We start from the raw sequence: 48,045 nt of genomic DNA, 5'->3' as shown, positions 1-48,045 counted from the left end.
CAACCCCTTACCAACCCCTCGGCAACTGCGAATCGTATACAATTTCACATCAGACCAGATCTTTACTCAACTTTCATTGTTTCCATAGAAATTTTCCATTGATCTTTAATTTTAAATCAAGCTAAAATGAAGACAGAAGAAGAATTAATTCAATTTGAAGAACAATGGAGTGTGGTCATGGAAAACAACGATGCGGATGAACAAGAGATTCCTATCATCTCTTCCGGGGTTAGATGTTAGCTGTTTTACGGGGAGTATTTTAATCTCAATGAGATAATTTATGATTTTGATGTTAAAACCCTCTATTTTGTGTTTTCTATTTAAAACCTATTAATAAAGATATCCGTAATTATGATACTAGCGCTTGATTCTTATTATCCGGGCGATGCCTACACGGTTTGCCTTAGCTTTGAAAATTGGACTGATGAGCGCCCATCGCAGGTTTTTACAGAACACACTCCGTTAGTAGAAGAATATGAACCTGGTTTCTTTTATAAAAGAGAGCTTCCTTGTATTTTGAGTATACTGAAGAAGATCAGTCTTGAAAATATTGAAGCAATTGTCATTGATGGTTTCGTCACCTTAGACGATGCCGGAAAATTGGGATTGGGAGGTCATTTATATGAAGCATTAAACAAGAGGATTCCAATCATTGGCGTTGCAAAAAGTGATTTTATTAGCTTGATTCATGGCAAAAGAATGGTTTATCGGGGAACAAGTGCAAAACCGCTATATATTACTGCTGCCGGAATGGAACAGGAGGTCGCTGCAGATTTTATTAAATCGATGCATGGAGATTTTAGAATTCCAACCTTGCTGAAGCAATTGGATGTGTTGACAAAACAACCCTTCCTTAAAGAATAAGCTTTTACTTTTTCATCAAAAGATCTCAAGAGAGTTGGTCGCAAGACTAAGAGCCTTTAAAATTAATCCCTTCGGCAAGCGTTTTAATCCACCTGACTGATTTTCCCGAATTGATCGTCTTATCCATTTTTAGATAAAAGCGACCATTTGATGTTTTGATATGGAATCTAGTCTGGTCCGCCAGGATAATTTCCTCATCAAGATCATTTGAATTTCTAAAAATAGATGCCGGTTTTAAACTATTCTTCAAATAGTTTTTAATGTTTTCTGTTTGATTTTGCGGATAAGTTGCCGAAATGGTATAAGTATTTTGGGTATCTGTTACTGAAATGGAAATTCCCTCATGGCGATTGTTAAGCCAAAGACAGATCAAACCAATGCCCAAACTGATGAAGCAGCAACCAAGTATGAAATAAATCCTGTTCATAATGTTTTCTTTTTAGTTGTTCAACCATTTCATGATAAAATAATGGGCTAAGAATCCAAGGGCGATGCTTGCTGTCATAATGATTACAGAATGAATCCCTATTGGTTGATAAAAGCTGCTTACAGTCAAGCCGGCGGCGATGGCTGTAAGTATCGTAAACCATTTTATAGTCCCACTTTTTTCGTCCTTATTTTTCGGGAGCAGGGCAGTGATGACGGTTTCATCTACTCCTTTTTCCAATAAGGCCCTTTTTAAACGATCCGTTAAAAACAACCTGAATAAGGTCAGTATAAATGCAGAAATAAGGTAAAGTCCGAGAAGAAGTACAATACTGCGCATGATCTCCTGCGTAATTTCTTTGTCTGCCAGGGGATTAAATTGTTCCCCTGCATGAGCGCCTAAGGAGACGCTGAGGAACGCGATGATGGTGATTATCTTTTTCATAGTTATATTTTTTAGATCCTGTCTATACGGGGATAAGATCGGTCAGCTGATCAAAAGTTGCAGCTTGTTCAATTAAAATTTATCGCAGTCATTTGTTTTTTATGCACTTTAAGCAGGCTTAATCCCTGAATTACAAGAATGAAAACTGCGGGAATAATGAGGAAGTATAACAGCTGAGCAGAGAGTCCTATGGCTGCCACCGACAAGTAATTTGTGAAACATATAATCGCGAAGGATATAAGAAAAATAGCCAGACATGCAGCTGCAGTAGCCATCCAGGGGAATAAAGGCTTCCGAACAGGCAATTGATCCAATACGAGCTTCGATAGGTCGAAATCAAAAGCAGGCTTTGGGATTTCTTTAAGCTCCTTAAACAGCACATTATACGCTGCAGCTTTCGTCTGGCACCGTTCACAATCATGAATGTGCGCTAAAATGTCGGAACCGGTATTTTTGCGATCTAAAACATACTGTTGTATTTCTGATTCTGAAAGATGTGATATTGTCATAATTCCTCCCTTTTATATCCTGATAAAATATGTTCTTTTAGTTTTTGTCTTGCGCGGAAAAGGTAGCTCTTTACCGTTCCTTCCGGTAGGGAAGTGATTTCTGCGATTTCTGTATAGCTGAGTTCTTCCTGATGGTACAAGCTGATCATGGTTTTGTAAATCGGAGATAGCTTGTCCAGTTCTACAGTTAAAATACCCGAAAGGTCTTTGTGATACATGATCTTTTCCGTTTCGTTCATGCCAATTGTGTTTTCTTTCCGAAGGAATTTGTCGATTTGATCTTGCTCATCATCATTGAAATTGTCTAGTAAAACAAACTTTTTTTTCTCCAGATACTGTAAGCAGCGGTTATAGGTAATTTGTCCGATCCATGTAGAGAGCTTCGATTGAAACCTGAATCCTGAAAGATGTTTGAAGGCTTTGAGGTAGACATCCTGAGCGATATCCTTGCGGTCGGAGGGGCTGTTGATCATTTTAAAAACCATTTGGGAAACCAGGCCCTCTGTGTTTTTTATCAGGATGCCAAAAGCATGCTGATCACCACCTAGTATTCTTTCAACTAAGTGCCTGTCCGCGTTGCTGCTTTCGTTTGATTGGCTCATCTGACAGATTAGACAGGGCAGCAGCATTAATGTTGCAAAAAATGAATGTTCCTGCTGAACCTTAAGTATTTCTTAATTATTTATGGAAGGAGCAAACTTTATGCATCTTTATGGTATTGTTAGATTAAGTCATTAATCGATTGTACATTTCAAACCATAATTAATTATGAAAAAACCAGCGCTTTACCTTGCACTTCTTGCATTTCCTGTTCTTTTTAGTTGTAATCAGGGAGGAACAGAACAAACTTCGGCCAATGCTACCGACTCATTGATCAACGAGCAATGTTTTGTTGCCATTGATGGGGTTGACACGGCCAACTTTAATATAAAGACCCTAAGCAGCGGGAAAGTTTCCGGTGATTTGACCATTAACTTTAAGGAGAAGGGAAAGAATGACGGGCAGGTTGAAGGAAAATTCAAAGGGGATACCTTATTTGTCGATTATACTTTCAAGATCGGACTGGAAAATAAAACCATTTATAAGAACCCATTAGCATTCTTAAAGAAAGACGGGAAGTTAATTCTTGGGGTGGGCCAGATTCAAACTACTTTAGGCAGGTCTTTTTTTGTGAAAGGAAAACCAATTTCATTTGAAAAAGGCAGGTTTACATTTGCTCCTGTTGACTGTAAAAAATAAAATTGGTATCGGTTGAAGTTTTCATTCCCCAAGGTTGTGGGGATGAAAACTGATTTGTAGTAATCATTTAATTATAAGTCTGTTGAGTTTTTTTGATGCAGACAAGATGAACGATTTGAATAATCCCGTAAATCATTGTTCATTTTAAATGTAAACCCTATTTCCTGTTTAAATAGGCGGGTTTTTGTTGTTTAATTGTCGAAAACTCATCGATCTCCGGTCATATTAGGAATTCAACTTAAGAAACACTTAATGATTATCTTAGTTTTAGTGTTTGGCCACACCAGGCGAATTCCTGAAAAGCCTTGAATAGAGTAGGGACCTAAATAACATTATTCCTATTATGAAAAATTTAGAACTAACAAATCTTGGTGTTCAGGAGATGAGCAAAACTGAGATGAAAACAATTGATGGCGGCGGTTTATTGGGAGATTTCATTAGTGGTACCTTAACTGTCGTTGCTACAGCTGCGACTGCTATTGTAGGAGACACGGTTACCTATGCAAAAAAGCAGATAGGCACAGTCTTAGCTACAATTTTTAGCTTATAAGAATTCTGAAAAGCAACCGTTATTTTAAATAACGGTTGTTTTCTTATGGACAATCCATTGTTCCAATACGCCGGCAATCTCCTTGTTTTTTAGGAAATCGGGTATAATACGTATTAAAAATAAAACGTAATAGTAGAAAATTGACTTTGTTTGATCTTGCTTTTCAGACGCTTGCTGTTTTATTCAATAATTGCTGTCATTTTAGGAAAAACCGGAAATCCCTGCCTTGTTTCACTGAAAAAAATGAATAAATTGAACAAATAGGAATTAAACTATCTCTACATACGACGAAACCATGTTTTTTTCTTAAAAGGATGCACATTTTGAAGTTTTATTCAGAGAAAATGAACATTCAATGGAAATTCTTCTCCTTAATCTTTATGGATACTATCATTATATTCGTTTTAGCGTTTGGCCAACCTAGGCGTATCCTGAAAAGCCTTAAATAGAGTAAGGAGTTTAAATTAAAAATCCCTAAATATGAAAAATCTAGAATTAAAAAACCTTGGTGTTCAAGAAATGAACGTTACTGAAATGACAAAAGTTGAAGGTGGTGGTTTATTAAACGATATCCTAACAGGTGTTATTGGTTCCGTTGTTGGAACAGTAAACGCTGTTGCTGCTGACGCTTCTGTCTTTTTAAACAAAACATTAACTAATGTTTTGAAATTTGTTTGGAGCCTATAAAAAAGTTATAAGTTACCGTTATTCTGAATTTCAGAATAACGGTGATTTTAAACATTAAAACATGCCTCTATCTCCCTATTCTGCAGAAACGATCTCTACCACTTCTATTGTCTACCGTTCACAAATCAGCAAATCATCCCAACTCATCTATCAGGTCACGTTGTTGGTTGTATTGTTGACTTTTGCGGCACTTCCATTTATTAAGACGCCCATCACCATTAAGGGAAATGGCGTTTTACAATCTTCTCTTGAAAAAACCGAATTAAATATACCTGTTAACGGCCGACTGGTTCAATATAGGCTTACCGATAATAAAAAGATAAAACAGGGAGATACCATCCTTGTGATTGATGGCGGATTACCAAAGCAACAAAGCGTCCTGGTACAGGGCCGGGAAGGTCAGCTGAATCAGTTCCTTCAGGATATCAATATGCTGTTGTCCTTCCGGACACTCGACAAAACCAATTCCCCAAATCTGCAAACCGGACAATACAATGCTTCCTGGCAACAGTTTGTACAGGAATTGGAAAATGCCGGAATCGCAAAAATGCAGGCAGCAAGCACTTTTGCCCGTTACAATAAGTTGTACGAGAATAAGGTACTCACAGAATCTGAGTACGAAAAATATAAGTTTGAACTGGAGCAAGCCACCTCGACCTATCAAATGGTCCGGGCTAAATATAAAACACAATGGCAAACGGAAGCAAATGGCTTTCGTAATGAATTACGTCAGCTTGCCGGCCAGCAGGCAGAACTGACAGAACAGAAAAAGCAGTATGTATTAAGGGCAGCAACCAGCGGCTCTGTTCAAAACCTCAGCGGCATACAAAAAGGAGCTTATGTTTTTGCAAATCAGAAAATTGGAGAAATATCACCGGATGCAAGCTTAACGGCATTCTGTTATATCAAGCCATCAGATATAGGGCTCATAAAAAAAGGTCAGGAAGTGCGTTTTCAGATCGATGCCTATAATTATAATCAATGGGGATCTGCATTGGGGGAGGTTATTGATATTTCCGATGATATTATTGTTTTAAATGGAAATCAACCTGTATTCAAGGTGAGGTGTAGCTTGAATCAGGATCATCTGACCCTGAAGAATGGTTATAAAGGTTATTTAAAGAAAGGGATGAATTTTACTGCCCGTTTCACCGTAACCAGCCGTAGTTTATATCAGTTGTTATATGATAAAGTTGACGACTGGGTCAATCCAAACGTCAGCGATAAGACCTAAAGCTATGAGCATTAAAGTAAAACAAAGGGACATTACAGATTGCGGTGCAGCTTGCCTGGCATCTATAGCATCGCATTATAAACTGGATTTACCCGTGGCAAAGATCAGACAGTACGCAGGGACGGATAAAAAAGGAACCAATGTTTTGGGGATGGTAGAAGCCGCCCAGAAACTGGGTTTTGAGGCAAAGGGCGTAAAAGGGCCTTTTGAAAGTTTATTTAAAATACCAAAACCAGCAGTTGCACACCTCATTGTCAAAGACATTTTGCAGCATTATGTTGTGATCTATAAAGTGAATAGCAAGTTTATCGATGTGATGGACCCTATAGACGGTCAGATGCACCGCAGGACACATGAAGAGTTTAAAAAAGAATGGACCGGAGCTTTAGTATTATTGCTGCCTTCAGAAGAGTTCGAAACGGGAAATGAAAAGGTTTCTGTTTCGGGACGTTTCCGGAACTTAATAAGACCACACAAAAGCATTTTAATCCAGGCTTTATTTGGGGCAATCGTATATACGATCTTAGGTTTGTCTACTTCTATCTTTGTGCAAAAGCTGGTAGACTTTGTATTGGTTGATGGCAACAGAAACCTGCTCAATCTGATGAGCATTGCGATGGTGGTCATACTGATTATTCAGCTGTTTGTAGGAATGACAAAAACGATCTTTACCCTGAAAACAGGGCAGATGATTGATGCTCAATTGATCTTAGGATATTATAAACACCTGCTTAGGTTACCGCAGCAGTTTTTCGATACGATGCGTGTCGGGGAGATTATTTCCAGGATTAACGACGCAGTTAAAATCAGGACTTTTCTTAATGATGTCAGCATTAACTTCCTGGTCAATATTTTCATTGTGGTGTTTTCATTTGCGATGATGTTTACCTATTACTGGAAGCTGGCTTTACTGATGCTGGCCGTAATTCCCTTGTATTTGCTGATTTATTTTGTAGCTGATAAGCTCAATAAAAAGGCACAGCGCTTACTGATGGAAGATTCTGCCGAGCTGGAATCTCAGCTTGTAGAAAGTCTCAATGCCGTAGGAACCATCAAACGTTTTGGCCTGGAATCTTTTGCCAATGAAAAGACAGAAGTTCGCTTTGTAAAGCTGTTGAAAGATGGTTTTAAATCTAATATGAACTCTGTTTTTGCAGGGACATCTTCAGAACTTACCTCCCGCTTATTAACCATTATCTTGCTATGGGTAGGAGCGGGCTATGTAATAGATAGTAAGATTACGCCTGGAGAACTGTTGTCATTTTATACCCTGATCGGTTATTTTACAGGACCCGTTTCTTCTCTGATAGGGATGAATAAAACAGTTCAGGATGCGGTAATTGCTGCGGACAGGTTATTCGAAATTATGGACCTGGAACGTGAAAACGACGAAAATCAGGTAGAACTAAGCCCAGATAAAATCGGAGACATCCATTTTGAAAATGTATCATTTCGCTATGGAACCAGGGTTTCTGTTTTTGATAATTTAAACCTGATCATTCCCAAAGGGAAGTTCACTGCTATAGTGGGGGAAAGTGGCTCCGGAAAATCGACTTTAATGTCGATTCTACAGAATATTTACCCGATCCAGGGAGGAAATGTGCGGATTGGACAGTATGATTTGAAATATATAAAAACAGCCACGCTCCGTCGTGCTGTTTCTGTAGTCCCTCAGCAAATTGATCTGTTTGCCGGTAATGTGATTGAAAATATTGCCATAGGAGATTATGAACCGGATATGCAAAAGATCATCGATATTTCTACTCAATTGGGCTTGATTGGTTTCATTGAATCCCTACCCAGAGGCTTTCAAACTTACCTTGGAGAAAATGGAACGACCTTATCTGGCGGACAAAGACAAAGAATTGCCATCGCGAGAGCCCTTTACCGTGATCCGGAAATTCTGATCCTGGATGAGGCCACTTCTTCTCTCGACTCTGCTTCTGAAAAATATGTGCAAAGGATGATCGATATCCTCAAATCAAAACATAAGACCGTAATTGTTATTGCGCACCGTCTAAGTACGCTGAGCAATGCCGATAAAATCATTGTGCTCGATAAAGGTGTCGTGGTTGAGCAAGGTAGTCACAAGGAACTGCGTTTTAGCCCGAATTCAGCCTATGCTAATCTTTGGAAGCTTCAGTTGCCCGAAGAGATCTGATCTGCCCGTATACGCCTTCCCAGATGCTTTATTTCCCTTTTCTAAAGTCTGAAGGTGTTTTGTTGATGATCTTTTTAAAAATCTTGTTAAAATAGGTCACATTATTAAATCCCGATTCAAAGCAAACCTGGGCAATGGTCTTATCCTGTTGTAAGAAAAGACAAGCTTTTTGAATGCGGTAGCGGTTCACGAATTCGGTAAAAGTAATGTGAGTCGTTTTCTTAAAATAATTACAAAAAGAAGGAACAGAGATGTTGACCAGCCCGGCTACGGTTTCAATGTCAATCTCTTCGTGGTAGTAATGTTCTACGTAGGTAAAGATCTTTTGAAGCCGGGACCTGTGTTTGCTCACCAGATCAGCAATAATGGCCTTCTCATTTAAAATGTGATAATCTTCGCTGTTCCCTAAAATATGGAGCACTTGCAGAAAGTTCATTTTCCTTTCAAAAGGCAGCATATCTTTCATCCTGATCAGTATTTCTTTTACTTCTTCCTTGATGTTGCCATTAAATTTAATGCCATACTTTGACCGGTCTACCAATGCTGCGATGTGCTGCATCTCAGGAAAATCCGAAATCCATTGCTGCATCACTTCAGGTTTGATCTGAATAACAATCTCCTCATGAGGATCCCTTGCGTTCAAACCAAATCCGGAATGTGGTACATTGGAGCCGATCAATACGAGGTCTCCATCTTCATACATACTGATATGAGAACCCACATGCCGGGTTCCGCCACCTGAAATCACACAGACCAGTTCATATTCCGGATGGTAGTGATATTCCCAAACAAACTCATGGATAGGTTGGTTCTGATATAAGAACCGCATCGATGAAGCCTCATCAGGTTTTACAATCTCAAAGTGAATTTTCATCCTTATTAAGGTAAGTTAGTCAAATATGACTAATTAAATATTAATATAGTTCAATAAATAGTGAATAAAGGATAATTATTGCATTTATAAAAACTGGAATTTTATCATACCCAATGAGTTGCCTGCAGCTGGTCGGAATTACTAACCAAATCTATCTATCTTTCTAAAACGCGGTTTAATGGAATTCTTGAAAATTAAGATCTCGGTATTCATCAACTATTTATTATTCGGTATTATGCTGAATAGTGTCGGTACGGTGATCCTGCAGGCACAACGATATTATGGAGTCCCGGCTTCTTCCGCCTCTGTTTTGGAAGCCTTTAAAGACATCACGATTGCTGTAGTTTCTTTTGTTGTTGCTTCTTTTATCACCAGAATCGGCTATAAAAAATCAATGCAGATTGGTCTTGCTGCCGTCGCGATAGCTTGCTTTATCATTCCTTCTGTAAAGACTTTTATCGCAGTTAAACTGCTGTTTGCCATTACGGGAGCCAGTTTCGCGCTGATCAAGATTTCCGTATTTGGAACCATTGGCTTAATTACTAAAACTGAAAAGGCACACATCAGTCTGATGAGCTTTATTGAAAGCTTTTTTATGATTGGAATCTTATCCGGATACTTCATCTTCAGTTATTTTATTGACGATGCAGATGCCGCTTCCGGGAGATGGTTTACCGTTTACTACCTGATTGGTACCCTCTATCTGCTGGCCCTGGTATTATTGAGTGTTTCAGCGCTTGATGAATCTGCGGCGAAGCCTGAACCGGGAGTAAAATTTAGGCAATCTTATACCGATATGCTCAAATTATTGATGTTGCCATTGGTGGTTTCCTTTGTTGTATGTGCATTCCTGTATGTTTTAATAGAACAGAGCATTATGAGCTGGCTTCCTACATTCAATAACAAAGTTCTGCATTTACCTTCCTCGATCAGTGTAATGATGGCAGGCATTATGGCCAGTTCGACTGCCATTGGACGTGTTCTTGCAGGGCTTGTGTTGAAGAGAATCTCCTGGTATATCTGTCTTACCGTTTGTCTTTGCGCTGCTGCGGGACTGGTTCTTGTCGCCATTCCTCTTGCTTCCAGTACCAGTCCGCATGAGATCCGGGTTTGGGCAGATGTTCCAATCGCCGCCTATATCTTTCCCTTGATCGGGTTTTTTCTGGCGCCTGTCTATCCTGCAATTAATTCCGTCATTCTTGGCGCACTCCCGAAAAATCAGCATGGAACAATGTCCGGTCTGATCGTAGTTTTCTCTGCATTAGGCGGTTCTTTAGGATCTCTGATCACTGGATATATCTTTCAACATTATGGAGGTCAGACAGCCTTTTACTTCTCTCTGCTGCCAATCACAGCCCTTACTGTAGCCTTGTTCCTGTTTCAGAAAATGAAGACAAGATACCTCATTCAACACACTTTAAGTTAATCCATTATCCCTACCCATATTTATATGTCAAGTCACTTATTCTATATCGAAGATTTACAAGAATTGTTTTCTGATGTTCAGACGCAACGGATTTTTGCAGACCAGAAGATTTTTCCTGACTGTCTGCCCAGATTTACGGCCTCTGAAATTCTACAGAAATACCGCAGGCAGCAGCATGAACCAGCTTTTGATTTGTTAGGGTTTGTAAAAGAAAATTTCATATTACCGCCTGCTGATGAATTCGTGGCTGAGGTAGAGGAGGGAAATCCCGTAATCCATATTCAAAATCTATGGGACAAACTCAGCAGAAGAACGGAAGCTGGATTCAGCTCCCTGATTCAACTTCCTCAGAAGTTCGTGGTGCCTGGAGGACGCTTCAGAGAGTTTTTCTACTGGGATAGCTATTTCACGATGTTAGGACTGCAAGTGTCCCGCAGGATTGACCTGATCGAAAATATGGTAGAAAATTTCGCTTACCTGATCACAGAATTTGGCTTTATTCCAAATGGAAACAGGAGCTATTTCCTTAGTCGTTCCCAACCCCCTTTCTTTTCTCTGATGCTGGATTTGCTGGCAGAAGAAAATGGCAGGGACTGCTACCTCAAATACCTGCCTCAATTGAAAGCTGAATATGCTTTCTGGATGAATGGGAGTGAGCGCTTAAGTCCGGCTGAACCGGCTTATGAGCACAGTGTGAGGTTGCCGGAGGGAGAATTGTTAAATCGCTTCTGGGATAGAGAAAACACACCGCGCCCGGAAGGATATTATGAAGATCTGGAAATTTTTAATCATTCAACCGCAGAAAAAGCTGATCTATATCGGAATATCAGAGCCGCATGTGCGTCCGGATGGGATTTTTCAGGCCGCTGGTTTGCCGATGGGCAGGACATCAGTACTATAAAAACAACAGATCTGATTCCCGTTGATCTTAATAGCCTGCTATGGCATTTGGAATCTACCCTTGCCAAATGTGCTGCTTTAGCAGGCAAGGATGAAGAGCAGGAATATTATCATAAAAAGGCAAATCAGCGTGCTTCGGCGATTAGGAAGTATCTGTGGAATGAAGAGAAAGGCGGATATTTTGATTTTGACTTTAAACGCGGCATAGCTTCCGAAGCCTGGTCTATAGCAATGGCTTTCCCTTTGTTCTTTGGCCTTGCCAGTGAAACAGAAGCCGAAAAAGTGATTGGACACCTGCAAACTGTTTTTTTGAAAGAAGGGGGGCTGCTCACTACCCCAAATACAACAGGACAGCAATGGGATGCACCAAACGGATGGGCTCCTTTACAATGGATCGGCTATAAAGCGGCACTCAATTATGGTGCATTGGAACTTGCCGGAAATATCGCGGGAAATTGGATCGCAACAGTAGAACGGGTCTTCAAGACGACTGGGAAAATGATGGAAAAATACAATGTTGTGGATAGCTCTCTTGCTGCGGGAGGAGGGGAATATCCCAATCAGAATGGCTTCGGATGGACCAATGGAGTCTACTTAAAAATGAAAATGAATGAATAAAAGTTAATCATACAATATAAAACGAGCCTAAAACCTAACCATTTAAAAAACCAAATTATGAAAAGATATCTATTCTTTATTGTCGCCTGTTGCCTATTGGGCAGTGCAGAAACAACTTATAGTAAAGTGCCGGTAAAATACCTGAAAGTCAGAGAAACAGTGACCGGTACTGTAGTAGATAAAAATGACCAGCCAATAGTAGGGGCAACGGTGGTCATCAAAGGAACTAAGACGGGCACCTCTACAGACCGCGATGGTAAGTTTGCCTTAAACCTAACTCCTGATGCAAAAATTCTGATCGTTAGTGCCATCGGTTATAAGAGCATTGAACAACCCGTTTCTGTAAGAGGAGCTTTAAAAATCACCCTTCTGGAGGATTTGATGGAGCTGAACGCAGTAGTGGTAACGGGGTCAGTAAATCCATTAAAGAAAATTGAATCCAGTGTGGCCATTACTAGCTTTAACAGCAAAACGATCCAGCAGTTTGCCCCTTCCAGTGCTGCTGATTTATTAAAACATGTCCCGGGATTTGTAGTTGAGACTTCTGGTGGAGAGGTGGGAAATAACCTGTTTTCAAGGGGGATCCCATCTGCTGGAGCTTATGAATATGTACAGATTCAGGAAGATGGAATGCCTGTTTTTGAAGATGGTGCATTGCAATTTGCAAACGCGGATAACTGGCTGCGTGTTGATGAGACGATTTCCCGTATGGAGGCACTTAGAGGTGGTTCTGGTTCTGTTTTCGCCACCAATGCTCCTGGCGGAATTATCAATTTTATCACTAAAACAGGAAGTAATGATTTCTCAGGAACAGCAAAAATGACCACCGGAACTTCCGGGTTATTCCGCACAGACCTGAATGTGGGAGGAGCGCTGATACAAGATAAGTTATTCTTCAATGTAGGTGGGTTTTACAGGACTGAAAACGGCGTTCGTAACCCTGGTTTCAAAGGAAATGATGGTGGACAGGTCAAAATGAACCTGAAATACAATCTGGATAAGGGCTTTATCAAACTGTCTTACAAGAAACTTAATGACAGGAACTTATTCTTGCTGCCTATTCCATTAACCGATAGAAATAATCCGAAAGGAATTGAGGGCTTTAATGCAAATACCGGAACATTGACTTCAAGAAATTTCAGTCAGCTGGATATCCCTCAATATGGTGGCGGTTCTTTTAAAAGAAACCTTGAGGATGGGGTTCATCCTATTGTGGATGCAGTAGGGGCTGAATTTAAAACAGATCTGGGTAGTGGGTTTACTTTAAGCAACAATACGAGGTATACTAAAATCAATTTGGAATATACAGCCATCTTTCCCGGTGCTGAACCACAAACTGCTGCTGATTTTGCCGCGGGATATCGTACCAATGGGGGCGCATTTCCGGTGTTAAATCCGGAATATAGCAATGTAAACACTGGTGCAGTCATCAACCCCGGGCTGGTTGCTAAAGTTGGCTATTGGGCAATTGATAAACAAATGAAAAACTTTGCCAATAATCTGAGGTTTGATTATAAAAATGATAAGGTAGCTTTATCCCTGGGCTATTATTACTCAAACTGGACCTCTAACCAGCAATGGAACTGGAGTAACCTGTTGGTGTCGGTCTCTGATAACCCTCAGCTGTTAAACCTGGTTGATAAATCCGTTCCAGAAGGAGGGAATAACCGTTCCAGAACATATAACGGAGTAACTGATATTTCCTGGTTAACCCGGCAGACCCAAACAAAAGGGAACCTGAATGCGGTTTTTGGAAATGCTGAAATTAAAGCAACTGATCAGTTGACTTTCGATATTGGTCTGCGTTATGACATGGACCGCTATACCGGATACAAGAACAAGCCCAATGCGGTTTTACAAAATCTGGACAACAGTACTTCCTCCAGTAATAATTTTGCAGGTACTACTGCCGATAATTCAATAACGGTCTTATCCGGTGCTTATCAGTATTGGAAGTATGATGTGAACCGTTTATCTGGAAGCGCAGCGGCAAATTATAAGTTTGCAGATGACATGGCGGCCTATTTACGTTACAGCAATGGTTTCCGTTCGCCGATTGAGGAGGCTTATTTTGAGAATATGGATAAGCTGGATCAATTAAAGCCAACAGTGATCAATCAGTTTGAGCTGGGGTATAAGTACCAGGCGAAACAGTTTGCCCTTTTTGCTAATGCATTCTATATGGACCTTGCTGATCTGGCCTTTACAGATATCCTGCTGAACGGGCAATCGGAAAACAAATTTGCAAAAGCACGTAACTATGGAATGGAGCTGGAAGGACAATTTACTGCCGGAAATTTCAGTTTAACGATCAATGCAACTTTACAAGATCCAAAATTTACGGATTTTTCCGGAGAAGGAGTAAATAACAACGGAAACAGAGTACGAAGAATTCCTAGTTTTTACGGAACCATTCGTCCGGCTTATAACCTGACAAAGAACCTGGCCATCTATGCAGAAGTGAATCATTTCGGGAAGAAGTATTCAGACAATGAGAATCTAAGCCTCCTGCCTGCCTTTGATGTACTGAATGCAGGGGTATCCCTGAAAGTTAAGCGGATGCGTTTCGCATTGGACGCTTCAAATCTTACCAATACGATTGGGCTTACAGAAGGAAATCCAAGGGTAACTACAGCTCCGGGTACGATCTATTATGCCAGACCTATCCTGGGTAGATTTGCTAAACTCTCTGCAGCATTCGATTTCTAAAAATATTGATTTAAAGATCAGCTCGCCTGGATGATTTTTTCCGGGCGAGCTTTTTACTTTTGAATCTTGTCGATTCTCATGATGAAATCTGTATCTCCCGTAAGTTGAAGTCCTTTTTTTAACGCACCTGTTTTTATATTATAAAGCCAGATATAATTGCCTTCTTTGGTAGAGTTTACCGCAATATAGGCCGTATTTCCGGAAACGATTATGCAGGCCCTTCTCGTTCCCTTATCCAATGGAAGTTCCAGTTTCTTTAATACCTTTCCGGAAGAGAGGTCGATCAGATAGAATTCAAAATGAGCAGTGCTGTAATGGTCACTTAGCCCTTTAAACAGATCTTTTCGTTCTGCTCTGATGATGGCCTGATTTCCTCCGAGATACCATATTCCGTAAGCATGGTTCCTGATAACAGAAGCAGAGATGTTGAAAAAGTAGTTTTTGTCCAAAGTATCTTCTCCTGCATTGATCCGGAATATTCCGGTTGGAAGGTCAGCCCGGTTCCCTAATGCAATCCCCGGACAAGTCATAAAATAATAATTGCCTTTTTCATCATTGAAAGAATAAGGCTGCACCATGTTTGTTCCACCGGGGTAGGTAGAGCGCACATCTTTATCAATCCTGATCTTAGTCATCTGAGGATAATTGAATAGGGCAAGATAAGTGGTGTCACTGGTGGTATAATCGTAAGAACTTAATTTTTGATGATAGGTATAGCCCAGAAACAGCTGCTTGTTTCTCAGTTCTACAAATCCCGTTGAGATAGAGGTATACTTCCCAAAAGGTCTTGGGATAGCAAGGTCACCAATGGTCAGGACCTTCATGTCATCTGTTTTTATGATCGCATATTTCACTTGACTATAGTCGGTCCTGTTTAGGCCCGTTAGCAAGAGTGTATCTTTATTTAACCAATAATAATTGTCGATGGAAAAGTTCTCTAGTGGGGTGGAAGCTACTTCCACTATGGCCTGTTCCGCTTCCTTGTATTTTATAAAAGAGTTTTTTTTTCTGTTCAGCAGGTAATAAAAGCCGTCCCGTACCACAAGCTCCCGATCGATCTCTTTTTCGTCGAGTTTTGCACCGGTCTTTTCAGGATACAATAAGCCACTATCCAAAGTATTGGTCTCCATAATAAATTCCTTTCCATCTTTCCCTAAAATATAAATGCTGTATTTTTTTTCTGATGCAGCAACGGTATTGCCTTGTTGTTCCCGACAGGAAGGCAGGCAATAAAAAAGGATAATTGAGCTAAAGAAAAGGACACCATTTTTTGCTGATTTGGTCATAGTTCCTGGGATGATATTGTTTGCAGTGCCGGAGGAAGATCCACCAGGTTCCTTTCATTTACCATAATGATGGCTTTATTTTTGGTGCAATAACCTTCTGTTTTCTTGGTTCGTTATGGCATTCCTTTAAGAAGTCTTTACTGATTTTCATCACTGATTTCTGTTGTACAAACTTAGAAAAAAAAAGATGAGCTTTTCAATGCGCTTGATAAATCAACTGGCATACCGGCAGGTTTGATACAAACCGATCTGGTATAGAGGGCTGATTAGTGATAAATCACCTGGTCCAGATCGACATTTTGACTGTTCTTCTGCAGGATGGCCTGACGCTGATTTGTTGATTTCCGCATTTTGACGTCTTTGAATAGGATATCTTTTACATCTTCCAGAACTATGGCGTGCCTGTCATCGGTTTTCTCATAGTTGAAGCTGCTTTTTTCCAATTTTAATCTTTTTGCATGACGTGCCCAAAGGCCATAAGCAGGAAGTATTTTCAGGTTGGAGACGTTATATTGTCCAAGCCCCAGCTCAGGCGGAACCTGACTTGCGTCTTCAACCGGATTTCCTCCTTTGTCGAGGATATGAATGTCTTTGAATATCACATCCTCAACATAGCCCGTATGCAATCCATTTGGCAGACGGAAGTCTAATCCCCCTTCAACAGCAGCCGAATCCGGGAGCCGATATCCTGCGATAATTGAGGCTGATTTTTTTTGTGTACCGTCAAAAGCTTTCCATCGGCTTCCGCTATACGAGCTGCCGCCATACACCTCAGAAATGTCTATGCCCTGTAGTATCACCTTTTCTACCCGGCCTATATTTACATTCTTAACCAATAGTTCTGTTCTCTTTTTTCCATTTTCCAGAAAAGCATATTTTCCTACTTCAGTACCTGGAATTCTTCCACGGTTGGAGATGGAAATGAAAAAGGGAGCAGTGGTTCTGAACATCTTTGAGCGGGAGTGGATCCTGCCGGTATGTCCACAATTGAGATGAATGTGGCTAACCAGAGCCCCGTCATTGGTTGATATAGAGAAACCTGCTTTGTTTGCTCCAAGGATATAGATATTATCTATACAAACCTTGCTGATGTCGTCGGCAGTTTCTGAACCAATCTGGAAGAGGTTGCAATTGGTGTCGCCGATGATATTTCTTACTTTGTAATTTGCTGCTGGTCTGGTAAATCCAAGCGAACAATCCGAACCTAATTTTATGATATCATCAGAACTTACCTTCGAATAGATATTGGTGGCAGTTACCTCATTACAGCCCATGAAATCATAGATGTCTCTGGCATTGGAAACCTCGTTTTTTGCAAAATAGGTGTCGTGAACATTGATGGAATCCGTTCCGGTTGCCAGCAGAACGAAATGCCCCGCACGTTCGATCTTCAGCATATTGGAAGTATCAAATCGCCTGGCCCCGGATTTTCCAAGATAATAAGGTTCGTCTTTTTTCGGGTCGTACCATAGGTCTTCAGATGTATGAATACCGCCAATTTCCAGGTTACTACACAATTTAAATGAAAACATTTTGTCCCCGCGATGATCAGGCGGATTGTTCATCACTTTATCTCCCGTTACCAGGTTGCCATCTCCTGTAATGAGCCCCCTTCCTATGATTTTTATGTTGATCAGCCGTTCGCCAAAAAACATGGCATTTCTAAAATAATGATGACCAACATCTTGTTTAGTCAGGTAATTTTCCGGATCATCATAAGGGCCGGTATCCGTAGGAGAAAGCCCGGATCGGTATTTTTTATCGCTAAACCAGGTGCTTTCCGGGGCATCTGTTCCTTTAATGGCCTTGATAACGGCATCTTTATCTATATACAAATAAACGTTGCTTCTCAAATAAATGGTCCTTACCCGATAGATTCCTTTACTAAAAAAAAGTGTTCCTCCACCATTTTCAGCCAATGAATCTATTGCCCGGTTGATCTGATCGGTATGGTCCTGCTGTTCATCAGCCCTAATACCAAATTCTCTGATGTCAGTTTTTCCTGAATAAAATTTAGCTTCGTTTGAAAATAAAGTTCCCTGTCTGTTGCTGCTTTGAAGTTTAAAGCGATATTGTTGGTTTGGTCTTAGCCCGGAAATGTGAGCAGTGTTATTTTTAATATTGACCAGCGCAGTACTTAACTTCCAGGTTTTTCCCAGATCGATTGACTGTAAGATCTTTATTTTACCTGTCTCAGGCTGAGTATTCCATTTGAAATCGACCTGGGTATAGGTTTGCGGCTGTTCCTTAAAATGTAAAGCCTGAAGTGGAATTCGTTGGAAATCAGACAGGAAACCAACCGCATTTAGTGTCGCGTTTTCTGTTCCCGTTCCAGGGCTTTGTAATACCTTTGGCTTTGAGGTACTGTATCTGGCTTTAAAAAGATATTTACCCGTTTTATCCAGATTCACATTTCTAATGGTGATTTTAAGGTCATGACCATTTGCGGGACGCAGATCAAGATGAGTAAATGTAATTGTTTGCCCGCTCTCCGGACTGCCCTCAAGAACAACATTTCCTACCCTGGAATAGGAATAATTTGTTCCTGTCCTGCCGATAGACTGGTTGCCAAGATCTTTTAACCTTACTTCCCCGCGACCAATAACATTCACAGTTGTGTTTTCCATCGTCAGCCCGATGCCTGCCGGAACCGTAATGCTGACCGTTGCCTCCGGGCTTCGCTGTCCGGCTGTAAAATAAAGACTGAGTTGCTGCGGGCTATGGATGGTTATTTTGTCTGTTCCCAGTTGCAGCTTGCCTGCGATGGCCAGTTCCTTCACTAAAATATAATATACCTGCCTGGATTTCCCATTGCCGGAAATGACCGTTAAACGATCTCCGCTGAGCAGAGGCCCTTCTTCTTTTTTTATACCGGCTGCATCACTGATTTGATATTTCTGGTTAGTGCTATCAGAGGACCTGATTTGTGCGAATAAGCCTTTCGTTCCAATATTGGTAGAAATCAGTCCCTGATCTTCGGGCGTATCCACTGTAAATGAATAAGTGCTGCCACTAATTACAATGATCGTGTCTTTATGAATTCCGGCAATATGGCTTGCATTTTTTGCCGGCAGTATTGCTGTTTCGGCCTGGCTGGATTGATGAATCTGCGCATTTGTCAGCGTAAAAAAACAGAAGAAGATCGCGGTCAGCAGAAAGAAGAACCTATTCATTTTGTGAAGGGAATAATATTCAGTTAAAAATCGATAATAAGTACTAAACTTTCTTAACTAAGTAGTCAGTAATTCTGGCAACAAAGGCCATTATTATCCCCTCTGAAAAATAATTGAAAATAAATTCTATTAAATTAGTAGACTTTATTATATTTGCTCTCAGTAAGCTTAAAGAATATAATTCTCAGCCCGCCCGGGCTGATGCTTAAAAAAAATTAGATGTTTGGTTAGATCTAAGTTTTGTTTGGTTAAAAGCCAGGTTGGATGACCTGGCTTTTTCATATAAAAGCTTAAATTACGTCACACAAATAAATAAACCTGTAAATGACCAAGAAACTATTAAAACCCAACAACTTTTCTATGCATGAAGACTGGACTGTAGTCCTGCTTGGAGCACTCGTAATCCTGATTTCTATTTTATTTTTTCAGATTCCTATCCCTGTTTTTAAATGGGACAGCACTGCCGTCTTATTCGATAAGATTCTTCAATTTGATAACCTTAAGGCGATACTCATTCAGTTCTTATTTATCCTGTCTATCGGAACCCTGGGAACTTTGCTCATGGGAAAATCAGTCAAAAACTTTGTTCTTGGCTTTCCCTTGGTCTATGTGCTCACTATGATTGCTTTAGTGATTGCAGGCAGCTCTACGATGAGGTCCTTCAATCTGGAGGCGGTGATTTTTAGTCTGATCATTGGTCTCGCAATCGGTAACTTTTTCAAACTACCGGATTGGTTCCGCACCGCGCTTTCTACGGAACTTTTTGTAAAGATCGGATTGGTTTTACTGGGCACGACAGTAATTTTTGCAGATATCCTGAAGGCTGGCTCCCTTGGCTTGATCCAGGCATTGGTAGTCGTACTGTCCGTTTGGTATTTCGCTTTCTGGTTGTGTAAAAAGCTTAAAGTGGATGATGAACTGACCATGATGATCTCCAGTGCTGTTTCTATCTGCGGCGTTTCTGCGGCAATCGCCACTTCTGGGGCGATCAAAGGGGATTCAAAAAAGCTTTCCTATGTCATCTCTATGGTATTGATCACCGCAATTCCTATGATGATTTTTATGCCCTATATCGCCAATTATTTTTCTTTTCCTCAGGCAGTAACCGGTGCCTGGCTTGGTGGTAGTATCGATACCAGCGGAGCAGTCGTGGCTTCCGGCTCTATGGTAGGAGAAGAAGCATTAAAAATTAGTACCATCGTTAAGTTTTCACAAAATGTGTTACTCGGGATTGCTGCTTTTGCCATCAGTATTTATTGGTCTTATACCAACCATACCGACGAAAGTGGAGAAAGGGTAAAACCTACTTTGGGGGTTATCTGGGAGCGCTTTCCTAAATTTGTATTGGGCTTTATCGGAGCTTCACTGTTGTTTTCTTTCTTCCTTTCAAAAGGAACTGTATCCGATGTGAAAGATGGTTTGAAGAATTTACAGGGTGCCTGGTTTGCATTGGCCTTTACCAGCATTGGGTTGGAAACTAATTTCAAGGATCTCTTTAAGAACAACAGCAAAAAGCCGCTTTACGCATTTCTGACCGCGCAGCTTTTTAATGTGATCATTACCTTGATTATCGCCTTCTTTTTATTCGGATAATTCATTCTTTTAATAAAAAAGCAGATCATGGCAGGTTCCTTGCTGTTCAATTTGTATTGTCAATCATCGTGATCAAAAAAAATGAGTAGTACCCCGAAAAAGAGTTTATTTAAGGCAATTAAAGGAAAGATCATCATCGCATTGCTATTGGCCTGCTTTGCCTTGCTGATGGCCTGGGGGGTGAGTAAGGTGGCTTTTAATGAGATGTTGAATACTGTTGAAAACATTTCTGCGCCGAGTGAACGTCTGAGAATGGTAAACCTGATTTCTCTTAAGATCAGCCGTTTGGATCAGATGCAAAAACGACAGGCTTCGAACGATCCTAAAAACTATGGCAAGCTCTTTAAAGAATCCAGCCAGTTGCGACTGGTGCTGGATTCCTTGTCGATGTTGTATCCACGGGATACGGTACAGCTTCACCGGATCGTGACCATTCAAAAGTTGTTAAGTGAAAGAGATAACCAGTTCGTCAATTATTTGAAGGTAAGAGAAGGGCTGGTAAACAATAAGTCGTTCTCCAGACAAGTGCAAAATCTGAGCGATATGGTGAATAAAAGTGGAAATGACAGCACCATTCTGGCTTCACAACAGCAGAGCTCCACAACTACCATTTACTCAACAGAAGATAAAAACAGAGGGTTCTTCAGCCGGCTTTTCGGAAAGAAAAAAGAGAATGCTGAAGACAATAAGTCTTATAAAATCATCAATGAACAAAATGTAAAAGTAGATACCATTGCACTTTCAAATGAAGATAAAATCTCCAGAAGTCTGGAAGAATCTCTCAGAACCATTGAAAAAGAGCAAAGGATGAAAAGTGCGAGATTCCTGAATAAGGAGGCTGAACTGGCCAATGCAAACAACAGGTTAATCAACCAGATGCTTGATATTCTTAGAAAAGTGGAGAGTGAAGTCGTGACACAGATAGAACTCAATGGTATCCAGGCCAAGCATGTGGTTAATACGGGAATCAATACCATCAGCATCATTATGCTTGTGTTTTTCCTGCTGATGTTGCTCTTGCTTTATTTTATTCTGACCGATATCACGCGAAGCAATCGATATAAAAATGAACTGGAGCTGGCCAGGGATGAGGCCGAGTACCATGGACAGGCGAAACAGCGCTTCCTTTCTAATATGAGCCATGAAATCCGGACACCCCTGCAATCCATTATCGGGTACGCTGAATTGATCCGGCAGCAGGAGCATCCCAAACCGAAAGATATTGATGCCATTTATCATTCTTCCGAGCATTTATTGCAGATTGTCAATGAGGTATTGGACTATAACAGGATTATTTCCGGTAAGTTTACCTTTGCGGATAAGCCTTTTAATATTGTTAAACTCTTAGAGGAGGTCGTTTCTGTCATGCGGCCTCAGGCAGAACGGAAATCGCTTGAACTGCTAACTGAAGTGGCACTTCATGAAACAAAATACATTACCGGAGATGCTTTCCGGCTAAAACAGATCCTTTACAATTTATTGGGGAACGCCATCAAATTTACAAATGAAGGGCAAGTCGTCCTTTCGGTGTTTTATAAAAGACAGGCGGAGCACCTCCATTTCACCTTTATGGTTAAGGATACAGGTATAGGTCTTTCTGAAGAGGCTACATCCGTTATATTTAATGAATTTGAACAGGTGAACGCTCCGGATAATGAAGTATTAAACCAGGCAGGTACAGGTTTGGGCTTGACGATCATTAAATCGCTGGTAGAAAACCAGGGAGGTAGGATTTATGTGAAAAGTAAGCAGGGAGAAGGAAGCGTTTTTACCGTATACCTGACTTTTAAAGTCGCAGCAGAACCGATTGCAGAAACTTTACTGAGTACAAATGAAACCGTTTCCTGGAAGCCTTTCAGGGTGTGGGTGGTAGATGATGATCCCCTGATCCTGGACCTTTGCGGCATTATTTTTCAAAGGAATGGAATTACTTATAAAAGCTTTCATTCCCCATCCGAATTGCTGAAAGAAGAAGAAGTCGCAGATTTGAAGTACATCCTTGTCGATATGCGGATGCCTGAAATGAACGGAATTGCACTTTGTAAACTGCTGAGGGAGCGTATGGGATCAACTGTTAAAATCTTTGCCATTACCGCACAGGTGCTGCCTGATGAACGCGAATTTCTTTTAAACAATGGCTTCGATGGACTGGTGATGAAGCCTTTCAGAGAAAATGAACTACTGGCCGTATTCTCGGAAGAAATTACCCTTTCTGCCATTCCTGGGGATGAGCACAAAAAAGAAGAGGAAATCCATGAAGAGGAAAAAAAGATAGCGCTCGATCTTGGACCGCTGCGGAAGATGACTTTTGATGATGAAGACCAGCTGAAAAAGATCCTGGGTCGTTTTGTCCTGGATTCAGAAAACGATATTCAGGAAAGTCAGGAAGCCCTGGAAAAGAAAGACGGAGAAACATTACGGCTCGTTACCCACCGTCTTGCCGGTCGGATTGCCCAGATTGGTTCCCGGAAACTAGCTGCTGAATTCCGGGAGATGGAAATTACTTTATCGGAGCATGCCGTTCCTGACGCAGCAACCGGAGCCAGGGTACTGGCCTTATCAGCCCAATTAAAATTGCTGATCGGTCAGATAAAAGAAGTTTGATTTTATTCTATTTCATAGCGTTCCATCTTACTATATAAGGTCTTGCGATCTATGTTCAGTAATTTGGCCGCTTTTGATTTGTTGTATTTAACCTTCACCAGGGTTTCAATGATCAGCATTTTCTCATTTACCTCATTAATGGCTTTAAGGTCTGTACCATTGGGTTTCGGAATCTGGTTAATGGAGATGATCATTTCTTCCGGTAATGAATCTACCTCTGCCGTTTCCGAAGGGGTAAGCAATACCATGCGTTTGATCACATTCTTTAGCTCCCGCAAATTTCCCGGCCAGTCGTACTGTAGTAAAAGGTCTTTCGCCTGCTGAGACAGGTTCTGCACATTACGTTGTAGTTCTGTGTTGGAAAGTCTGATGAAGTGATTGATGAACAACTCAATGTCCTTACCTCTGTCCCTCAGTGCGGGAAGCTGGATTTTGAATTCGTTTAAACGATGGTAAAGGTCTTCCCGGAATGAGCCATTCGCCACACTTGATTTCAGGTCGTCGTTTGTAGCGGTAATAATTCTTACATCTACTTTTACTGTTTTGGTGCTTCCCAGTGGCTGGATGATCCGTTCCTGTAAAGCGCGTAACATCTTTACCTGAACCTCATAGCTGAGGTTTCCAACTTCATCCAGAAACAAGGTGCCCCCATTCGCGGCCTCAAACTGGCCTTTTTTGTCGTTCAATGCACCGGTAAAGGCGCCCTTGGCATGACCGAATAATTCACTTGCTGCAAGGTCTTTGGACAATGCACCACAATCGATCGCTACAAAAGGCTTATCCTTGCGCTTACTCTGCATGTGAAGGGCTCTTGCAGCATATTCTTTTCCTGTTCCGCTTTCTCCCTGAATGATGACCGACATATCGGTAGGGGCAACGAGGTTGATGTGTTCGTATAATTTATCAGCAATGCTGCTCTTTCCTTTGATGGCATCTGCATGTTCAATAGAGGTGCCGGCGCTGATGGTTTCTTTTTTGCCCAGAGAATTGTTGATGATCATGAGCAACTCATCTGGATTTACAGGCTTGGTAATGTAATCGAATGCCCCTAACTGAATTGATTTTACCGCCGTTCTTACATCATTGAAACTGGTCATAATGATGACCGGCTGGGTTAATCCTTTTCCGCGTATATGAGATAAAACGTCGAGGCCTGTTCCGTCAGGCAAACGGTAATCTACCAGTAAAAGGTCAAAACTTTGCTGTTCTATTAGCTTTAGACTTTTTTTTACATCATTTACCGGACTGGGCTCGTGACCATGTTTGGTCAGAAAACCTTCCAGTAACTGCGAAAAAGTGAGGTCGTCTTCAATAATCAGTATTTTTGCCATAAGGATTTCGCTTGTAATTATAGCAAAAATACAAAAGCCGGAGGACATCCGGCTTTTGTGAAGTATATTAATTGATATTTATTGTGGGCTTACTCAATAACTGCACCTTCTTTAGATAGTTTTAAAGAGGCAGTTTCTTCTCCCTTTTTGGCATCAACCTGATAATATTCAGACTTGTCTGCTTTGGTTACCAAAAATGCAGCTGTTGGAATCCATTCTTTGTATTTATCAGATGCCAATGTAGTTTTAACTGCATCTGGAAGATCTTTCAGTTCAACGGGAGTTTTGGTTACACTGTCTTGTTTTACGGTAACTATAACTGGATTTTTAACGTCAGTTGCTTTTACTTGTGTTAACCCTACGAATGCTAAAAATGCTGCGGATAAGATGATCTTTTTCATAATTATATATTTTAAAAGTTTATTATTCTGTTTTAATTACGATCAGATAGGTTTCATAATGATGCCAAAAGAGCTTTAAATCGTTAAATCGCTTATATCCAGTGGTTTTTATTGTTTTTCTGGAAAATGACTGTTGCCTTATTCCACACTTTGTTGCGGAAAGAAACAAATCGCTGCCACCCCAATACCTCATGGATTTCGGCAATTCCAGCTATATATTACGCTATGAGAAAGTAATGTATTTTTCTTAACTTTGTCTTTATGCTATCTAAGAAGACTAAATACGCAATAAAGGCACTTGTTGCGCTCGGAAAAAACGCTGGAAATCCTCCTATGCAAATCGTAAGATTAGCTGAACAGGAAATGATCCCCAGAAAGTTCTTAGAGCAGATCCTGTTGGACATGCGTAATGCAGGTTATCTGTACAGTAAAAAAGGTGCAGGTGGTGGCTATAGCTTGAACAAAGAGCCGGGTGATATTTATCTGGCCGATATCCTGCGCATTACCGACGGACCAATTGCTATGGTTCCATGTGCCAGTCTTAAATTTTACCGCAAATGCGATGAATGTCATGATGAAGTGACCTGTGGCATTAGAAAAACCTTTATCGATGTGCGGGACGCAACGCTGAAAGTCCTTGCCCAAACCTCTATTGCAGACGTTATTGCCCGCGAAACTGACGAAAGCATTGTCAATTAATATTTAATTTCAAATAAAGTCTACTACTTCTATAGTCTTTTTATATATTTGTATCGATAAGACAAATATGTAATACCTTTAAACGTTAGGCTATGATTTTAAATAAGATAGAAAGTGGTGTAAAAGAACCTAAAATTACATTGGTAGGAGCCGGTCCCGGCGATCCTGAACTCATCAGCTTAAAAGGTGTTAAGGCAATTGCGACTGCAGATGTGGTCTTATATGATGCACAGGTGAATGAAGCCCTGCTCAATCATGCTCCTGAAAAGGCAATTAAAATATTTGTAGGCAGTAAATCCGATGACGAATCATTCTCCCAGGATGCGGTCAATAAACTGATGATCGACTATGCTTTAAATTATGGCCATGTGGTCAGATTGAAAAGCGGTGATCCTTTTGTTTTTGCCCGTGGCTTCGAAGAGGTGGATTATGCAGAATCTTATAGTATTCAAACAGAAATTATACCTGGTATTTCCAGCGCCCTGGGTGTTCCGGGATTACATAAAATACCCATGACCTATAATACCCTGAGCGAGAGCTTTTGGGTCCTTAGCGGAACAAATGCTGCGGGTGAACTTTCTCCTGATTTGTTCGTGGCAGCAAAATCAAAAGCAACGGTAGTCATTCTGATGGGAATTGAGAAAATTAGAGAAATCACCGCCATCTTCCAGGCAGAAGGTAAAAATAAACTTCCCGTGGCAGTTATTGAAAATGGCTCTTCGGTAAATGAACATCTAAAAATAGGCGTGGTAGATACCATCGCAGAATTAATAGAGGACAATAAAATTTCCTCTCCTGCACTATTGGTTTTTGGAGATGTGGTTTCCCTGCATCCTTCGTTTGCCAGAATTAAAGATTTTTACGAACTGATGTCCTTACAATAGGAATTATCTCATTTTGTTTTAAAAGCCAGATATTTGTATCTGGCTTTTTACGTTTATGGGGTAGCAATTGGTGATTGTCGCACATCCGGAATAAACACCTTGAGCTATTTATTAATTAACTTTGTTTAAAATATCAACTTATGAATAAAATAAAAGCAAATTTTTGCTATCGTGGGATTCTGGGTTTGTCTTTATTGGCGGCCGTTCCTTTTTTGTCAATGGCACAAAAGCCAAACTGGCAGAACCTGGACCTTAAAGCAGATTCTACTTTCGGTATCAGCACAGAGAAAGCTTATAACGAATTGTTAAAAGGAAAAAAATCTAAATCTGTTATTGTTGCAGTGCTGGATGGTGGGGTAGATATCAACCATGAAGACCTGAAATCGATCATTTGGGTAAACAAAAAGGAAAAAGCAGGTAACGGAAAAGACGACGATAAAAACGGATATATCGATGATATCCATGGATGGAATTTTTTGGGTTCTGCAAAAGGCTCAATAAACCATGAAACATTGGAGTTAACACGTCTGGTGCGCAGAGACAATGCTAAATTTAGAAATTCCGATGCGACTTCTGTAAAAGCAAATGACCTGGCTGCATTTGAAGCTTATCAAAAGAATAAAGCAGAACTGGAAAAAGAACTGGCTGAAGCCAAAGATGGATTGATGCGTTATGGTTCTATCAAAACGGCGATTGATGACGTGGTGAAAAAAATAGGTAAAGAAAACCCTGCTGTTGCCGATTTCGAAAGCTTTGTGCCTGCAACTGATATGGAGAAAAATATCCAGAGAATCATGGTACAGCAGTTAAAGAATGCGACTTTCAAAGAATTTTATGACGGTCAGGTTTTACCGGGATATGACCACTTCAAATCTCAGGTAGAGTATAACCTTAACCTGGATTATGATCCGAGATCAATTGTTGGGGATGATCCTGAGAACACAAAGGAACGTTTTTACGGTAATAACGATGTAGCTGGTCCGGATGCACGTCATGGTTCTCATGTTTCCGGTATTATCGCCGCAGTAAGAACCAATGACCTGGGTATAAAAGGTGTTGCCGATAATGTAGAGATCCTGGCAGTCCGCAATACGCCTAATGGTGATGAACGCGATAAAGATGTGGCAAATGCCATCCGCTATGCTGCCGATAACGGTGCTAAAGTCATCAACATGAGTTTCGGTAAAGCTTATTCATGGAATAAAACAATTGTAGATGAAGCCGTAAAGTATGCAGTTTCCAAAGACGTTTTATTGATTCATGCCGCAGGAAATGACAATAAAGATCTGGAAGTAGAGCAGAATTTTCCTAATCCTCAGTATGCGGATGGTGGAGTTGCTGCTTCATGGATTACCGTAGGTGCTTCAGGCTGGTTAAATGATGGGACCATTAAAGCTAACTTTTCAAATTATGGAAAAACTACGGTTGATGTATTTGCTCCAGGTGTAAGGATCAATTCTACCGTTCCGGGTTCTAAATATGAAAATTTAGATGGAACAAGTATGGCTGCACCAGTGGTTGCAGGTTTAGCCGGACTGATCCGTTCTTACTATCCTAAGTTGACCGCGGTGCAGGTTAAAGACATTATTCTTAAATCAGTAGTTAAAGTAGACCAGGTAGTGAAAGTACAACAGGGAGAAACCACAAAGGATATTCCTTTTTCTGATCTTTGCGTAACCGGAGGGATTGTAAATGCTTATAACGCATTAAAACTGGCCGCTGAATATAAAAAATAAATATTCAGACATATCTTAAAAAGAAAGCGCCATTCNNGAATGGCGCTTTCTTTTTAACTGACATTGACCAGCAGTTTATGGGGTATTTTTCTTTCCTCCATAAAGCATAACCGTTCATATTTATATTCGTTTACCTTTACCGGATCCTTAAGGTCTTTGAAGATGGCAATAATCACATCGTACATCATGATGCAATTCAGATTCAGTTCATTTCTTTTGAAAATCTGAATACACTCATTTGAATATTCATACGCAAGTACATATTCTCCTCTGTTTCTCAGTTGATTGGCCTGCATCATTCTTAAAATAGATTCAGAGTATTCGGTGAGTTTAAACCTTGTTTTGTTGTTGTGTATCTCTACCAGTATCTGTTCTATCTGATCGGTTTTCTTTCCGGGATTTATCTTTGAGCTTGATAAGGCAAAGACGTTCATCATAAAGATGGTGAAAGCAGTTCTTTTAGAAAATACACGTGGATGTAATTTAGAGATTGTTCTGATGATCCTGATTGTGCCTTCATCACTACCATAGAAGGTATTCAGGATCAGTAACAATACATAAGCTATCCCCTGTTTGGTATCCAATGCTGCTTTAGTCTCTAAAAAAGAATAGTTGAAATTTTCCAGGTCCTGAATCATAGGATGCGGTTCAATTGTCCTGTTGCTCAGTTTGAGGTAAATCAGCCAGGTCAGCTCGTATGGGTTTACCGGCCAGCCTTTTACATCCAGGGCGCTGAGTTTGTTCAACCTCATTGCTACCCTGTCCTGGTCCATACTCATAATGTCAAAAATCGCGAGAATGGATTGATAAATTAACCGGTTCTCATCAGTATCTGCAACATCAGCCAGGACAGTTACTGCTTCTTTATAACAGGAATCCACAAAGTCAAAATTGATCAGTTGTTTGATCAGGACGTCATGAAGTTTATGGTCAGTCAGAAGCTTAATGGTATCCGGACTATACCGGGCTCTGAACCTCAGGTTTTCAGCAATGAAAAGAATGAGGTAATTCCGTTCAAAATAATTTAACTGCAGGTCGAAAATATGAGAAAGGGACCTGAAATCTCCAATCCGAATGATAAAGCGGATCGTCCATTGCAATAGATGGAACCTTACATTATTGCTTTCGTAAGAACTCTGAATAAACTGAAAGAAAGTCCAGTCTACCTGTAAATGGAATTTTTCCAGCAACTCAATAAAGAGGAAGTATTCAAAGATATGAGGATAAATAAAACGGACATATTCTCTTGGCTGATAGTCGTCCTGGCTTTTCTCTTCCATCAGGATCCCTTCGGATAAGAGCTCCATATACGCATTTTTAAATGCCGACAATTCGCTGATCAGAAGGTCTTTTGGAACAGAGTCTACTTTCTTGCCATAATCAGTGAGCTGAATTACTTTTTTCAGAAAGAGAATTTTCTCCGTGTAATAATTAGACCGGTAAATTTTCTCCTGGATAAATCTGGAGATCAGTTCATGAAAAGTGATGCTCGTAGAATAGTTAAAATAAGGATCTTCTTCTTTTAACTGATAATAGAGTTGTATATATAACGGAAACTTTAATTGAGATTTAAGTTTTGGATTTAATTCATAAACATCAGATTGGTTGATCTTGGAAATAATCTGATCCACTTCTTTACCTGTAAGGGGAGGAACATTGGATACTTCATTCTGATTGAAGTAATTTCCTGTAAACCATTTCGACTTTAAAAAAGCAGAATGCCTGATGCAATCGTAAAATCTCATCCAGGTCGTGGACCGCATGCTCATCACCAGTTTAATACAGTCTACGTTTTCAATGGAACAAATAAAGCTGATGATACTTTCGAAGAGTTGTTTCTTAAGGTCTTTTTTGATGATGAGTTCTGAAAATCCATCCAGAACAATGATAAATTTTTTCCCTGTCTGACTATAGTTTTCCTGGATGTGTTCCAGCAGACTCTCTTTGTGCTGAATCCCCAGTTGCATTTTAAGCTGGTCTTCAAAGTTGAGCGTGAGCTGGTCTACATTGAAAAAACTATTTGCAGTGATGAACATTATCGTCGATTCTTTATGCGCCGAAGATTCATTGTTAAAGAACTTTTCTACTAAATGACTAAGAAGGATGGTCCTGCCATAACCGGGTTGTGAAATGAAACAGGTATAAGTATAGTTGCTTTTAAAGAAGTCATCGAAGTCGTGCTCTGCAAATTTCCTGCTGATGGTCATCTCATATGGAATGCCGGAGCGGTTTTTAATTCCTTTCAGCGTAAAGTCGGTGATTCGCCTGGCATTGTGCCGGATATCTGTCCAGCTGGTGGCCGTTTCCTGAGGATTTAAATGAACAGGAGCAGCCCAATTACCAATCTGTTCCTTGTTGACATACTCCGATAAAGTGGTGAGCGTAAACTTTGAAAAATTATGTTTAACCACGGCGAATCCAAACAATCTCTTGATGGTTGTTTCGCTTACATTCTTATTTAACGTTTTACTGATTTCAATGGAGATCCTTTTACAATCAGCAGGAGTGATGGTTCGAATTCCTGTTTTTAATAGGATTAGACTCTTTACTTCATTTAAGGTAGATATATCGTCCATATACAGTACGAGTGAGCATTAATTTCTTCAACTAAACGAATATAATGCTTTCGGTACAATAATGAACGCGAAGATATGAAGTAAAAAAATGAACGAATGTTGTTTTTAAGACTTAACTATCTGTATTGTAGTCTGTTGACTGTGGTTTATGAATGTTATTTGAGATAGATGTAATCAAAAATGAACAAAATGAATGAATCGGTCATTTTTCGGATCGCGAATGAACAATTCGAACATGCATTGCGAAGTATTCTATGATTAAAATTGCACCAAAGTAAAATTTTGACATCTCAATTCCGTTCATATGAAATGCACATCTACCCTGCCAGGAAAACTTAAAAAACCTATCCTTATTTTTTTAAGTATTATAGCTATAACGCTTTTTAATCTGAAATCGTATGCACAATCTCAACAACGTGTATACGCAACAACAGCAGATGACGGAACTTTCGGTGTTTGCTTACTTTGTGGCGTATCCGCACCGGGTCAGGCTGTAGATAACAATGTAAATACTGCATCTACCGTTACTGCGGGGGTCAGTTTGTTAGGAGGTGGAATATATCAGAACCTGATATTTCCTGCAGGTAACTTACCTGGAAACAATACCGGAGCGGTAGTGAAAGTCTCTACCGGCACAACTTTATCATTAAGTGTGCTCGGGGCCATCAAAGTTCAGGCCTATTTTAACAATACCCCGGTAGGTGTTGTCCGTGATGGCGGTACAGCTTTACTAAACCTGCTGGCAAATGGAAATCAGGCCGAGATTTTTGTACCTGGTCCCGGTGTACCTTATAACCGGCTGAGGGTTACAGTGGATGGAGGGGCCCTCGCTGCATTAACTTCTATCAATGTTTATCATGCTTATTTTCTACAAAATACTACAAACATAAACTGTGATGCGCCAATCGATGAATTGCATGGGATCTCCGGAACTGTTGGTGCACTTGGCGGCGTAAACAATCCTGCAAATGCAATAGATGGTGTGGAGAGTACGTATTCAACTTTAGGCTCCGCAGTTGGTCTGGCGGGCTTTGCGCAGCAAACGATTGTCTTTCCCGGACTATCTGCAGCAACCGACTCGGTAAGATTAATGGTTTCGACCGGACCATCCCTGCTTTCCCTTGAATTGCTGAACTCAGTGAGTATTGAAACTTTTAATGGGGGAGTGAGTAATGGTCTTGTTCCCGGTACAGGAGGTCTGCTCAATCTTAAACTCCTGAGTCCTGGCAGCACTGTTGGGGTCTTAACTTTCGCACCTGGTGTTCCTTTTGACCGGGTTCAACTGAGAATAGGCGGAACGGCCAGCGTTTTAAATTCCATCAATCTTCATGAGGTGTCCCGTACGATGGCTTTGCCAACAACTATAAATATAAACAGTAATGCTTCAGTCAGCGGTATCGCATGTGCAGGTGACGGCGTAACTTTAAATATCAATACACCGGAAGCAGGTGCAACCTATACCTGGTATACCCAGGCTACCGGAGGTACGGGAACTACCGGTATAAGTTTTACGCCAACAGGTTTAGTGACTGGTGTCAATAAGTTTTATGTATCTGGAAAAAGAGCGGGATGTACCAATGAATCTCCGCGCAAGCTGGTGAGTATCACCGTAAATAATCCAACCTTACCTGTTGTGTCTACGGTTCTTCCAATCTGTAGCGGATTTCAGGCAACTTTACAAATTGGCGCTCCCGTAGCAGGAGAGACTTACCGCTGGTATGATGCTTCGACTGGCGGAACTTTGGTCTTTACCGGAGAAACCTTTTTAACTCCTGTATTGACTGCGAATACAACTTATTATGTTGAGTCTGTGATCGGCGCTTGTTCCAGTGCACGTAAACAGGTAGACGTAACTGTCAATGCACTTCCGGCAGATGCTCAGGTATCTTCAACGAATGTAAACATCTCTACCGGACAGACTGCTACACTTTCTGCAACTGCTCCAACGGCTGGCAGCATCATCAACTGGTATACCACTTCAACAGGTGGAAGTCCGGTTGCAACCGGAACGAGTTTTACCACTCCGGCATTAAATGCAAATACCACCTATTATGTGGGAACACAGAGTGCAGGCGGTTGCGCAAGCGTAAACAGAATTGCAGTTAACATTACGGTAACGAATGTTACACCAGGTGTAACTTGTAAATCTGCTAATTCCCAAACCAATGCCATCCAGGGAATCTGTATCGGTTGCGAAGTCTCAAATCCTGGATTTTCCGTAGATGCAGATCCGCTTAACTTTAGCAGCATCCGCCTTGCGGTAGGTGTCCTTGGCGTCGGGTATCAACGATTGGGCTTCCCTACTGCAGGTGTGGCTACAGACAGTATCCGTCTGGACTTGAGATTGCCTGGAAATGTAGTTGACCTTTCTCTTCTGGGTGGTGTAAGCGTGAACGTCATGAATGGCAACTCCATTGTGGCCTCTTACGACCTGAACTCGGCATTGATCCATCTTAGCCTTTTAGGTGGTGACCGCTTTAAAGTAACTGTTCCTGCCGGCTCGGTTTATAATGCAGTAGAAGTACGCTTCGGTGCGGTACTTTCGGCGGTGACTGCTCTTGATATCTTCGGTGCAGAAGTGATCTATCCAAAACCAACTGTTGCCAATACAGGTTTAAGCATCTGCTCCGGAGCATCGACTACCCTGACAGCAACACCAAATGGTGGCACAGATTTGAAATGGTATGCAGATGCAACAGGCGGCACCGCACTGGCTACAGGAAATACCTATTCTCCTGCAGGACTTACCGCAACAACCACTTATTATATAGAAGTAGGTAAAGGTACCTGCGTAAATGCAGAACGTGTACCGGTTACGGTAAATGTAAATCCGGCTATTGTTTTTGCAACAGCTGCTTTAACGAATGCCACGATCGCTTCCAGTTATTCAAAACAAATTCCTGTTGCTACCGGAGGAACACCGGCATTTAATTATACACTGGCTCCGGGCAGCACATTGCCGGCAGGATTAACACTATCGGCAACCGGATTGATTTCCGGAACTCCGACAGCAACTGAAGGACCTTATTCTTTCTATGTTCTGGCTACAGACAGTAGAGGATGTACTGCAATCACTCCTTTTAACCTAACCGTAACTGCTGCTTTGTCACTTCCGGCAGCAACACTTCCTAACGGAACGGTAAACACCTTATATCCAACACAAACACTTCCCGCTGCAATTGGCGGAACAGGACCTTATACTTACATGGCTACTCCGGGAAGTCTTCCTCCGGGATTGGCATTCAACCCTGCTACCCGCGAAATCACAGGTACACCAACTCAGGCCGGAACTTATCCGGTTCATGTAACGGTAACTGACGCAAATGGAAATACCAAAACGGCAGACTATACTATTATAGTAAGAGATCCTCTTGTTTTGCCTGCGGCGACACTTGCCAATGGTACAGTAGGAATTCTTTATCCTGCTCAGGCGATCCCTACCGCAACCGGTGGAGTGGGACCTTATACTTATAGCGCTCCGGCGGCAAGCCTTCCTCCGGGACTGACCTTTAATCCAACTACCCGTGAGATCACAGGCACGCCGACGCTGGCAGGAACCTATAGCATTCCTGTAACGGTAACCGATGGCGATGGAAAATCCACCACAGCCAATTATACCATTGTAGTCGGAAATCCCCTGGTTCTTCCTTCGGCAACACTTGCTGATGGTAATGTCAATGTAGGCTATACTTCACAACCAATTCCTTCGGCAACAGGTGGAACAACACCTTATACATATGTCGCAACTAACCTTCCTCCGGGATTGAGTTTTAATGCCGGCACCCGTGTCATTTTTGGTACGCCAACACAATCAGGCTTATATACGGTTACAGTAACTGTAACTGACAATATCGGTACTACTGCAGCCAATACTTATTCCCTAAGGGTTATCGGTGCCTTATCACTGCCAACAATGGCACTGGCCGATGGAACTGTAGGAACCGTTTACACAGAGCAAACCTTGCCTGAAGTAACCGGCGGAACGGGACCTTATACTTATACTTCAGCAAACCTTCCCCCTGGATTGAACTTCGACCCGGTCAGCCGTAAAGTATCCGGCACTCCAACACAAGGTGGAACATTTACTTTCTCTGTAACGGCGAAAGATGCTGCCAATAATACAACTACCACCAACTTTACGGTGAAGGTAAAAGTTGATCCGCCGGTGGTTGCCTCAACCAGTATCTGTTCGGGAAGCACGGCTACACTTAGTGTAAGCAATACCTTACCGGGAGTAACTTATAACTGGTATGCAGCAACAGGAAGTACACCTATCTTCACAGGGGCAACCTATACTACCGCTGCATTAACAGCCAATACAACTTATTATGTGGAGGCAGTATCCGGAACAGCAACAAGCAGCCGTACTGCGGTTACGGTGACAGCACGTCCGACTCCTGCCCTGGCTATAGTTTCTGCCGGGCAATCAATCAGTGCCGGACAAACTGCTACCCTTCAGGCTTCTGCTGAAGCAGGAAATACCATCAACTGGTTTACTACCCCAACGGGTGGTACTGCAGTAGGTACAGGAACGAGCTTTACCACTCCGGTCTTAAATACCACCACCACTTATTATGCAGAAACAGTAAATGGTACAGGTTGCGTTAGTGCCAGCCGGGCTGCAGTAACGGTAACGGTCACAACTGGTCCGGTTAACCCTAACTGTAATGCGGCAACTGCTCAGGAAACAAAAATTGAATCGCTGCTCTGCCTGCTTTGCGGAATCACTGACCCATCTGGCTCAACAGATGCAGACCCTGCTACATTTACGACCATTAATCTTGGAGTTAACGTAGCCGGAGTAGGTTATCAAAAACTGATTTTTCCAAATTCCGGAGCAGCTACCGACAGCATCCGTTTAGATCTGGAAACTCCGGTTGGCCTTGCCGATATCGGATTGATTAACGGTGGAACCATTACCGTTTACAATGGAACAACCGTAGTAAAGGTTTATCCATTGAATTCTAATTTATTAAATCTTCAGCTTTTAAATGGCAACAGGTTCCAGGTTACCCTTCCTGCAACCGGTGTTTATAATGCCGTGGAAATCCGTTTTGGAGCAGTGGCAAATTTATTAAGCCGCTATAACATTTACGGTGCTTCTATCATCTATCCTAACCCAACTGTTGCGGCAGCAGGTCAGACGATCTGCGCTGGAAATACCACAACTTTAACAGCCACCGCAAATGGAGGTACTACTTTAAAATGGTACGCTACTGCGGCAAGTGGAACAGCATTGGCTACAGGAGAGAGCTTCACTACACCTGCACTTACAGCAACAACAACTTATTATATTGAAGTGAGCAAAGCGGGGTGTGCAAATGCCTTACGCATTCCGGTTACCGTAACCGTTACACCTGCACCAGTGGCACCGGTATTGGCAACGGTTTTACCGGTGTGTTATGGTTCTACAGCCAGCCTGGCTGTCAATGCTCCGGTAACAGGAGTAAACTATAACTGGTACACAGTGCCTGCCGGAGGTACTTCGGTATTTACCGGAACTACTTTCGTTACCCCTGCATTAACTGCAAGTACCATTTATTATGTAGAAGCAGCGAATCCCGGATGTGGCGTTTCTACAAGGACTGCTGTTCCTGTAACGGTAAATCCGATCGTAACATTACCACAGATTCAGGCCTCAGCAACTACGGTTGCTTCGGGTCAGACGGTGATCCTGACGGCTACTTCGCCAGATGCAAATGTCACCTTTAACTGGTTTGATTCTGCAACGGCAACAACGCCAAAATTCAGTGGTGCAACTTATGTTACCGAACCACTTACGGCAACGACCACTTATTATTTAGAAGCAAAATCGAATGCAACGGGTTGTCTTTCACTGAGCCGCGTACAGGTAACCATTACCGTAGATAACAGCTTGCCAAGCCCGGTTCCTTGTGAGGCTGCAATTACAGAAACACATGGCGTAACAGGAGTAGCTTTGCTTTCTGCGATATTTAATCCACAGCTGGCCATTGATAACGACACGAGAACAGGTTCTTCGTTGGTGATGCCGGTTGGACTTCTGGGTGCCTCGGTTTACCAACGCCTCGGATTCGGTTCTGTTTCCAGTCCGGGAGATACCGTTAAAGTGCTGTTAAATGCACCAGGTAAATTGCTGACACTGGGTTTGTTGTCCAGTATTCAGGTTGGAACATACAATGGTGCCACAAATAACAATGATGCCGTTTCCATAAACAATACTTTAATCAACCTGGAGCTGTTGAGCAACAACAGTCAGGCCTTGATTAGCTTTGTACCAACAGCTGCCTTTGATCAGGTAGAAGTTCGCTTAAATGCAGGTCTTGCAGGTGTGCTTTCAACAGTCGATGTGAACTATGCGAGACGTATTTTAGTGGCACCTACACTGGTAGTCGCTAATCCGTCAATCTGTTCGGGACAAACTGCCACGCTGACTGTTAACAATCCAAATGCGGCACTGACTTATAAATGGTATACAGTTGCCACCGGAGGTACTCCGGTATTTACCGGAGTCACTTTCAGCACTCCGGCATTAACAGCCAATACAACTTATTATGTAGAAGGTAGCAATGCTTCAGGTTGTGCGAGCTCCAGAACAAAAGTCATCGTAACCGTGGCTCCTGTGCCATTGGTACCTGAACTGGTTTCAGCTACGATAAATACTTGTCCTGGAACAGATGTTACCCTGGAGGTGAAAAATCCTTTAACCGGATTTGTTTACAGATGGTATGACAATGCCGGGGTTTATCAGGCAAATAAAGATGGGGTGACCTTCACTATTACCAATGTGACAGTGGCCACAAGTTATTCAGTTGAAGCCGTATCTGTCGCTTGTAACGTTCCTTCAGCAACAAGGGCTACGGCACAAATTAATGTAACTGGTCTGGACATCCCGGTAATTACTCCGGAGTCTATTACCGTTAAATCAGGATCAATAGCGGTGTTAACAGCAACTTCGAGTACAGCTGGAGTGACCTTTAAATGGTATGATGCCCCTGTAAACGGAAACTTGCTTTCAAGTGATGCCCGTTATGAATTTACGCCTGCTGTAAACAATGGTCCAAACCCAAGAATAGATACTTACTATGTAAGCGCGGAGATCCCTGGCGGATGTGCTGCCTTAACCAGAGCTTCTGCACAAGTGACCGTATTGCCTGCCACTAACCCAACTGATGTTCCTTGTGAGGCGGCAACAGTTCAGGTGAGGGCTGGAGCAGATGGCGTTGCAGTACTGACCGCAGTATATAATCCGGAGAGGGCTGTGGATAACGACACAGAATCGGCCTCTTCGCTGGTGATGCCGGTTGGTGCTTTAGGTGCTTCGGTTTATCAACATGTAGGCTTTACCGGCCTGTCTAATGTTGGCGATAGCATCCGCATCCGCATCAGTACCCCTGGTAAACTGATTTCACTGGCTGTTTTACCTTCTATTGAAGTCACCACCTTCCAGGGCTTGGTGAGCAATAACGATATGTTGGTTACAGATAACCCATTGGTTCACCTGAAAGTTTTGAGTGCCAATGAAGGTGCCATCCTGACTTTCCTTCCAGCAAAACCGTTTGATGGTGTAGAGCTGAGGTTAAGGTCAGGCCTTGCCGCAGTGTTAACTACACTTGACTTTAACTATGCGCAGCGCGTGGTTGCTGCACCAAAAGTGTCCAGTGCAAATGCATCGGCCTGTGTGGGTACTGCTGCAACTTTAAGTGTTCAGAATCCGGTTGCAGGTCTTATCTATACCTGGTACAAAGGAGCTTCGCAGGTAGGAACCGGGACCAGCATCACCACAGAAACAACACTGGCTGTAGGAACTTATGATTACTTTGTAACTGCAAGCCGCAACAATTGTGCAAGCGCACAAACCAAAGTTACCGTAACGATACTGGCTGCACCAGATGCACCGGTAGAAGTAGCAGGTAACCCGAAAACAACTTGCCCGAATGTAGCAGTCACACTTGCTGTGAATCCTGTAGCAGGGGTAAGCTTCAACTGGTTTGATGCAGCAACAGGAGGAAATAACCTGGCAACAAATACCAATAGCTATACTACGGCGTCGAACCTGACTCCGGGAGTGTACAACTTCTATGTAGAAGCTGCAAATGCAAATGCATGCATCAGCACCACCGGACGTACAAAAATTACCGTTACTGTTAATCCGTCTGCAACTCCTGCTGACATTACGATAACAGGAGCAGATGCACCGTTCTGTAAAGACACCAAAGCGACGTTAACTGCAAGTTCAACTACAGTAACCAATCCTAAATTCACATGGTATAGCGATGCGGCATTGACCATTCCGCTATCTGCTAATGCAGTTTACGAGCCTGTAATTACCGCCAGCACGACCTTTTATGTGAGTGTAAATGGTGATAATGTTTGTCAGAGTACACCTGCAAATGCAAAAGTGGTTACGATTACCGTGAATCCACCGGCACTGGCTACTGATATCACCGTAACCGGCGCAGATGCTGCGTTCTGTAAAGGAACAAAAGCAAGTCTGACTGCAAGTTCAACCACAGTAACCAATCCTAAATTCACCTGGTATAGCGATGCAGCATTAACCATTCCGGTATCAGGCAATGCACTTTTTGAGCCGGTGCTTACCGCAACGACGACCTACTATGTAACCGTTAGCGGCGATAATAAATGCCCGAATTTACCTGGGGATGCGAAAGTGGTAACAGTTACCGTAAATACGCCGGCGACTTCGGCAGATCTTACCATTGCAGGTAACGATGCTCCATTCTGTCAGGGAACAAAAGCAAGCTTTAAAGCGAGTTCAACAACAGTAACCAATCCTAAATTTATATGGTATAGTGATGCATCCTTAACCACTGAAGTGTTTAGAGGTGCAACCTATGAGCCGGTAGTCACTGCGAGCATTACTTATTATGTAACGGTGAGCGGAGATAATAAATGTCCGAATGATCCTGCAGATGCGAAAGTAGTTGCGGTTACCGTCAACAATCCTGCAACACCAGGAGACATCGACATTGCCGGAAATGATGCACCTTTCTGTAAAGGAACACAAGCTAAATTTACTGCCGGCAGTACAACGGTAACGAGTCCGGTATTTACCTGGTATAGGGATGCAGATCTGACAGATGTCGCCTTTACAGGGCCGGTATTTGAACCAATTTTGACTACTTCTACCACTTATTATGTGACCGTTCGCGGAGCAAACAGATGTGAAAGCCTTAAAGCAGGTGCAAAAGTAGTAACGGTTGTGATCAATCCACCTGCAGTATCTGCAGACATCAATGTTGCCGGAAACAATGCACCGTTCTGTAATGGTGCAAAAGCGCTGCTTACTGCAAGCAGTACAACGGTAACAGCTCCGGTGTTTACCTGGTACAAAGATGCAGCCTTAACGGATGTCGCTTTTACAGGTCCGGTGTTTGAACCTGTATTGACCTCAACAATTACTTATTATCTAACCGTTCGCGGATCGAATAAATGTGAAAATGCCGCTGGGGATGCAAAAATTGTAACCCTGATCGTGAACACTCCGGCAGATGCCTCAGATGTCATTGTATCAGGAGCAGACGTACCGGTTTGTGCAGGTACAACGGTTAAATTAACGGCCAGCAGTACAACAGTAACAGATCCGGTATTTACCTGGTATACGGATGCAGCACTCACTAATCCTGTCTTTACCGGAGCAATCCTGGAAAAAGTACAAACAGCAACGATTACCTATTATGTGACGGTAAAAGGAGCCAATAAGTGTGAAAACCTTCCGGGAACAGGTAAGGCAGTCACCGTAACTGTAAATGCTTTACCGGATGTCCCTGTGGTCACAAATGGCAACGGATTGGCGGTATGTTCAGGAGATGGAATAACTCTTGAAATCCAGAACCCACAAGCCGGAGTTACTTTCGAATGGTATGATGCTGCGGTAGGTGGTACCTTATTGGGTACAGGTCCAAGCTTGCCTACAGGCGCATTAAGTACGACTACCGATTTCTATGTACTTGCAAAAAGTGCTTCAGGTTGTGGTAGTGCAACAGGCAGGGTTAAAGTAACGGTTACGGTGAACGCTAAACCAGGTGTTCCAACGGTAGCCAATGCTACAGTCAACGCATGTCCGGGAAGTACCACAGTTTTGGGTGTTTCCAATCCGGTAGCAGGGGTTACTTATAGCTGGTACGCAGATCCAACAGGTGGAACCGCATTAGGTACAGGAACCAATTTTACTACGCCTGTGATCACAGCAAACAGAACATTCTATGTCGGGGCTTCTACTGCTACATGTAGCAGCACAAGCAGGACCGCGGTTGCGGTAAGTGTGCAAATCGCACCTGATGCGCCAACAACTGTGAATGGGGCAGCAAGTCCATTGTGTGCCGGTAATACAGTCGTACTGTCGGTTAACAATCCGGATGCAGCACTTACCTATCGCTGGTTTAGTTCTGCTACAGGAGGTGCTTCACTGTCTGAAGGAAGCAGCTTTACTACTCCATCTTTGGCAGCAACGACTACCTATTATGTAGAAAGTGTCAATAAGACTACCGGATGTACAAGTGCTGCACGTACCGCGGTGGTGGTGACCATTCTGCCTAAGCTTACTGCGCCTGTCGTTTCCGTGCAGTCTGCAACGGCAACGAGTGTAACCTTTGCATGGGCTGCAGTAGCGGGTGCTACAGGTTACGAAGTCTCTGTTGACGGAGGGATAACCTGGATTGCACCAAGCTCGGGAGCTGCGGGATTAACGCATCTGATCAGTGGTTTGAAACCAGATCAGCCGGTGACGATCAGGGTAAGGGCATTCGGACAACTGCCTTGTCAGCTGAGCGATGCTTCAAGCCTGAACTCTAAAGCGGAAAACCCATTGGGCAACCAAATCTTTGTACCGAATACATTCACGCCAAATAACGATGGTAAGAATGATGTCTTCTATGTATATGGAAATACGATTGCCAAAATGAAGCTCCGCGTCTACAACCAGTGGGGACAATTCATCTACGAATCTCTGAATGTTCAGAACGGATGGGATGGAACCTACAAAGGAGAAATACAGCCGAACGGTGTGTATGTATACCTGGTGGATGTCGAGTTCAATGACGGAACAAAAACAACGAAAAAAGGAACAATAACCCTATTGAGATAATAAACACATTTGTTATGAAGAACCTAGTAAAAATTATAATAGCAGGAGCGTTTTTGAGTTTAGGAACGCAAAGGGTTATCGCACAGATTGATCCTCACTTTTCACAATATTACGCCCATCCACTGTGGTTAAACCCGGCATTAACGGGAGTTACTGATGGTGATTACCGGGTGTCCATAAATGCTAAACAGCAATGGGGTGGTGTCTCTAATTCGTTTTTAACCGGGGGTGCGTCATTTGATATGGCCCCCGTTAAAAATCTCGCTTTTGGCGCGATGGTGTTGAACCAGAATGCCGGAGACATCAGTTATAACCATTTGAGTGTCCTGGCCTCTGCGGCTTACCGGATCCACTTTGGCGAGACGGGGCAAAATATGATCAACTTTGGTCTCCAGGCGGGAATCCTGAACAAAAGTTTTGATGCCTCCAAGATTACCCTGGGGAACCAGTTTAACCCGGTAACGGGTTACGATCCTAATTTTGGAATCAGCGAATCTTTTGCTTCTTCCAATACCCTTGTTCCGGATGTCAATGTCGGGGTAATGTATTTTGATGGAAACCCGGACCAGCGTGTGAATGTCTTCGCAGGAGCAATGGCTGCCCACCTGACCAGGCCTATTGATAAATTTCTGGGTACCGATGTACGGATGCCTATCCGCTATGCAGGACATGGCGGAGCCAGGATTAAAATAACCGATATGCTGGACATTACACCAAATGTATTGTACATGAGGCAGGGGAATGCAAAAGAAACCTCTGTTGGTGCCTACGCGAAAGTGATGCTGAACCCTGAAGCAGACCTGATGTTTGGTACAAACTACCGGGTAGATGATGCGGCAATTGCCTTCTTTGGTTTAAACATTAAGAACATGGTATTCGGTGTGAGTTACGACTTTAATACCTCGAGCTTTAACCGAATGTCCCGGAGTCAGGGTGGATTGGAACTCTCCGTATCATTTACGAGAAGAAAAGGTATTGTTGGTCCGAATTTCTTTTGTCCAAGATTATAATATAACGCGATATGAAACTTAAAATATTACTCGCCCTCTGCCTGCTTAGCAGTGTTGTCAGTGCTCAGTTTGTCACCAATAGTAAAAGAGTTGCTGATGTTTATTACCTGAATAAGGAGTATTATGCTGCTGCTGAATATTATAAGAAAGCTTTACAGATCTCTCCGGATAGCTCTGGTTTTGTGGTGCCTTACGGCTTTGAGTCTAAGGTGAAACAAGAAAGTCCAAAGAAGGAAGACTATGAATACAGCGTCTTCCAGCTGGCAGAGTCGCTCAGACAGTATAAGAACTTTACTGACGCGGAGAAATGGTATGCCATTGCTAAAGATTTCAATAACCCGAAATATATCCTGAGTACTTTTTGGTATGGGGTGACTTTAAGGGCAAACCAAAATTACACGGAAGCAATCAATGCTTTTGAGACTTTCCAGAAGAAATACACGGGCAACGATGAGTATGTTGCCAGAACCAAAACTGAGATCGCTTCCTGTCAGTTTGCCTTATATGAGGTGAGCCACCCGCGTTTATTTAAGCTGGGAAGACTGAAAAATGACATCAACCAGGCGGGCTCTAATTATACCCCATTGTTAAGAGGGAATAATTTTTATTTTACCTCTTCCAGACCGGTGAACAGCGCAGGTAAGAATGTCGTATTGTCGGATGGGAAAAGTGCTTCAAAAGTAACGAGAAAGCAAACGCCCTATGTAAATGCAATTTATGAAACTTCAGGAAATCCCTTAACAGAAAGCATTTCTATCAAGAAGATTCCAACAAGCAACAAAGATAAAGAGCTGGCTACCCCTGCTTTCCTTCCCAATGGGAAAGTGATGTTCATTACCGGATGGAGTGCTAAAGAAACCAGAAAGATATACCAGCTGACTTCAGCTTCTGTAACTGGAAAAGATTGGTCTGACCCTGTAGAGCTTGGAGGCAATATCAATGTGAAAGGTTTTAATGCCATGCAACCTTCTGTGAGTAAAAACGGCAAATACCTGATCTTTTCTTCAGACCGTCCAGGCGGACATGGAAAGTATGATTTATGGTATTGTGCCATTCGTCCGGATGGATCACTGGGACAGGCCGTAAATATGGGAAATACAATCAATACTTCAGGGGATGAAGAAGCGCCCTATTACAATGTGAAGACTAAAAAATTATTGTATTCCAGCAATGGAAAAGTAGGCCTGGGAGGCTTTGATTTCTATGAAAGTGATGGTGATTTTGACAGCTGGTCTGAACCCCGGAACTTAGGGTATCCATTCAATTCTTCTAAGGACGACCTCTATTTTACGCCTTTGGATGATGCTGATGTGGAAGGCTATATCAGTTCCGACCGGGAGTCTTTATGCTGCCTGGAGATCTTTCATCTTAAACGTGAATACCTGAACATCAGAGGAAGGATCCTGGATTGCAATAATGGAAAACCACTGGAGAATGCAGTGGTCACACTCGCGGATTCCCTGCAGCAGTTTAAATTTACAACAGGTGCAGACGGGCAGTATAACTTTAAGGTCAACTCTAACCGCCAGCTAAAGATTACCGCAGAAAAGGCACAGTATTTTACCAAGAATTTAAGTTATTCTTATGATCAGCTGGCCCAGAAAGATACTTTATTTAGTGAAGAAATCTGCCTGATTCCTTATAAAAAGGATGAAGCAATCGTGCTGAAGGATGTATTGTATGAGTTTGATAAAGCCGAGCTGACCTCGGATTCAAAAGTGAAAATGGACTACCTGTACAACATTCTGGTTGACAATCCGAAAATCGAAATAGAGTTGAGTTCCCATACCGATAGTAAAGGAACGCCTGCTTATAACCTGGACCTTTCCGACAGAAGGGCGAAATCCTGTGTGGATTACCTCCTCGCAAAAGGAATTCCGGAAAGCAGAATGAAAAGCAAAGGCTATGGTATGACTAAGCCGGTTGCACCAAATAAACTTCCAAACGGAAAAGATAACCCGGCAGGAAGAGCACTAAACAGACGTACTGAATTCAAGGTTACCAAAGATTAATACAAATTCTCTCTCAAAAGCCCTGGTTTGAATATTCAAGATTAATGCTGAATATTCGGACCGGGGCTTTTACCTTTGCATTAAAAATGAATTATGCATACTGAAGCTCATATCAAAATGGTGGCGGATACTTTACTTCCCGGATTCTTACCAAAAGATCCCAATGAAAAAAATCTGATTTTTCATTTTACACTGCCTCCAAACGAGAATTATAAGGTCAGTTATCTTAAGACGGCTAAAAACGAATGGGTATTTAGCGGCTCCGAAAAAGTCGATAGATAAGGGCTTAAAATTGTTTTTTTAAGAAAATCGATGATTTTGTTTACTTTTAACTGATATTCAGTTCTATAGCTGTTTTGGGTGTGAGGGCGCCTTTATAGGGAATGGGATAATATAGCGGATATAATGGATGTAGCGTAGTAAAATAGGCTGATTAATCATCAAAGTGAGTAAAAATTGCCCATATTAAATCATTGGGACTTGTTGATCTTGCATTGGTTTTTAGGTTAGAATATAGCATTTTGTTCCATTTTCAGAAAGGAAAAATGCGAAAGAACTTCGGTATGCCTCATTAATTCCTCTTTATATTTAAGATCCGATTCTTCCTGTGTGCCAAAGAGATAACACCTCCCAATAGGTATGGTAATTGTTAAAGTATACATGACTAGATTTTAATAAATTGGAAACAAACATAGGAAGTATCCTGATTCCGACGGATGAAGATGCGAGATTGGAAAACCTGAAAAAGTATAAGATACTATATACTAAGACTGAGCCTATATTCGATCAGTTGGCAGCCCTTACGGCAACAATGATGAATGCACCTATTGCGATGATTAATTTTGTGGACCGGGATAAAGTGTGGACCAAAGCCGATCAGAGTGGTCAGATCGGACAGGAAGTAGGCCGTGAGGTTAGTTTATGCTCCCTGGCGATCTTAAATGAGAGCGTAACGGTATTTGAAGACCTGATCCAGAACCCTTGTCTCATCTCTAACCCCCTGATTGCCGGAGAATCCGGATTGCGTTTTTATGCTGCGGCTGCGATTACCACGAACGAAGGTTTTAGGGTAGGGGTGGTTTGTATTCTGGATAAAAAAGCAAGGGTATTCAAAGAAGAGGACCGTAAGAAACTGGAACTGATTGCACTGATGGTGAGAAAGGAAATGAACAAACGGGTAGGAATTCATGAGTTTGAAACCCAGGACGCATAACTGTATTTTTGTAAGCTGATGAAGATTACAAAAATAGACGACCATGTTCCAATGGATTTGTTCCTGCTGGCAGATCCCGCAGAAAAAAGCATCCTGGGGTACCTCCCGGATTCATTGATTTATATTGCTAAAATTAATGGAGAAACCGTTGGCGGTTACATCCTGCAACCCATAGAAAGGGCGAAGTACGAACTTAAAAACATTGCGGTAATGCCGGGATATCAGAATCAGGGCATTGGAACGGAATTGCTTCAACACCTCTTTGGTATCGTAAAAGAACGGAACGGAGAAAGTGTAGAAGTGGGAACCGGAACCTTTGGCTATCAGCTGGCATTTTATCAGCGTGCAGGATTCCGGGCAGACCGGATCGATAAAGACTTCTTCTTACTGAATTATAAGGAAGCCATCTTTGAAAATGGGATTCAACATAAGGACATGCTCCGCTTGCTGATTAAACTGTAATTCCCTCTTTTCTTAGAATATAATTGTAAATTCCTTCAATAGGCTTCTGATAAATCTTACCTACTTTGACCTGGTTACTTAAACAGACTTCTCTCAACACATCCCGGTAATAAAAAGCAATAGAGCCTACGAAATGACAATCCAGACTTTTATAGTTTGCATAGTCTTTAATGTTGCTGTCTACGAATTCCTGAAAACCTTCCCGTAAAATGTTAAGTATAAAAGGATGTTCTGTATGTTCTGCCATGAAACGGCTGATGGAAGCGAGGTAGGTATTGGGTGATGATTTCTGATAGAGGTTGGTGACTACCGTTTCCTTGTCGATCTGGTAGTCTTGTGCAAATTTCACACTTAATTCCAGGGGCATATTTCCGTACAGGTAGCTGGTGATGAGCTTCCGGCCAAAAAAGGTGCCTGAACCTTCATCTCCCAAAACATAACCTAAACCATGAGCGCCGCTATGAACGTTCTTACCATCGTAATAAGAAATGTTTGAACCTGTTCCAAGGATGCAGGTTAACCCTTTCTGATCCCCGCAGGTGGCGTAAGCCGAACCAATTAAATCATGTTCCACCGAAACGTAAGCCTGGGTGAAAAAAGAAGAAATTCCATTCGAGATGACTTCTACTTTATCCGGAGAAGAACAGCCTGCACCAAAGAAATAAATTTCCTTTACTTTATCTGCATAGGCCGCGATTTCCTTCTTCTTGGAAAAAAGCTTAAAAATATCATGCGCATTCAAGAAATAAGGGTTAATGCCCTGTGTGCTAAAACTGATGGTCTCTTCCGGGCTATAGCCCATCCAGTCAGTTTTAGAGGATCCGCTGTCTGCTACTAAAATCATTTGCTAAAAATAACAATCTTATTGAATATTTAATGTGCCGCTGATTTCTTTTAAGCTGATTTCAGTAAGTTTTGCCTGATACTGTGCGTCCAGAAACCGGGTGATGGCCGTAATGGAGTTTCTTTGCGCCTCTCTGAGCTCCAGCGGAGAGATGCTGCCCAACCGGTATTTTTCAAGCGTGATGTCCAGATTTTGCTTTGCAATGTTCACATTGGTCTGCTCTACCTTCAGCAGGTCGAGGTTGGTCAGGTAATTCTGATAAGCCGAAAGAAGTTGTGCATTGATGTCCTGCCTGGCTTTTTCCAGGTTCAATTCGGTGGTATTGATCTGTACCTTTGCGTTACGCTCATTCTGACGTTGCAGGAAGCCGTTAAACAAGTTGAGGCTTGCCGTTACTCCATAAGTGAAACCCCTGGCTCTGAACTGCGTATTAAAGCCCGTAGGACTCGTGCTGTTAGAGAATTCGTAACCACTGTTGAGGCCCACTGTTGGA

Annotated in this window: 32 protein-coding genes (1 of these 32 only partly in view); 20 read left to right on the top strand and 12 right to left on the bottom strand. The window is 42.0% G+C overall.

What is annotated here, in order from left to right; all coding sequences use genetic code 11:
* The first annotated feature begins 351 nt into the window (after window positions 1-351).
* Complete coding sequence (locus DBR43_RS23225; protein WP_124585340.1) at window positions 352-864, top strand: endonuclease V; 513 nt, start codon at window positions 352-354, stop codon at window positions 862-864.
* Between the two features lie 46 nt (window positions 865-910).
* Here the strand turns inward: DBR43_RS23225 and DBR43_RS23220 are convergent, their stop codons facing one another.
* The 4 genes from DBR43_RS23220 to DBR43_RS23205 form a co-directional block, all read right to left on the bottom strand.
* Entirely contained in the window at window positions 911-1,291 is a 381-nt protein-coding gene (locus DBR43_RS23220) for a hypothetical protein (RefSeq protein WP_124585338.1), read from the bottom strand.
* Between the two features lie 12 nt (window positions 1,292-1,303).
* Window positions 1,304-1,735, bottom strand: a complete 432-nt coding sequence (locus tag DBR43_RS23215; RefSeq protein ID WP_124585336.1) for a hypothetical protein — start codon at window positions 1,733-1,735, stop codon at window positions 1,304-1,306.
* Between the two features lie 68 nt (window positions 1,736-1,803).
* Complete coding sequence (locus tag DBR43_RS23210; protein WP_124585334.1) at window positions 1,804-2,244, bottom strand: hypothetical protein; 441 nt, start codon at window positions 2,242-2,244, stop codon at window positions 1,804-1,806.
* Entirely contained in the window at window positions 2,241-2,846 is a 606-nt protein-coding gene (locus DBR43_RS23205; RefSeq protein WP_124585332.1) for an RNA polymerase sigma factor, read from the bottom strand. The genes DBR43_RS23210 and DBR43_RS23205 overlap by 4 nt, the downstream gene beginning before the upstream one ends.
* A 166-nt stretch (window positions 2,847-3,012) precedes the next feature.
* Between DBR43_RS23205 and DBR43_RS23200 the strand changes: the two genes are divergently transcribed.
* The 5 genes from DBR43_RS23200 (at window position 3,013) to DBR43_RS23180 (ending at window position 8,115) form a co-directional block, all read left to right on the top strand.
* The gene (locus DBR43_RS23200; RefSeq protein ID WP_124585330.1) at window positions 3,013-3,483 is read left to right on the top strand and encodes a hypothetical protein; all 471 of its coding nucleotides are present in this window, start codon (window positions 3,013-3,015) and stop codon (window positions 3,481-3,483) included.
* Window positions 3,484-3,826: 343 nt separating this feature from the next.
* Entirely contained in the window at window positions 3,827-4,033 is a 207-nt protein-coding gene (locus tag DBR43_RS23195; protein ID WP_124585328.1) for a hypothetical protein, read from the top strand.
* 480 nt (window positions 4,034-4,513) lie between these two features.
* Window positions 4,514-4,720, top strand: coding sequence for a hypothetical protein (locus DBR43_RS23190; protein WP_124585326.1), 207 nt, complete (start codon window positions 4,514-4,516; stop codon window positions 4,718-4,720).
* A 61-nt stretch (window positions 4,721-4,781) separates the two neighbouring features.
* Window positions 4,782-5,954, top strand: coding sequence for an HlyD family secretion protein (locus DBR43_RS23185; RefSeq protein ID WP_124585324.1), 1,173 nt, complete (start codon window positions 4,782-4,784; stop codon window positions 5,952-5,954).
* Between the two features lie 4 nt (window positions 5,955-5,958).
* Window positions 5,959-8,115, top strand: coding sequence for a peptidase domain-containing ABC transporter (locus DBR43_RS23180; RefSeq protein WP_124585322.1), 2,157 nt, complete (start codon window positions 5,959-5,961; stop codon window positions 8,113-8,115).
* A 28-nt stretch (window positions 8,116-8,143) separates the two neighbouring features.
* On the opposite strand, the gene DBR43_RS23175 is transcribed toward DBR43_RS23180, so the two are convergent.
* A complete protein-coding gene (locus tag DBR43_RS23175; RefSeq protein WP_124585320.1) occupies window positions 8,144-8,989 on the bottom strand; it encodes an AraC family transcriptional regulator in 846 nt (281 codons plus the stop codon).
* 178 nt (window positions 8,990-9,167) lie between these two features.
* On the opposite strand from DBR43_RS23175, the gene DBR43_RS23170 reads away from it, so the two are divergent.
* The 3 genes from DBR43_RS23170 to DBR43_RS23160 are packed head-to-tail and all read left to right on the top strand — an operon-like array spanning window position 9,168 to window position 14,642.
* Window positions 9,168-10,415 carry an MFS transporter gene (locus tag DBR43_RS23170; RefSeq protein WP_124585318.1) on the top strand — a complete coding sequence of 416 codons (1,248 nt, stop codon included), beginning with the start codon at window positions 9,168-9,170 and terminating at the stop codon, window positions 10,413-10,415.
* Between the two features lie 24 nt (window positions 10,416-10,439).
* Window positions 10,440-11,933: an alpha,alpha-trehalase TreF gene (gene treF, locus DBR43_RS23165; RefSeq protein WP_124585316.1), complete on the top strand. Its 1,494-nt coding sequence runs from the start codon at window positions 10,440-10,442 to the stop codon at window positions 11,931-11,933.
* A gap of 57 nt (window positions 11,934-11,990) precedes the next feature.
* Window positions 11,991-14,642, top strand: a complete 2,652-nt coding sequence (locus DBR43_RS23160) for a TonB-dependent receptor (RefSeq protein ID WP_124585314.1) — start codon at window positions 11,991-11,993, stop codon at window positions 14,640-14,642.
* Between the two features lie 53 nt (window positions 14,643-14,695).
* Here the strand turns inward: DBR43_RS23160 and DBR43_RS23155 are convergent, their stop codons facing one another.
* Together DBR43_RS23155 and DBR43_RS23150 are read right to left on the bottom strand one after the other, a co-directional pair.
* On the bottom strand, window positions 14,696-15,928 hold the full coding sequence (locus DBR43_RS23155; protein ID WP_124585312.1) for a DUF4374 domain-containing protein: 1,233 nt from the start codon (window positions 15,926-15,928) through the stop codon (window positions 14,696-14,698).
* A gap of 266 nt (window positions 15,929-16,194) precedes the next feature.
* Window positions 16,195-19,101 carry a glycosyl hydrolase family 28-related protein gene (locus DBR43_RS23150; protein ID WP_124585310.1) on the bottom strand — a complete coding sequence of 969 codons (2,907 nt, stop codon included), beginning with the start codon at window positions 19,099-19,101 and terminating at the stop codon, window positions 16,195-16,197.
* 324 nt (window positions 19,102-19,425) lie between these two features.
* On the opposite strand from DBR43_RS23150, the gene DBR43_RS23145 reads away from it, so the two are divergent.
* On the top strand, window positions 19,426-20,694 hold the full coding sequence (locus DBR43_RS23145; RefSeq protein ID WP_124585308.1) for a YeiH family protein: 1,269 nt from the start codon (window positions 19,426-19,428) through the stop codon (window positions 20,692-20,694).
* A gap of 81 nt (window positions 20,695-20,775) precedes the next feature.
* Window positions 20,776-23,298, top strand: a complete 2,523-nt coding sequence (locus DBR43_RS23140; protein WP_124585306.1) for an ATP-binding protein — start codon at window positions 20,776-20,778, stop codon at window positions 23,296-23,298.
* 2 nt (window positions 23,299-23,300) lie between these two features.
* Here DBR43_RS23140 and DBR43_RS23135 read toward each other — a convergent pair whose 3' ends face one another.
* Entirely contained in the window at window positions 23,301-24,629 is a 1,329-nt protein-coding gene (locus DBR43_RS23135) for a sigma-54-dependent transcriptional regulator (protein WP_124585305.1), read from the bottom strand.
* Window positions 24,630-24,718: 89 nt separating this feature from the next.
* A complete protein-coding gene (locus tag DBR43_RS23130) occupies window positions 24,719-25,030 on the bottom strand; it encodes a hypothetical protein (protein ID WP_124585303.1) in 312 nt (103 codons plus the stop codon).
* Window positions 25,031-25,291: 261 nt separating this feature from the next.
* Between DBR43_RS23130 and DBR43_RS23125 the strand changes: the two genes are divergently transcribed.
* The 3 genes from DBR43_RS23125 to DBR43_RS23115 all read left to right on the top strand — a co-directional run bounded on the left by DBR43_RS23125 (window position 25,292) and on the right by DBR43_RS23115 (window position 28,349).
* Window positions 25,292-25,729, top strand: a complete 438-nt coding sequence (locus tag DBR43_RS23125) for an RrF2 family transcriptional regulator (RefSeq protein WP_074608586.1) — start codon at window positions 25,292-25,294, stop codon at window positions 25,727-25,729.
* 92 nt (window positions 25,730-25,821) lie between these two features.
* Window positions 25,822-26,613 carry a uroporphyrinogen-III C-methyltransferase gene (cobA, locus tag DBR43_RS23120; RefSeq protein WP_124585301.1) on the top strand — a complete coding sequence of 264 codons (792 nt, stop codon included), beginning with the start codon at window positions 25,822-25,824 and terminating at the stop codon, window positions 26,611-26,613.
* A 140-nt stretch (window positions 26,614-26,753) separates the two neighbouring features.
* Window positions 26,754-28,349 (top strand): S8 family peptidase, encoded by a 1,596-nt coding sequence (locus DBR43_RS23115; protein ID WP_124585299.1) that lies wholly within the window; start codon window positions 26,754-26,756, stop codon window positions 28,347-28,349.
* A gap of 53 nt (window positions 28,350-28,402) precedes the next feature.
* On the opposite strand, the gene DBR43_RS23110 is transcribed toward DBR43_RS23115, so the two are convergent.
* Window positions 28,403-30,925, bottom strand: coding sequence for a hypothetical protein (locus DBR43_RS23110; protein WP_124585297.1), 2,523 nt, complete (start codon window positions 30,923-30,925; stop codon window positions 28,403-28,405).
* A 304-nt stretch (window positions 30,926-31,229) separates the two neighbouring features.
* Here DBR43_RS23110 and DBR43_RS23105 point away from each other — a divergent pair, with 304 nt between their 5' ends.
* From DBR43_RS23105 to DBR43_RS23080, 6 genes are all read left to right on the top strand, one after another.
* The gene (locus DBR43_RS23105; protein ID WP_124585295.1) at window positions 31,230-42,011 is read left to right on the top strand and encodes a putative Ig domain-containing protein; all 10,782 of its coding nucleotides are present in this window, start codon (window positions 31,230-31,232) and stop codon (window positions 42,009-42,011) included.
* A 14-nt stretch (window positions 42,012-42,025) separates the two neighbouring features.
* Window positions 42,026-43,021 carry a PorP/SprF family type IX secretion system membrane protein gene (locus DBR43_RS23100; RefSeq protein WP_124585292.1) on the top strand — a complete coding sequence of 332 codons (996 nt, stop codon included), beginning with the start codon at window positions 42,026-42,028 and terminating at the stop codon, window positions 43,019-43,021.
* An 11-nt stretch (window positions 43,022-43,032) separates the two neighbouring features.
* Window positions 43,033-45,033, top strand: coding sequence for an OmpA family protein (locus DBR43_RS23095; RefSeq protein WP_124585290.1), 2,001 nt, complete (start codon window positions 43,033-43,035; stop codon window positions 45,031-45,033).
* Window positions 45,034-45,126: 93 nt separating this feature from the next.
* Window positions 45,127-45,315, top strand: a complete 189-nt coding sequence (locus DBR43_RS23090) for a hypothetical protein (RefSeq protein ID WP_124585288.1) — start codon at window positions 45,127-45,129, stop codon at window positions 45,313-45,315.
* Between the two features lie 397 nt (window positions 45,316-45,712).
* Window positions 45,713-46,246, top strand: a complete 534-nt coding sequence (locus DBR43_RS23085; protein ID WP_124585279.1) for a GAF domain-containing protein — start codon at window positions 45,713-45,715, stop codon at window positions 46,244-46,246.
* 18 nt (window positions 46,247-46,264) lie between these two features.
* On the top strand, window positions 46,265-46,708 hold the full coding sequence (locus DBR43_RS23080) for a GNAT family N-acetyltransferase (protein ID WP_199757120.1): 444 nt from the start codon (window positions 46,265-46,267) through the stop codon (window positions 46,706-46,708).
* Here DBR43_RS23080 and DBR43_RS23075 read toward each other — a convergent pair.
* Window positions 46,698-47,552: an N-acetylglucosamine kinase gene (locus tag DBR43_RS23075; RefSeq protein ID WP_124585277.1), complete on the bottom strand. Its 855-nt coding sequence runs from the start codon at window positions 47,550-47,552 to the stop codon at window positions 46,698-46,700. The genes DBR43_RS23080 and DBR43_RS23075 overlap by 11 nt on opposite strands.
* 18 nt (window positions 47,553-47,570) lie before the next feature.
* Window positions 47,571-48,045 carry the final stretch of a TolC family protein gene (locus DBR43_RS23070; RefSeq protein ID WP_124586288.1) on the bottom strand. 839 nt of this gene lie beyond the right edge of the window, so only the last 475 of its 1,314 coding nucleotides appear in the window; its start codon lies off the right edge, out of view — the gene reads right to left on this strand; its stop codon occupies window positions 47,571-47,573.

Source organism: Pedobacter sp. KBW06 (assembly GCF_003852525.1).
Taxonomy (GTDB): domain Bacteria; phylum Bacteroidota; class Bacteroidia; order Sphingobacteriales; family Sphingobacteriaceae; genus Pedobacter.
Note: the sequence above shows the minus strand (reverse complement) of the source record. Positions and strands in the feature narration are given on the sequence as shown.

Coding starts and splice junctions, on each gene's coding strand:
- DBR43_RS23210 (WP_124585334.1), bottom strand. CDS start 2,244: ATGACAATATCACATCTTTCAGAATCAGAAATACAACAGTATGTTTTA.
- DBR43_RS23115 (WP_124585299.1), top strand. CDS start 26,754: ATGAATAAAATAAAAGCAAATTTTTGCTATCGTGGGATTCTGGGTTTG.
- DBR43_RS23180 (WP_124585322.1), top strand. CDS start 5,959: ATGAGCATTAAAGTAAAACAAAGGGACATTACAGATTGCGGTGCAGCT.
- DBR43_RS23160 (WP_124585314.1), top strand. CDS start 11,991: ATGAAAAGATATCTATTCTTTATTGTCGCCTGTTGCCTATTGGGCAGT.
- DBR43_RS23075 (WP_124585277.1), bottom strand. CDS start 47,552: ATGATTTTAGTAGCAGACAGCGGATCCTCTAAAACTGACTGGATGGGC.
- DBR43_RS23125 (WP_074608586.1), top strand. CDS start 25,292: ATGCTATCTAAGAAGACTAAATACGCAATAAAGGCACTTGTTGCGCTC.
- DBR43_RS23225 (WP_124585340.1), top strand. CDS start 352: ATGATACTAGCGCTTGATTCTTATTATCCGGGCGATGCCTACACGGTT.
- DBR43_RS23190 (WP_124585326.1), top strand. CDS start 4,514: ATGAAAAATCTAGAATTAAAAAACCTTGGTGTTCAAGAAATGAACGTT.
- DBR43_RS23195 (WP_124585328.1), top strand. CDS start 3,827: ATGAAAAATTTAGAACTAACAAATCTTGGTGTTCAGGAGATGAGCAAA.
- DBR43_RS23110 (WP_124585297.1), bottom strand. CDS start 30,925: ATGGACGATATATCTACCTTAAATGAAGTAAAGAGTCTAATCCTATTA.
- DBR43_RS23140 (WP_124585306.1), top strand. CDS start 20,776: ATGAGTAGTACCCCGAAAAAGAGTTTATTTAAGGCAATTAAAGGAAAG.
- DBR43_RS23145 (WP_124585308.1), top strand. CDS start 19,426: ATGACCAAGAAACTATTAAAACCCAACAACTTTTCTATGCATGAAGAC.
- DBR43_RS23135 (WP_124585305.1), bottom strand. CDS start 24,629: ATGGCAAAAATACTGATTATTGAAGACGACCTCACTTTTTCGCAGTTA.
- DBR43_RS23215 (WP_124585336.1), bottom strand. CDS start 1,735: ATGAAAAAGATAATCACCATCATCGCGTTCCTCAGCGTCTCCTTAGGC.
- treF (WP_124585316.1), top strand. CDS start 10,440: ATGTCAAGTCACTTATTCTATATCGAAGATTTACAAGAATTGTTTTCT.
- DBR43_RS23170 (WP_124585318.1), top strand. CDS start 9,168: ATGGAATTCTTGAAAATTAAGATCTCGGTATTCATCAACTATTTATTA.
- DBR43_RS23185 (WP_124585324.1), top strand. CDS start 4,782: ATGCCTCTATCTCCCTATTCTGCAGAAACGATCTCTACCACTTCTATT.
- DBR43_RS23205 (WP_124585332.1), bottom strand. CDS start 2,846: ATGAGCCAATCAAACGAAAGCAGCAACGCGGACAGGCACTTAGTTGAA.
- DBR43_RS23175 (WP_124585320.1), bottom strand. CDS start 8,989: ATGAAAATTCACTTTGAGATTGTAAAACCTGATGAGGCTTCATCGATG.
- DBR43_RS23100 (WP_124585292.1), top strand. CDS start 42,026: ATGAAGAACCTAGTAAAAATTATAATAGCAGGAGCGTTTTTGAGTTTA.
- cobA (WP_124585301.1), top strand. CDS start 25,822: ATGATTTTAAATAAGATAGAAAGTGGTGTAAAAGAACCTAAAATTACA.
- DBR43_RS23105 (WP_124585295.1), top strand. CDS start 31,230: ATGAAATGCACATCTACCCTGCCAGGAAAACTTAAAAAACCTATCCTT.
- DBR43_RS23090 (WP_124585288.1), top strand. CDS start 45,127: ATGCATACTGAAGCTCATATCAAAATGGTGGCGGATACTTTACTTCCC.
- DBR43_RS23155 (WP_124585312.1), bottom strand. CDS start 15,928: ATGACCAAATCAGCAAAAAATGGTGTCCTTTTCTTTAGCTCAATTATC.
- DBR43_RS23080 (WP_199757120.1), top strand. CDS start 46,265: ATGAAGATTACAAAAATAGACGACCATGTTCCAATGGATTTGTTCCTG.
- DBR43_RS23200 (WP_124585330.1), top strand. CDS start 3,013: ATGAAAAAACCAGCGCTTTACCTTGCACTTCTTGCATTTCCTGTTCTT.
- DBR43_RS23130 (WP_124585303.1), bottom strand. CDS start 25,030: ATGAAAAAGATCATCTTATCCGCAGCATTTTTAGCATTCGTAGGGTTA.
- DBR43_RS23095 (WP_124585290.1), top strand. CDS start 43,033: ATGAAACTTAAAATATTACTCGCCCTCTGCCTGCTTAGCAGTGTTGTC.
- DBR43_RS23220 (WP_124585338.1), bottom strand. CDS start 1,291: ATGAACAGGATTTATTTCATACTTGGTTGCTGCTTCATCAGTTTGGGC.
- DBR43_RS23150 (WP_124585310.1), bottom strand. CDS start 19,101: ATGAATAGGTTCTTCTTTCTGCTGACCGCGATCTTCTTCTGTTTTTTT.